Annotated in this window: 40 protein-coding genes (2 of these 40 cut by a window edge); 18 read left to right on the forward strand and 22 right to left on the reverse strand. The window is 43.0% G+C overall.

What is annotated here, in order from left to right; all coding sequences use genetic code 11:
• The 8 genes from pqqC to KYS23_RS06605 form a co-directional block, all read left to right on the forward strand.
• Positions 1-367 carry the end of a pyrroloquinoline-quinone synthase PqqC gene (pqqC, locus tag KYS23_RS06570; protein WP_159533097.1) on the forward strand. The gene continues 389 nt to the left of window position 1, outside the view, so 367 of the gene's 756 nt are visible here — the last part of the coding sequence; its start codon lies beyond the left edge, outside the window; it ends in the stop codon at positions 365-367.
• On the forward strand, positions 367-642 hold the full coding sequence (gene pqqD / locus KYS23_RS06575) for a pyrroloquinoline quinone biosynthesis peptide chaperone PqqD (RefSeq protein WP_159533099.1): 276 nt from the start codon (positions 367-369) through the stop codon (positions 640-642). The genes pqqC and pqqD overlap by 1 nt, the downstream gene beginning before the upstream one ends.
• Entirely contained in the window at positions 635-1,798 is a 1,164-nt protein-coding gene (gene pqqE / locus KYS23_RS06580; protein ID WP_218418250.1) for a pyrroloquinoline quinone biosynthesis protein PqqE, read from the forward strand. The genes pqqD and pqqE overlap by 8 nt, the downstream gene beginning before the upstream one ends.
• A gap of 10 nt (positions 1,799-1,808) precedes the next feature.
• Complete coding sequence (locus KYS23_RS06585; RefSeq protein WP_218418251.1) at positions 1,809-3,569, forward strand: insulinase family protein; 1,761 nt, start codon at positions 1,809-1,811, stop codon at positions 3,567-3,569.
• 129 nt (positions 3,570-3,698) lie between these two features.
• Positions 3,699-6,131, forward strand: a complete 2,433-nt coding sequence (locus tag KYS23_RS06590; protein WP_218418252.1) for a TonB-dependent receptor — start codon at positions 3,699-3,701, stop codon at positions 6,129-6,131.
• Positions 6,132-6,344: 213 nt separating this feature from the next.
• The gene (locus tag KYS23_RS06595) at positions 6,345-7,574 is read left to right on the forward strand and encodes a porin family protein (protein WP_159533107.1); all 1,230 of its coding nucleotides are present in this window, start codon (positions 6,345-6,347) and stop codon (positions 7,572-7,574) included.
• A gap of 114 nt (positions 7,575-7,688) precedes the next feature.
• Complete coding sequence (locus KYS23_RS06600) at positions 7,689-8,519, forward strand: SHOCT domain-containing protein (RefSeq protein ID WP_218418253.1); 831 nt, start codon at positions 7,689-7,691, stop codon at positions 8,517-8,519.
• Positions 8,520-8,671: 152 nt separating this feature from the next.
• Positions 8,672-9,331 carry a response regulator gene (locus tag KYS23_RS06605; RefSeq protein ID WP_159533113.1) on the forward strand — a complete coding sequence of 220 codons (660 nt, stop codon included), beginning with the start codon at positions 8,672-8,674 and terminating at the stop codon, positions 9,329-9,331.
• 58 nt (positions 9,332-9,389) lie between these two features.
• On the opposite strand, the gene KYS23_RS06610 is transcribed toward KYS23_RS06605, so the two are convergent.
• From KYS23_RS06610 to KYS23_RS06635, 6 genes are all read right to left on the reverse strand, one after another.
• Positions 9,390-11,933: an ATP-binding protein gene (locus KYS23_RS06610; RefSeq protein WP_232370685.1), complete on the reverse strand. Its 2,544-nt coding sequence runs from the start codon at positions 11,931-11,933 to the stop codon at positions 9,390-9,392.
• Positions 11,920-13,095 carry a nitric oxide-sensing protein NosP gene (gene nosP / locus KYS23_RS06615; RefSeq protein ID WP_159533115.1) on the reverse strand — a complete coding sequence of 392 codons (1,176 nt, stop codon included), beginning with the start codon at positions 13,093-13,095 and terminating at the stop codon, positions 11,920-11,922. Before nosP ends, KYS23_RS06610 begins: the two co-directional genes overlap by 14 nt.
• Entirely contained in the window at positions 13,061-15,151 is a 2,091-nt protein-coding gene (locus KYS23_RS06620) for a 4Fe-4S binding protein (RefSeq protein ID WP_218397763.1), read from the reverse strand. The genes nosP and KYS23_RS06620 overlap by 35 nt, the downstream gene beginning before the upstream one ends.
• Before the next feature lie 40 nt (positions 15,152-15,191).
• The gene (gene exaC / locus KYS23_RS06625) at positions 15,192-16,709 is read right to left on the reverse strand and encodes an acetaldehyde dehydrogenase ExaC (protein ID WP_218397765.1); all 1,518 of its coding nucleotides are present in this window, start codon (positions 16,707-16,709) and stop codon (positions 15,192-15,194) included.
• 141 nt (positions 16,710-16,850) lie between these two features.
• Entirely contained in the window at positions 16,851-17,480 is a 630-nt protein-coding gene (locus tag KYS23_RS06630; protein WP_218418254.1) for a response regulator transcription factor, read from the reverse strand.
• Positions 17,477-18,718: a sensor histidine kinase gene (locus tag KYS23_RS06635; RefSeq protein ID WP_218418255.1), complete on the reverse strand. Its 1,242-nt coding sequence runs from the start codon at positions 18,716-18,718 to the stop codon at positions 17,477-17,479. The genes KYS23_RS06630 and KYS23_RS06635 overlap by 4 nt, the downstream gene beginning before the upstream one ends.
• Before the next feature lie 761 nt (positions 18,719-19,479).
• Between KYS23_RS06635 and KYS23_RS06640 the strand changes: the two genes are divergently transcribed.
• Together KYS23_RS06640 and KYS23_RS06645 are read left to right on the forward strand one after the other, a co-directional pair.
• On the forward strand, positions 19,480-20,211 hold the full coding sequence (locus tag KYS23_RS06640; protein ID WP_159533125.1) for a FadR/GntR family transcriptional regulator: 732 nt from the start codon (positions 19,480-19,482) through the stop codon (positions 20,209-20,211).
• Between the two features lie 237 nt (positions 20,212-20,448).
• Positions 20,449-21,912, forward strand: a complete 1,464-nt coding sequence (locus KYS23_RS06645; protein ID WP_338081862.1) for a polysaccharide lyase family 7 protein — start codon at positions 20,449-20,451, stop codon at positions 21,910-21,912.
• 105 nt (positions 21,913-22,017) lie between these two features.
• Here the strand turns inward: KYS23_RS06645 and KYS23_RS06650 are convergent, their stop codons facing one another.
• From KYS23_RS06650 to KYS23_RS06675, 6 genes are all read right to left on the reverse strand, one after another.
• Positions 22,018-25,050 (reverse strand): TonB-dependent receptor, encoded by a 3,033-nt coding sequence (locus KYS23_RS06650; RefSeq protein ID WP_218418256.1) that lies wholly within the window; start codon positions 25,048-25,050, stop codon positions 22,018-22,020.
• Between the two features lie 51 nt (positions 25,051-25,101).
• On the reverse strand, positions 25,102-27,819 hold the full coding sequence (locus tag KYS23_RS06655) for a chondroitinase-B domain-containing protein (protein ID WP_218418257.1): 2,718 nt from the start codon (positions 27,817-27,819) through the stop codon (positions 25,102-25,104).
• A 430-nt stretch (positions 27,820-28,249) separates the two neighbouring features.
• On the reverse strand, positions 28,250-29,197 hold the full coding sequence (locus tag KYS23_RS06660; RefSeq protein ID WP_420838749.1) for a polysaccharide lyase family 7 protein: 948 nt from the start codon (positions 29,195-29,197) through the stop codon (positions 28,250-28,252).
• 102 nt (positions 29,198-29,299) lie between these two features.
• Positions 29,300-30,595, reverse strand: a complete 1,296-nt coding sequence (locus tag KYS23_RS06665; protein WP_159533135.1) for an MFS transporter — start codon at positions 30,593-30,595, stop codon at positions 29,300-29,302.
• A gap of 75 nt (positions 30,596-30,670) precedes the next feature.
• Positions 30,671-32,992 (reverse strand): polysaccharide lyase 6 family protein, encoded by a 2,322-nt coding sequence (locus KYS23_RS06670; protein WP_218418259.1) that lies wholly within the window; start codon positions 32,990-32,992, stop codon positions 30,671-30,673.
• Positions 32,993-33,407: 415 nt separating this feature from the next.
• Positions 33,408-34,154: an SDR family NAD(P)-dependent oxidoreductase gene (locus KYS23_RS06675; protein ID WP_218418260.1), complete on the reverse strand. Its 747-nt coding sequence runs from the start codon at positions 34,152-34,154 to the stop codon at positions 33,408-33,410.
• Between the two features lie 768 nt (positions 34,155-34,922).
• Here KYS23_RS06675 and KYS23_RS06680 point away from each other — a divergent pair.
• From KYS23_RS06680 to KYS23_RS06700, 5 genes are all read left to right on the forward strand, one after another.
• Positions 34,923-35,801 carry an NAD(P)-dependent oxidoreductase gene (locus tag KYS23_RS06680; RefSeq protein WP_159533141.1) on the forward strand — a complete coding sequence of 293 codons (879 nt, stop codon included), beginning with the start codon at positions 34,923-34,925 and terminating at the stop codon, positions 35,799-35,801.
• Between the two features lie 414 nt (positions 35,802-36,215).
• The gene (locus KYS23_RS06685; RefSeq protein ID WP_057789516.1) at positions 36,216-36,560 is read left to right on the forward strand and encodes a cupin domain-containing protein; all 345 of its coding nucleotides are present in this window, start codon (positions 36,216-36,218) and stop codon (positions 36,558-36,560) included.
• A 4-nt stretch (positions 36,561-36,564) separates the two neighbouring features.
• Positions 36,565-37,872, forward strand: a complete 1,308-nt coding sequence (locus KYS23_RS06690) for an MFS transporter (RefSeq protein WP_159533143.1) — start codon at positions 36,565-36,567, stop codon at positions 37,870-37,872.
• Positions 37,873-38,272: 400 nt separating this feature from the next.
• Positions 38,273-38,836 (forward strand): DUF2780 domain-containing protein, encoded by a 564-nt coding sequence (locus tag KYS23_RS06695; protein WP_218418261.1) that lies wholly within the window; start codon positions 38,273-38,275, stop codon positions 38,834-38,836.
• A gap of 91 nt (positions 38,837-38,927) precedes the next feature.
• Positions 38,928-42,284 (forward strand): DUF748 domain-containing protein, encoded by a 3,357-nt coding sequence (locus KYS23_RS06700; RefSeq protein ID WP_218418262.1) that lies wholly within the window; start codon positions 38,928-38,930, stop codon positions 42,282-42,284.
• A 72-nt stretch (positions 42,285-42,356) separates the two neighbouring features.
• On the opposite strand, the gene KYS23_RS06705 is transcribed toward KYS23_RS06700, so the two are convergent.
• From KYS23_RS06705 to KYS23_RS06750, 10 genes are all read right to left on the reverse strand, one after another.
• Positions 42,357-43,286: a vWA domain-containing protein gene (locus tag KYS23_RS06705; protein WP_218418263.1), complete on the reverse strand. Its 930-nt coding sequence runs from the start codon at positions 43,284-43,286 to the stop codon at positions 42,357-42,359.
• Between the two features lie 91 nt (positions 43,287-43,377).
• A complete protein-coding gene (locus KYS23_RS06710; protein ID WP_159533151.1) occupies positions 43,378-44,235 on the reverse strand; it encodes a vWA domain-containing protein in 858 nt (285 codons plus the stop codon).
• A gap of 22 nt (positions 44,236-44,257) precedes the next feature.
• Positions 44,258-45,754 (reverse strand): FHA domain-containing protein, encoded by a 1,497-nt coding sequence (locus tag KYS23_RS06715; RefSeq protein WP_218418264.1) that lies wholly within the window; start codon positions 45,752-45,754, stop codon positions 44,258-44,260.
• A 42-nt stretch (positions 45,755-45,796) separates the two neighbouring features.
• Complete coding sequence (locus KYS23_RS06720) at positions 45,797-46,615, reverse strand: PP2C family protein-serine/threonine phosphatase (RefSeq protein ID WP_218397782.1); 819 nt, start codon at positions 46,613-46,615, stop codon at positions 45,797-45,799.
• A 2-nt stretch (positions 46,616-46,617) separates the two neighbouring features.
• Positions 46,618-47,415 carry an FHA domain-containing protein gene (locus KYS23_RS06725; RefSeq protein ID WP_201299279.1) on the reverse strand — a complete coding sequence of 266 codons (798 nt, stop codon included), beginning with the start codon at positions 47,413-47,415 and terminating at the stop codon, positions 46,618-46,620.
• Positions 47,416-47,424: 9 nt separating this feature from the next.
• The gene (locus tag KYS23_RS06730; protein WP_126872601.1) at positions 47,425-48,234 is read right to left on the reverse strand and encodes a MotA/TolQ/ExbB proton channel family protein; all 810 of its coding nucleotides are present in this window, start codon (positions 48,232-48,234) and stop codon (positions 47,425-47,427) included.
• 33 nt (positions 48,235-48,267) lie between these two features.
• Entirely contained in the window at positions 48,268-48,636 is a 369-nt protein-coding gene (locus KYS23_RS06735; protein ID WP_159533157.1) for an FHA domain-containing protein, read from the reverse strand.
• 1 nt (position 48,637) lies between these two features.
• Positions 48,638-49,165 (reverse strand): hypothetical protein, encoded by a 528-nt coding sequence (locus tag KYS23_RS06740; protein ID WP_218397783.1) that lies wholly within the window; start codon positions 49,163-49,165, stop codon positions 48,638-48,640.
• An 11-nt stretch (positions 49,166-49,176) separates the two neighbouring features.
• Positions 49,177-49,986, reverse strand: coding sequence for a hypothetical protein (locus KYS23_RS06745; protein WP_159533161.1), 810 nt, complete (start codon positions 49,984-49,986; stop codon positions 49,177-49,179).
• 57 nt (positions 49,987-50,043) lie between these two features.
• Complete coding sequence (locus KYS23_RS06750; RefSeq protein WP_159533163.1) at positions 50,044-51,783, reverse strand: serine/threonine protein kinase; 1,740 nt, start codon at positions 51,781-51,783, stop codon at positions 50,044-50,046.
• A 542-nt stretch (positions 51,784-52,325) separates the two neighbouring features.
• Here KYS23_RS06750 and KYS23_RS06755 point away from each other — a divergent pair.
• The 3 genes in view from KYS23_RS06755 to KYS23_RS06765 are tightly spaced (at most 43 nt apart) and all read left to right on the forward strand, a layout consistent with a single transcriptional unit that may run on beyond the window.
• A complete protein-coding gene (locus KYS23_RS06755; protein ID WP_218418265.1) occupies positions 52,326-54,080 on the forward strand; it encodes a PP2C family protein-serine/threonine phosphatase in 1,755 nt (584 codons plus the stop codon).
• Positions 54,067-56,421: a M4 family metallopeptidase gene (locus tag KYS23_RS06760; protein WP_218418266.1), complete on the forward strand. Its 2,355-nt coding sequence runs from the start codon at positions 54,067-54,069 to the stop codon at positions 56,419-56,421. The genes KYS23_RS06755 and KYS23_RS06760 overlap by 14 nt, the downstream gene beginning before the upstream one ends.
• A 43-nt stretch (positions 56,422-56,464) precedes the next feature.
• Positions 56,465-57,671, forward strand: the 5' end (the start) of a protein-coding gene (locus tag KYS23_RS06765) for an ATP-binding cassette domain-containing protein (RefSeq protein WP_218418267.1). 1,238 nt of this gene lie beyond the right edge of the window; only the first 1,207 of its 2,445 coding nucleotides appear in the window; the start codon lies at positions 56,465-56,467; its stop codon lies off the right edge, out of view.

Below are 57,671 nucleotides of genomic sequence, written 5' to 3' on the forward strand. Positions count from 1 at the left end.
GAATTTTGCACGCCGCGCATCGTGGCAAGAAGCCGCTTGTTCATCACTTACCGAAATGTTTGCGCCTGAAATACACCAAAGCCGTCTTGATACCTGGCCCACTCACTACACGTGGATAAACCAAGAAGGGTTTACCTATTTTCAAATGCGTTTAGGGCAAGCAAGGCGCGATGTAGAACACGGCCTTCAAATAACGCTCGACCACTTTGTTACCCGCAATCAACAAGAGCGTGCTTTGAACATTCTTCAATTTAAAATAGATATTCTGTGGAGCATTGCCGATGCTATTTGTTTCGCTTATGAATATGGTAGAAAGCCTTTTGATGGCATTGCAGATCAACAGATTTGCCATACGGGGAGATTCTAATGACAAACAAATCTAACACGCCGTCTATGAACCCTTTGTTTCGCTTACAATATGAAAAAGTACAAGATGGATATGTGCTTCTATTTCCTGAAGGTATGATTAAACTAAACCCTTCGGCGTCTGAAATTTTAACCCTTGTTGATGGTGTGCGCTCTACAGAAGACATTGCAGTAGCGCTTAGAAAGGCCTTCCCCGATGCACCTGAGGATTTAGAAGAAGACGTAACCGTATTTTTGCAACACGCTGAAGAAAAAAAGTGGGTGGTGTATGACTAACCACGCATCGCACGCTACCAAGGCTTCACAACCTACCAAAGCCACTACTCCACCTTTATGGCTACTCGCTGAGCTAACCTACCAATGCCCGCTGCATTGCCCCTATTGTTCTAACCCCGTGAATATGGAAGAAACCTTTAACGAGCTCACTACGTCTCAGTGGAAGAGGGTGTTTAAGGAAGCCAGGGAAATGGGTGCAGTTCAGTTAGGTTTTTCCGGTGGAGAACCCTTGTTGCGCAAAGATTTAGAAGAGTTAGTCGCCTATGCCCGCGAGCTTGGCTTTTACACCAACTTGATCACCTCCGGCATTGGCATGACGGAAAAGCGCATTGCCAGATTAAAAGATGCGGGGCTTGATCATATTCAGCTTAGCTTTCAATCAGCCAATGCTGAAGTTAACGACCTTATTGGCAATAAGCGCCACTCGTTCAAACAAAAACTGAATATTGCCAAGTTAGTTAAAGCCTACAACTACCCTATGGTGCTGAATTTCTGTATTACCGCCCAAAACATTCATGAAATTGAAGAAGTCATGGCTCTTAGCACTGAACTTAAGGCCGATTTTGTAGAACTCGCGACGGTTCAATATTATGGTTGGGCGTATGAAAACCGTGAGCACTTACTACCTACACAAAGCCAGCTAGAAGAAGCTGAGCAGGCCATTAACCGGTATAGAGACCAGCAATGTGGCGGCCCTAAATTTATGTTTGTCACACCCGATTACTACGAGAATAGGCCAAAGGCGTGTATGAATGGATGGGGAACTACTTTTTTAACGGTAACCCCAGATGGCAGTGCGCTTCCTTGTCACAGTGCCAAAATCCTTCCTCTCACCTTTCCTAACGTGAAAGGCTCATCGGTACAGCATATCTGGGAACATGATTTTAGTTTTAATCACTTTAGAGGCGATGACTGGATGCCCTCGCCATGCAAGACCTGTGATGAAAAAGAAAAGGATTTTGGCGGTTGTCGTTGCCAAGCCTTTTTGCTGACCGGGGATATGCACAAAACCGATCCGGTTTGCGATAAGTCACCCGATCACCATTTGATGAAAACTATTACCGATAAAGCCGGGCAACCGGCAAGCTCTACTTTAAAATTTCGCACAGTGAAAAATGCTATCCCTGTAAAGATGATACAAGACGTGACCGCTTGAGCACTTTTTGATGATTAGCATCCGGTATGTAACGCACAATGCTCAAAGGCCTAAAGGTGGCTCAAGCTGTTCAAGTCACATAAGCAGTGCTGGCAGTACTCGCTTTCATAACAGTTCTGGCAATGGCAATGATACAGATATTGCGACGAATACAAACAAGACAGGCAACCTAGAACGCAGAAAATCACTTTTTACGGGTGTATTTGTTGTTAATACGCCAGCACATGATCATTCTGGCGTATCTCACCTTGCTGAACACATGTGTTTTCGTGGGTCGCTGTACTACCCTGCCGACCATGAGCTTTTTGTCGCAAATGCCCTGCTACCCTTGTCGATAAACGCGACGACCTACTCAGGCTGTACGTATTTTTATGTGCAATCTTATAATAAAGCGCTTTTTATCAGTGCGATTCAATACCTGTATAGCGGCCTAGTGAATACCCATTACGAAAAGAGTAAATTTGAAGCAGAGCGAAGTGGCGTTCTCGTTAATGAACTCACGCTGCTTGAACGCAATATCGATTATTTGAATAACATGGCCATACGCCGAAGTGATACCAGTACTATGGCTTACAAACATGCCGGAGGGTTTTCTGATTCGGTATTAAAAATTGGTTTTGACGACCTCATTGATTATAAGAAGAGATGGTATGACGGTGAACACATCACCCTTTTAGTCAGTGGTGCAGATACTGACGGCGATGAAATCATCTCATTAAGTAGACAGGCTATAGCAGAAATTAGTGCCAGAGGCTGTAATACAAAGTCATGTGATGCTATGCCTTTTAATAAAGCCGCTGAAGCGCCCGCATTTACTTTAAAACGAAATACCTCAGTTCCTGTTTGCCTAATGAGCCGTTACCTTACGAATAATCACCAAGTGAAGCCTATCGAAAACGATGTGTCTACCTGGTGGGTGCCACAGGAATTTACTTACGACTTACTTGATGTCGAACACCAGATTAAAAGCAGGTTTATCGCTTTAGGCCACTTCTTTATCGATGATGAAGTAAACCATGCAGGCATGATTGCTCTTCGATTTGTGCATAATACCAAGACCAGTACTCAAGCTCTTACAGATACTCATAAAAAAGTGGGGTCGGTATTAACTGAGTTCAACGTAGATGCCAAACCTCGTTTATTTACAGACGCTAAATTACCCCTAGCAGTACAGCAACTTATTCGAGATTATCAACAGCAAGCGAATTCTCGGTATAGCGAACCACACTCGCCTTTAAAAATATCACCATTTGGCGACTACCTTAATAATGTGCATGTTTGCCGAACAGGTAAGCATGATGCGAATGTCAAAAGTAAGAACGCAGACTCGCCGATAAACAATAATTGGGTTCGTACAACGGAGGGTGCTGTAGAGTTAAAAGGCAATAAAAGCGTGCAACTCGCGGCCAACTTTACCGCTTTACTATCATTAGATCACTTACCAGCATTACCTAAATTACTGCATAAGCTTGCCGCGCTGACTGCACAGTCGGCTCAAAATCCTGCGGAAAGGTTTCAGTCTGCTGACAATCACTGGGTATATAGGGTAGATACCCAATTCCATCACCTACTTATAGATATTATGACGGGTGCCTCGTTTTGGCAGCCTCGTACTAGTGGAGAATGTTATGCGCTGGGTGTAGCGCGTTTTCATGAGCATATCTTTATTTATGGGGCGCAAGATAGGCAGGCATCGCTCCGTAATTTCTGGTGTAAAAACACGCTCACTCAAAATGACCTTAATACTGGTGTAAGTAAAAGCCCTGCTTAATAAAAATCCGTTACTCGGGATTTTCATGTAGTACCAATTTACGAGCTTTCCTCCCTCTTTAGGAGGATATTTTTCGGGACCCACCTACACGATACTGATTGCATACTCGTTCATAGAAGAATTAGGAACATGCTAATAAAAAACACAACGCCTTTAACTTACGCATTCATCGCTTCAAGCGTTTCTCTAGCGCTTTGCAGTAACGCATACGCCAATACTAAAACAGACAGTCAACTAGCAGACAACGATGTAGAAGTAATAGAAGTCCATGGAGCAACCGCACTACAAACCGGGAGTGATGCAGCGCCAATTTTTGGTACCGTTCAATCGTTGTCTCAAGAGGAAATAGAAGCAAGTGTAAGTCGCTCTTTGCCAGAACTCTTGAAATCACAACTTGCCAGCGTGAATTTGAATGATGCACAAAACAACCCGTTTCAACCCGATTTACAATACCGAGGTTTCACCGCGTCTCCATTGCTAGGCTTGCCTCAGGGCATTTCGGTATACCTAAATGGCGGCAGAATTAACGAGGCGTTTGGCGATACCGTAAATTGGGATCTAATGCCCCTTGATGCTATCGATACAGTGTCACTTTATTCCGGCTCGAACCCGCTATTCGGTCAAAATACACTTGGGGGCGCACTGGCATTAAATACGAAAACAGGCTTTTCCTTCGATGCCAACGAGGTAGATGCCACCGTAGGGCAATATGGCCAGTCTGCGCTGTCGATAGAATCAGGTGGGAACAATGGTAACTGGGGCTATTACATTAATGCCAATCATTATGAAGAAGATGGATGGCGTGATTACTCGCCTTCAGAGGTAAACCAAGTATTCAGTGCAGTGTCTTATCAAGACAGTAAACGACGAATAGATTTTAACTACTTGTATGCCGATAGTGAGCTATTGGGCAATGGGGCTTCACCGATTGAGCTGTTAGAAATTGAAGGTCGTGAAGCGGTTTATACCCACCCGGATCAAACCAATAATGAGCTACATCACTTTAGCCTTTCAGGCGATTTGCAGCTAAGTGACAATCACCTACTCTCGTTCAATGCTTTTTATCGCGACAATGAAACCACCACCATAAACGGAGATGACAGCGACTTTGGCGCCTGTCAATTTACAGATGGCCGCATCACCTTGTGTGAACTGGAAGATGATGACGATGATGACGATGATGACGATGATGACGATGATGATGACGAGCTAGCCACGGTTGGCGATGATGTAGAAGCCGTTGCTTTCATTGGATACGATGAAGATACTGCGCTATCTGACATTTCAGATGTATCTCCCGACGAGATAGACGGCACATACAATACTGGGTTATCAAGTTCAGAAGCCTTCGGAGTTTCTACCCAGCTTGCCAGCAACTATGAATTATTAAGCAAACCATCTGTGTTAGTCATAGGCGCTACCTACAACAGAGGTGATATCAACTACTCTGCCGATACCACCTTTGGGATATTAGAAAATGACACCGCAAGTGATTCCCGCACGGTCATTCCTTTACAGGGACTTCAATCGGCTGAAGCGAGAGTAAGACTTGATGTAAACACGACTGCGTGGTCCTTACTCTTTGTTAATACGACCCAGCTTACAGACAAGGTTTCGCTCAACATAGGTGGCCGGTTCAATCGCGACCATGTACTGATGGAAGATTTAAGCGAAGATGGTGATGATTCCCTTGACGGCGACCATAGATTTACGCAGTTCAACCCTGCCATAGGGCTAGATATTGCGCTGAGCGAAACCTCGAAGTTAAATCTTGCGTTTAGCCAGTCGTCTAGAACACCAAGCCCTGCAGAGTTAAGCTGTGCAGATGAAGATGACCCATGCCGCTTGCCCAATGGTTTTGTTGCAGATCCACCGTTAGATCAAGTAGTCACACAAACCATTGAAGCAAACTATGCCGCGACCTTTAACAACATCGACATGATGCTAAACGTATATCGTAGCGAAAGTGAAGATGACATCATTTTTCAGCAAGCAGGCTCGGTGGCATCCAGAGGCTACTTTATTAACATTGATGCCACCCGTAGACAGGGCGTTGAGTTCAGCATTAACTCATTTTGGAAAAAGCTGAACTATCGATTTAATTATAATTATTTAGACGCGACGTTTGAGTCTTCCTTTACGTCTTTCAGCCCCTTCAATCCGTTAGGAGCAAATAGACAAGTTGAGGCAGGTGATACCATTCCTGGACAACCTAAACACAATATCAAATTTTACCTAGACTACGGGTTTAGCCAACAAACCACAGTGGGCGCAGAAGTCATTTCAGCCTCGAACCAATACTTTCGTGGTGATGAAGCCAATGAAAATGACACCTTAGATAGCTATATAATCGCTAACCTTTATTTGAATCATCAGTTCAATCAGACCTTCAGTGCCCAATTGCGGGTGAACAATGTATTTGATAAAGACTATGAAACTTTCGGCACTTATGGCGAAGCTAATGAAGTATTAGAAGACATTTACCCCGATGTAGAAAGCCCCTTATTTGTAGGTCCAGCTCAACCTCGCATGGTGAGTTTAAATGTGAAGGCTAAATTTTAATTAAGAAGAAATATAAAATAAAAAGAAAAATTAGGCGCTTTGTGCCTAATTTTTCTTAGTCCTAAAGAACGAGGCTAACAAGCCTTACGTCCAATGGTTCAAAAGCTATATAAATCTATTATCAATTTTACTGACACCCGAAATTTACATTAGGGCATATGGGAAAAATAAATTCTCATTATTAAAAAACACCACTCACACTGGGACAGTAAAATGAAAAATAAATTACTTGTTAAATCATATTTATCTATCGCTATTTTAAGTACGTTAAGTTTGAACAGCTACGCAGAAGAAGAAAAATACTCTTGGAATATTTCAGGTTGGATCAATGAAGGATTAACTTTTTACGATGATGGCATGGGCAGTGATGTTGCCCAGCTTTCAGATAATGGCACCACGCTTGGCAGTCGTATTACCCTAGCGGGAGATTACAAACTTGAAGAACATGGCTTAGACGTAGGTTTTGAAGTTATTATTGAACCACTTTCAGGTACACCAAACTATGGTGGTGGCGGCCACCAAACACCATTGTTATTTGCCAATCAAGATAACTTAGATACCTTCAATGGCGGCGATATTGGGCTTCTAGGTAGTAGCCTGCATATCGGTGGAAATTGGGGGAAAGTCACTATCGGATTACAAAGCTTACCCACAGATAATATTGCTGTACTTGCCGATCCGTCTGGCACTATTTGGTCTGGCATTTCGCCACTATTCCGCGCCAATGGATTCTTCATACGAGGTATAGATGAAGGTTCAACCAATGTGGCATGGGGACAGTTTGCACAGTGCTTAGCCACACCAGGACTGGGAATAGGCCTTGACTGTAATGGCATTTACCGCAACGGCGTACGTTATGACTTGCCTAAAATGGGTAATTTCAGTGTGGCGGTAGGCTATGCCAACGATGAAATATACGACATCGCAGTTAAGTACTCAGCCGAACATGGCGGGTTTAAAACAAACCTACATGGTGGCTATTCAGTAAATAAAGACGGCGGCACTAATGTGGGCGGCGACGGCTCTTCAACTTTGCAATTTCAAACCGGCGTAATGCACCTTGAGTCTGGTATTTTCGGTGTGGCTACTTATCAAATGGAAGAAACTGATGATGCGATTGTCGGTTCTGGTGATGACACAGATGCTTACTACTTTAAAGCGGGTATTCGAAAACAATACAACGGGTTTGGTGATTCCGCTTTTTACGCAGAATACGCAAGCTATAACGACCAATATGGTATGGCGCACTTGGACGGCGTAGTTGGATCTGAGCTTACTCAATGGGGCATAGCTGCGGAACAGTACTTTGGCTCTCGTTTTCTCATTTACGCTAAGTATGAAAATTTGAGTTTGGATGTCACTGGCTCTGAAAGCGCTCAGTCAATATATAACGCTGCAAAGGATCTTACGCTTATTCAGCTAGGCGGAACCATTTTCTTTTAATTTTCAGCCTAAATAGGGAGCAATATTGCTCCCTATTTAGATAGTTTTTTAAGAGCAAGCAGCTTTAAGGGCAAGTGTATTTAAATGATGCTCAGATTTAATTGGTACTAAATTATGATGAAATTAACGTTAAAATTTCAAGTGGCTATTATCTCTATATTTTTCGCCACACCATCATTTTCATCAGATACTATTTTATGGAGCGAGGATGAAAATTCAGTTATCAAAATACAAAACAATAATTTTGAAGGGATATATTTAAAAAAAGGAAATATCACAGAGAGTGAATTAATCGAACAAAAGAAGTCTCAACCAGTCGAGATAAATGAACAAGACATATTTACATTTTTATCCAGTATAAAAATAATAAAAAATAAAAGTACAACTGAGTCACTATTTACAGAGAAACAACAAAACAACCTCGCGAAGCATTTAAGCATAGGTCTAAAAAAAGCAAAGCCTCATCAAGATATTTTATTTTCCTTGGCGAAAGAAAAAATAGCCCTAGGGGGACTAAAGAAACAAACTTACTTTATTGCAGGTAGAGCGTTTTTCAACGATGGCTTACTTAATCTCATCATTGGTGAATACAATAGGTTAGCTAACAGCGCTTACGAAACGGCCTATGATCCCACTAACCAAGGTCTTGTCGAATACAACTTTAATTACGGTGAGAGAGTCGCACCAAAATTCCCTTTTAATGAAAAAATAGTGTTCACTTTATCAAGTGTAACCATGAAGTCGGGGAGAACTGATTGGGTAACCGTAAATGTAGAAGAGTTACACAAAACGACACTGTCGAATGACATCGTTAAGAAAGGATCAAAATCGAATAAAGATACGCTAATACAAAGATTCAAAATCCTTGAAAAGCTTAGAAAAGAGGAGCTAATTACAGAAGAAGAATATCAACAAAAGCGTAAAGTACTTTTAAGAAATTTATGATGAATTTTAAGGCTTTTTTGTTATAAGACTTCGGTCGTATTTGCTTGCCCACGTTGTAACTATTTTGTTAAAATGAATTTAACAAACATAGTGGTAGATTACGTATTGTGTGAGTGCATTTGGGTACTTACTAAGCCGAAGGTAGTAATAGTATGCAAAGAATTCTTATCATTGACGATCACCCTATTTTTCGTCACGCCATGGTGACGATATTAGGAAAAAAATTTCCCGACTCTCAAACCCTTGAAGCTAATTCACTGTCTGAAGCGCTTGAGTTACTCGAAGCCGATCCTGCTTTCGATCTTGTGATGCTAGATTTGAACATGCCTGAAACCTGTGGGCTCAATGGTTTACTTGAAATTAGGAACCAACACCCTAATCTTCCTGTTGTTATCATCTCGGCGGAAACGGAAAAGCACAACATTCTGCAAACCATTTCTTATGGTGCAGTAGGGTTCATATCAAAGAGCAGTAAAATAGAAGAGATTGCCACGTCGGTCGAATCTATCTTCGAGGGCAACGTATGCCTACCTTCTGAAATTTTGCGCACATCGTCGGTAAGAAACCGCGTGAAAAAAGAAGATGCTATCTCTCTTGACCAAATTCGTTCATTAACCAGAAAGGAATTAGCTGTTTTAAAATATTTAACACAAGGGCTAGCGAATAAAGTTATTGCTTATGAGCTCAATATTTCAGAAACAACCGTGAAATCACACGTTTCATCTATTTTGAAAAAATTAGGGGCAAGCAATCGAGTAAAAGTGGTCGCCAGTGCTGCCAATATCGATTTTAATCAGTACGTATTTAACTAGTACGTACTCAACACGTACTAACTAATGCCTGTCATCCATTGACCTTAGTGAGCTGCACTTAAGAAACCGCCGATTTAAGTGCTTGTTTTAAACGTATTGAATTAATCGGCTTGTGCAACAACTGTATATTCGTCCCTTCTAACTCATTTACTAGCGCTTTTGAGTGATTGGCGGTACACAGCAAGATTGGCATAGCGGGCAGTATTTGCTTAATATGCTTCGCAATTTCCAGTCCGTTCTCTCCGTCATCTAAATGATAATCGACGATAAGCAAATCACAGTCGTCAAAGCAGTTGTGCATCACCGCCATGCATTGCGCAAAACCAGCAAATGTAACCACCTCCATTCCCCAATTTTCGAATAGTGTTTGCATGGCTATTCGCATATTGGTGTCGTTGTCGATATGCCAAATTTGCTTATCTAAAAGATTATCAGGCAAGCTATCGTGAGGCATGGCATCAACCGTAGCCTCGTGCTCAACTTCTTGAACAGATGCAAGGGGCACCGATAAAGTAAAACAAGATCCTACCCCTTGCGTAGATAAAACACTGATATCATGCTCTAGTAGCCGACTCATCTTATCTACGATATAAAGACCAAGCCCCAAACTATAAGAATAGTTAAAGTCATTTTCCAATCGACTAAATTCTTTGAAGATTACAGTTTGATCTGCTTGGCTTATTCCCACGCCTTGGTCGTATATACTGATGCGAAGATGGTTGCTCATCGTCCTTGCAGTAAAAAGTACTTTTCCTTTTGCACCGTATTTCATTGCATTACTCAGTAAGTTACGCAAAATTCGAGATAGTAAACTTACATCTGTATGGACAATAGCGTCTTGAAATTTGTAGCGAAAATTCACCTGATAGTCTTGGCTGATGTGACTGAACTCCTCGGCTAACTGTGTTAGCAAAGGGAGTGCATTCTCACGCTGTTTATCAGGCTGCACTAAACCCGCATCTAACTTCGAGGTCTCAATGAGTGTGCGTATTAGGCTGTTCAAATCAGACAGTGAATTATCTAAGGCACTAACGATTGGGCCCGCCGAGGCTTGTACTTGATCTCGTAAAGACTCATTGAACAAAATAGCCGCACTTAAGGGCTGCATTAAATCATGACTGATGGCCGCTAAAAACTTACTCTTAGAATTCATCGCTTCTTGTAGCGCGATATTGGCGTGATTGAGTTCTCGGGTACGCTTTTCGACATTTGACTCAAGCTGATCTTTCGCTGCTTGCAGTTGTTGTTTACTTCTTACTTGTTCCGACACATCAGTAGCTAATACAAAATGCCCTTCTATTTCTTGCTTGTTGTTAAAATGAGGCAGATAGACTTTTTGCAAGAAACCCGTTTCGCCGTGAGCATTAGTCTCCTCACTTTGGAAACTGACAATCTCGCCTCGATTAACCCGTTCTACATAATGGATAAGTCGAGGATAGACGTGTTTGAGGTGGCTTTGTTCCATCGCTACGCCGTACAAGGGTTCTTCTCCTAGCCCATACCAATCTCGATAACCCTTGTTGGTGTATAAGAAGTTTTTATCTGTGCCGATATAGGCGATAAGTGCGGGCACATTATCGGTGATCATACGGATCCAACTTTCATTTTGTTTTAAGGTTTCCGCATAATGATGCTGAGAAGTGACATTAGTAAAGGTGCACAGGGTGTTACCATCGGGTAAAATGGTAATACGTCTGTCTACTACCAAGTTTTCGTTGATAATTTGGGTGGTATCGCCCCCTTTCTCAAGGTTTAAACCGCTCCAATCCACATGCATTTGCAAGGTATAAATATTTTTGCAATCGAATAAGGTTTGCTTCGACACATTTGATTGAGTTAAAAACGTCTTATTCCAGAAGGCAACACCGCCCTCTTGGTTTATCAGCAAGATACCGACATCAACACTATCGATAAGGCTTTGCAGCAGTTTATTTTTCTCTTTAATAACCTGCTCATACCGGTTCGACTCATTCAGTTTCACTTCGGTAATATCGTTGAACAAGATAACTTTGCCGCCTTCTTGGGTGCGACGGATAGTGAGTTGGTACCAGCGGCTATTAGACAGTTGATAGATGACACGACCTTCAGAGTCTGGAGGAAGTACACGGCGGATTATCCCTAAATGCTTAGCGAGTTGAGTAATATCATAATAATGGTCGCCAATTTTGGGCGTAATTGAATGGTTGTCCCACACGGAGGTAAAGTGCCGATTGAAATAAACCACCGCCCCTTTGCTATCGAGTAACACCATAGCTTGGTTGATACTTTCAATAGCATCATTCAAGCGCTGCTTTAACTGATTGGTCTCTTGATGGGCTCTTGCTATTTCGGCATTCGATTTTTCTAACTTTTGCAGTACAATTTGCAGGGCTTCGGTTTTTTCATTGACCTTTTCAGATAGCTGTACCGCGTGTTCAAAAGCCCGGTAACTATGGTGATCGAAGCCGCCTTCTTCAATACGGTACATAAGCGCAGCATTAATTTTTTCCAGCTTTTCATTTTCTTCTTTCTGACGCGCAAGTTCTCTACGAAGATTACTCATCTCAATATCTTGAGTGAGTTCGATTGCACCTGGTTGTCGAGTCGATTTAACCTTTGGCAAAGTACACCCCCGTAAAGGTTTGGTTTAGGTGTACAGAATGGATATGCTCACCATAAGCGTTAAACCCCGCGACACGGTATTTTTCTTGGAGCCGCTGAATTTCAGCCTCATTTTTATTTTGCTCTATTTCAATACGCCTTAAGAAACAGTCGCACGCGTAAACAAATTCAGCTTCTCCTACTTCACGGCTCAAGCTTTCCAATTTTTGTTCCATGGCATCAATACAATCACCAAGCTGAACAAAAGTAAGAATAATGCCAATATCTACTGCACAGTAAAAAGTGATCGCATTAGTCGCTAAATCAACTTTTTGAATAGAGCGAATAAAATACTTTCCACCCACTAATACCGCTAACGGAAATACTGAAAATACGTCAGGGGTTAGATCAGAAGCGTTTAGGCCAAGTAAACTGGCGTAGTACTGGGCTGCAGGTTCACCATTAATTTCGTAAACCGTACGAGATTCTGGGTCGGCATTGGTCACTACCAGTTTAGATACAGGTGAGTCTATGTGGTCTACTGAAAAAACCGAGAAAGGCTTACCGGTTCCTACCAACATTAACACTGCTGCATTCTGATGAAACTTTCCATTATAAAAAACATAGGTGGCTTGAAGCTTTAAATCATCGCCGGCACTTCCTCCTAAGTGAGGAATATTGCCAAACGCTGTGGCGAACGTTTCGAGAAAGTGCTCCTCGTGGCGGGTAAGCCCATCTAATACGGAAATAACAAAATGCTGATTGGTATCATATCGTTTATCTCTTCCTTGCAGGGTATTGCGTAAGCCGCTTGCAATGTCGTGAGCCTCGTTAAAATTGATTTCATCTAAGTTTGAAACCAATGCCGTAGCAATGGAGAATTCACACTTTAAAAAAGCAACCACAATAAGACGTTCTGTGCAGTACCCATTTTGATTAAACTCCCCCGCACTGGTGCAGCCTACCGTTGGTACATTGGCAAAAAGCGACGTCATATTCTGCGCTACGGCATCTAAATCAAATGATGGTGATGTGTGGAAAAGTACCAACTCGATTTCATCAAGCGTCGCATTAGATAGTATTTCACTGGCCACATCGTGACATGCATCTGCCGCTAAGTAGGCGGTATGCGCTGATTGACTTGCAGGTTTACTCAGCGCGGACAGGATGGAAGTTTTTGACACGTGTTGGCACCTTATTTTTCTTATATTTATCAATTTTGCATAAATTGGGATTATCTAGCGTTACGACACATTCAAAGCACTGTACACATTCTGTGTAATCAATGCTGCCGTCTTGCTCGATGGCATCTACGCCACACTTTTTCTGCTTACACAGTTGGCATGGGTTACCACACTCTTTGCGACGTTCTAAAAGCTTCACGATAGGAAAGCGACCTAAAATGGCTAAACCAGCGCCTAACGGGCAAAGGTAGCGACAATAGACTTTGTGAATTTTTAAGCTAAATCCTAGTAGTAGAAGTGCATAAAGTACGAACGGCCAGTAGCGCACAAAATAGAGCGTGATTGAGGTTTTAAATGGCTCAATCTCGGCCAGTTTCTCGGCCAATGTCAGTGAGTAAAACGACGTTGCAACCAAGCCAATCAGCATCACATACTTAAGTTTTTGCGCATATTTATGATGCTTTGGCTTTATTCGAATCTGCCTTATTTTCAATTTTTGTGCAACAATTGCCATGATCTCCTGAAGCGCCCCAAAGGGACATAACCAGCCGCAATACAGCCCTCGCCCCACAATAAATAACGACACAAATACAAAGCACCACAATACAAAGATGACAGGGTCAAGCAGATATACTTCAATAGAAAAGCCATCGGCTAAATCGAGTAACAATGTATAAATATTGACGACCGACAATTGCCCTTGTGCGTATATGCCGATAAAGAACAAGACAAAGAGCAATGATGCTCCTCTGACTATATGCACCATACGCGTATATTTCATTAGCTTTCGTTGGAAACCAAAAAAAAGTGAAAGCACAACTAGGTAAACAATCGTAATACTGAGTTCCAACCATCTGCTTTGCCACAATTTTTTCCACAGCGGCACAACAGCATTTTGTTGTGCATCGGGGTTTTCCATGAACAGCGCATCAGGTAACAAAAAAGTGTGGGTAAATAAATGCTCATCTTGTTCCATAAATCGTGGGCTGTAAGGCAAACTAATGGAGATATCCATTTCTTGGTCAAGCGATAGCCCACCTTGTGATTTAATCCTAAGTACCTTAATGCCTTCAAATTCTGGCATTGGTTGTTTAAAGCTAGGATCATAAAAACTATAAAAATCTAAATCTCTAGCATCGATAGTAAATGCGGATTGCGATAGACGAAAAAACTCGGGCGCGGTTTGGGGGATAAATTCATTACTAACAAAACTAAAGCCTTGGGTATTCATTACCAACAAGGCCACTTCGCCAGGCTTTAAGCTCTCTTGAAGCCTGATATATTCCTCTTCCTGTAGTAGGTTTTTCCCCACAATAGGTAAACTAAGAAAGCCATAAAAGTGTTCAGAAAATAGGGGCGCTTGCGGGTCGGTAACGCTATCTGCAGCGTCGATAATTTCGGTTTCAAGGCCATCTATTTCGTTACGGTAAATGGTTTGTTTTTGGATATAGCCGGCTTTTACAAGTTGCTCAAAGGTTAGAGTTTCAAAAAAGTCAGGATCAATAATTCGTGTGCTGGGTAGCACAAAGCCATCTAATTTAGCCCGCGCTACCGCCAACGCCGACGTCACGATAGTATCGTTAATGACCAATACCGATACCGTGGCTTTAGTCACGCCATCAAAGTAGGTCGCGTTGTTACCTACATGGCTCTTCCCTCCCACCACGAAACGTTCTTTCACATTGTGGCTTTTGTATTGCGCGATAAAATCCCTTAGCGATTGTTCCCCTAGTCCATGCAAAAAGATAGGTTCACTGTGTTTTTTAATGGCAAGATCGACAAAATCACCTTGAGTATCCAGTCCAATTATCACATTGACTGGCTTTCCAGAGAAACCTATAAAGTCGACAAAATCTTTCGATTCAAACACGTACCCCAGCAATTGCTGTAATTGATAAACTGGTATTACGTTAATGTCAGCGTGCGCATCGCCTATTCGGGTAGCGGTAGGAAATAATTGGTGAACGTCTTCAGGGATCTCAGTGGCGTCTGATTGCGCAAAGGCTAACGATATAGAGGTTATCGTAACAAAAAAGAATAGCAACGCTTTCAACATAAAGAAATAGGCAGCACCTAGGTGCTGCCTTCCCACTTAATTAAAAGAAACCAAGTGGATTGATGTCGTAGCTCACCAGCAAGTTTTTAGTCTGCTGATAGTGATCCATCATCATTTTGTGAGTTTCACGGCCTATCCCCGACTTTTTGTAACCACCAAATGCGGCATGGGCTGGGTAAAGGTGATAACAGTTGGTCCACACGCGCCCAGCTTCAATAGCTCGGCCTACTCTAAAGGCAATGTTCGCATCTCGGCTCCAAAGCCCAGCACCTAAACCAAAGCTGGTATTGTTCGCAATTTCAATGGCCTCTTCTTCAGTTTTAAAGGTTTGTACTGCTATGACGGGGCCAAAAATTTCTTCTTGGAACACACGCATTTGGTTATGCCCTTTTAGAATAGTGGGCTGAATGTAATAACCCTTATCTAAACCTGGTAACTGCTCTTTTTCACCACCAGTCACAACTTCAGCGCCCTCTGATTTACCTATATCAATGTACTTAAGGATTTTATCAAACTGTTCGCTAGAAGCCTGTGCACCTACCATTGTCTCGGTATCAAGCGGGTTGCCACGCTTAATCTTGTGAATTTTTTCAATCACTTTATCCATGAAGGCATCGTAGATATCTTCGTGAATAACCGCACGAGATGGGCAAGTACACACTTCACCTTGGTTAAAGTAACCAAGTACTAAACCTTCAGCACATTTATCAATGAACTCAGGTTCATGATCCATGATATCGGGGAAGAAAAGGTTCGGCGACTTACCGCCTAGTTCAACCGTAGATGGAATAAGATTTTCAGCCGCGCAGCGAAGAATATGCTCGCCCACTGGCGTGGAACCTGTAAATGCGATTTTGGCAATTCGGGTACTTGTGGCAAGCGCTTGGCCCGCTTCTGCGCCAAACCCATTTACAATATTAAGCACGCCTGGCGGTAGCAAGTCTTGAATAAGTTCAGCGAAAACTAAAATAGACACTGGCGTTTGTTCTGCAGGTTTTAACACCACTACATTACCGGTCACGATAGCCGGTGCGAGTTTCCATGCCGCCATAAGTAGTGGGAAGTTCCATGGAATGATTTGCCCTACTACACCGTATGGTTCGTGGAAGTGATAAGCCACTGTGTTCTTATCAATTTCGCCGATAGTGCCTTCTTGGCTACGTATACAGCCAGCATAATAACGGAAGTGGTCAGCGGCTAACGGGACGTCGGCATTAAGTGTTTCACGCACGGCCTTACCGTTATCCCATGTTTCTGCAACCGCGAGCATTTCAAGATTAGCTTCAATACGATCGGCTATTTTTAACAGAATGTTCGAGCGTTCAGCGACTGATGTATCCGCCCACCCTTTTTTGGCAGCATGAGCAGCATCAATGGCTAGCTCAATATCTTCTGCAGTAGAGCGTGGAATTTGGGCTATATCACTGCCATCTACAGGAGACGTAGTAATAAAGTATTCGCCCTTAACTGGCGCAACCCACTCACCACCGATAAAATTACCATAACTTTCTTTGAAACTGAGTACTGAACCTTCACTTCCTGGATTTGCGTAAATCATAATGACACCTTTTTTGAATGCTTAGCGCGTCAACACGCTGCTAGTTATCGCTTACTGTGTCATTTGATAATCGTACTTTTACAGTCAATCCACCATAATGCGATAGGCCGATTTGGCTCCTACTTTAGGAGGGGAAAAAGTCTATGCCTTGCCAACATAGCCATGTTTTGTTGCCAGCTCAGCAAATTCTGAAGGGACGGTATTTAACTTTCGCTTTATCACTGTTAGCGCGTTCGACACTGTTTTCGCAGACAGGGCTAATTCATTGGCAATATCAAAGCGAGTTTTACCCATCGCCGTTGCGATGAAGATTTCAAACTCACGCTTCGTCAATTTTTCAGCAATATCGACATCGGCGTTCAACAATTGATTAGCCAAATTAACCGCCAATGAACGTTCTATGTATTTTTGCCCTTTGGCCACCACTTTTATGGCTGATATAAGTGTATCTGGCGGGCTACTTTTACTGATATACCCCATAGCACCAGTTTGCATGGCACGCTGCAAAATCGCGCAATCCTCAAACATACTAAAAAATATGATTTTCAAACTAGGCTGCTTAGCCAAAAAGTCGGAGGCTAATAGTAATCCACTCTCTTTCGCAAGATTAATATCCAGAACTAACGTGTCGATGGTAAACATTTCCAATAAATGGTGAGTTTGCTGGCCGTCAGCGGCTTCCAGCACTGTGTATTCAGGCAACATGGCATTCAGTAAAGCTTTATAGCCCTCTCTGACTACAGCATGGTCATCTACTAGCAAGATATTCATGCCACGTTAACCTGGCGCAAGTCTTCAGTGTCGAGCAAACTAAGCGACAACTGAACCCTTACACCACCCTCTTTGGGTGATTTTACCGCGCAAGTAGCGCCAATACACCTCGCTCTGCTTTGCATAGATGACATACCAACATTTTCAATGGCGTCCCCGTCAAACCCTTTTCCATTATCTCTAATATTGATAGTAAGCCCTTGCTTATCACCAGATATATGCACCCATACTTTTGACGCATCGGCGTGTTTTACCACATTATTAATTGCTTCCTGAACGAAGCGATAAATATGAATATCTCGCTCATGCTCTTGGGCAAATTTGTTCAAATTGATAGAAACTTGCCACTCGGTTTTAGGCTGAGCTAGTTCTTGTTCGAACACCAGTTTTTCAAGGGATTGCTGCAACGATACTCTGTCTAACACTAACGGATGAAGGTGGGCGGTTAAGTGTCGGATGGCGTCACTGATTTGCTGGCTCATGGCCTGCACTTTATTGGCTGACAACTCGAGCATACTGGGCTCATTTGAATTCACTAAGATGTAGGCGTGGGCTTTAATAGTGGTAAGTAGCTGTCCTACATTGTCGTGTAACTCTCTAGCCAGGTAACTCCTTTCTTGTTCCTGCAACAATGCTAACTTCTTATCTATTTTAACCAACTGCCTTTCTTTGCTTTGCAGTGAATATTGTAAACGCTGAAATTGCCCTATAACCCGCTTTACTTCTTTAATATCACTGTCTTCAAAATTGTTAGTCGCTTTACCGTCTACAAGTTGTTGCAGCGCGTCTCCCAGTTGATTTAAAGGCTTCAACCGCTGCCTTACGGCAACCTTAAGCGTAAATAGCAACACGCTCAGCGTTGTAAAAAACAACGCGGCCACTAGCCAAAAAAGGTTCATGTTTTGAACTAACTCGGCAGTATCGTGTGCTCTTACCACCAAATATTGATTTTCATGGATGGGAAGATAGATAGGCTGATTATCAGAATGATTATTTGCAGGCATTGATAACCGACCAGTAAAGCCGGTTACCGATAAATGCGGGCTTTGCTCTGCAACTGCTTTAATATCGCCAGCATTCATATTCGCTTTGAGCATCTCTTGCACTTGGTTTAGCGCGCTTGATGTTTCATCGTTTATATTTTGGCGAATTTGGAAATAGACCGAACAGGAGAAGACAATAAAGCACACGATGAAGACGGCCACGATGGCACTGGATATTTTCTTAAATCCCGACATGGCTACACCATAATTACTAAATAGACGTGTCTATGCTAAACATTCATCGTTAACAAACACATCCTGCAATAGCGCTGTTTTATTCATTCAAAAGGAGGAGAAGGTGAAGGCGGTTACTAAGGTGAATACCCACTCCCCCTTGTTCCTGCTCACATAATTAGTACCAGCGCCTATGGAGGAGAGCTCAGAAGTGGTTGCTCCTTAGAGCTGCAGCAATACTCAAAATCTTTTAATATCTAGGCAAAAATTCATGAGTGGATATTCATACTGTCTTTGGAAACCGGGTTCGTAACATGATTATGAATAAACAATTATGTTAACGCCGAATAGAAAAAACAGTAAAAACCGAACGTAAAATGTTAACCAATTTATAAGCCAAGGCGTAAAAAATGGCTCGAATTGTTGACCAATCGAGCCTATATGCTATAACTAAGAGTAGATAAAATCCTTGAAACCCTTAGTTTTTGAGTGCTTGCGGATGTAAATAGTTTAATTTTAGCCCCGTTGGCGCACTTAAATATATGATTTGATAAGCCTCTTTTAACAAATACTTCTGTATTTGTAGAATAAGACGTAGAATATCCTGAATTGATTGTTTTAAATGGTAGGTTTTGTTAGCGAAATTAGCAGAACAAACGTAGCTAGGCACCGGTATGCTTGAACCTTTTAAAGCAATTGAATTGTGTTGAACAATAAGTACAATTTAACCGATTAAGTTGTATCTGTTTGTACCTAATTATTGCAGTTATAAGGTTTAGTTGATGAAAAATCGTCGCATGTTCTGGCATATCGTTGAAAAAATAGAAGCGCAAATCGACGCTGGCCGATATCCCCCTGGAAGTCGCTTGCCACCAGAAAGAGAACTTGCTGAAAATTTTGATGTCAGCAGACCTACCATTAGAGAAGCCATTATTGCACTTGAAGTGCGAGGCCGCGTGGAAGTTAAAGTAAGTTCTGGTGTTTACGTGCTAGACAATCAGCCTCAACAAAGTGAAGTGCAACGTATTAGTGCTTTTGAGCTTACTCAAGCACGCGCGTTGGTAGAGGGCGAAGCTGCTGCACTGGCGGCCCTTTCAATCACCGACGAAGAGCTTAGTAGTCTTAACGATACTCTTATTGCAATGGAAAACGACGACGAGCCGGAAAAAGCCGATAGAGAATTTCACTCTATTATAGCCAAGGCTACACGTAATAACGCGTTGGTGTTATCTATTCAGCATTATTGGAAATTAAGAGAATCTCAACCGCAGATTGTCTCATCATATAAAAGTGTGTGTGGTACGAGTAGCAAAGACCGTCTTGAAGAACATAAGCGTATCTTTACAGCATTGAAATCACGAGACTCACAAAGCGCTAGAGCGGCGATGCACGGGCATTTTAATCGTTTGATCAACGCGCTTTTCGAAGCTTCAGAAGCAAAAGCGCTTGAAGAAATTAAAAAGAAATCAAGCGAGACCCGAGACAGATACTCTATAACCCATTTGGTAGGTTAAGCCGACAGCTCGAATCTATCACTTGATATTAAACCGCTTAATTCACCTTAAGCGGTTTTTTTATTCCTTCCTACTCTTCTTTAATATATTTAGCGACTAAAGCCCCTACCATTACGGATTTACCAAAGTGTAAGAACAACACGGCTTTTTGGTATGACATAATTATTGGATAAAACTACCTACGCCTATATACTTGAAACCAATTAATTACATTGCGTTTACATTAAGGAGTGCGCTGTGTTTTCTCAACAAGTACTGACCAATCGTTCTTACCTTCCTCTTCTAACCAGCTCGTTGTTCGTTCCACTACTGCTAACAGGCTGCGGTGGAGGAGGAAGTTCCGGCGGTACATCTTCTGTTGAAACTCCCTCGCCTCCTGCTGTTGAAACCCCTGTAGTAGAAGTTTGCACTAACGAAATGCATACCTTAGTAGGTGCAAGCGATGATGGCAGTTCAGCAACCGCATTCTCACCTGCTAATGCTATCGACGGAAACACCGCTTCTATATCAAGATGGTCAAATGACGGGGTGAACAAAACTCTTACATTAGATTTAGGTGCGTCAAAAACAGTGGGGGCGCTCGCAATTAAATGGTTCAAAGGTGCCGAACGCATAGCGAGTTTTTCAGTTGAAACCTCTGACGACCAAAACACTTGGACATCTGTTCTCACTCAAGCGGAATCGAAGGGTAACCAAAGTGGCTTCGAACTCGTCAATGTCGACGCGTCGCAAGCGCGCTATGTCAACATTGTTGGCCTAGGCAATAGTGATAATACCAACAATGGTATTGTTGAAGTGCAAGTGCACAGCTGTGAAGACGCCACTGGCATCTACACTGACGTGTTGCCCAACGAGGTAGGTATTGAGCTAGTTGATTGGTATTTAAGTGTGCCTACCGATGAGGATGATAGTGGGACATCCGACTCTATCTATGAAACTGAGCTTGCTAGCGGCTACAGTAACTCAGAATTCTTTTATGCGTCGGATGATAACGGCATTGTCATGCGCTCACCAAGCTATGGCTTTAAAACATCGACCAACACCAACTATGTGCGTGTTGAGCTGCGAGAAATGCTGCGAAGAGGCGATCGTTCCATTAGCACACAAGGTGTGAACAAAAATAACTGGGTGTTCGGCAGTGCTTCAGATGAAGGACAGCAAGCGGCTGGCGGTGTAGATGGTGATTTACGAGTGACTTTGGCGGTAAACAATGTAACTACCACAGGTGAAAATTACCAAATCGGTAGGCTGGTTATAGGGCAGATTCACGCAAACGATGATGAACCTATTCGCTTGTATTATCGCAAGCTACCGGGTAATGAATTAGGTTCATTGTACTTTGCCCACGAGAGTCGCGTTGAGGACGCCGAAGGTGACAATATTGAGACCTACGTCGAACTCATTGGTTCAAGAAGCAATTCAGCAAGCAACCCATCTGATGGTATTGCACTGGATGAAAAGTTCAGTTACCACATTAACGTAAATGTAAATTTGCTAACGGTAACGATTAGCCGAGAAGGCAAACCTGATATTGCTGCGCACTATGATATGAGTGAAAGTAAGTACGATGAAGATGGCCAATATCACTATTTTAAAGTGGGTGTGTACCACCTTAATAACTCAAGCGAGCCGGATGAATTCGCACAAGCTACTTTCTATGAGATTAAAAATAGCCACACTGGTTATGCTCAAAGTGAATAAGTAAACTTTTAGCGTCTAAAATAAAAATGGCTGCCCAGAGGCAGCCATTTTTTATATTGGTTAGGGTAAAACTGTAAAACCAGCCCTCCCCTAATTTGCTATTAGTTAGTACTTCAAGCTAATACCGGCGAACAAGCGAGGGCCGTAATCGTTCACTTCACCTAGGTTACCTTGTACATAGTAATCCTGTGACTTAGGTGCACTGAACAAGTTAATCGCTTCAAGTTTTACACGAACATGTTCGTTAACTTTGTAGGACATACGTGCTTCCCATACTCCTACTTCATCTACGTAACGTAAACGAGTACCGTTACTGGTGTAAGGCTGGAAGTATTCGCTACGATATTTGTAAATAATGGCAGTATCTAAATCGCCAATTTGGTAGTAAACCTGAGTACTGAATACGTGCTCAGAGAAACCTGGTACCGAAGCTGGGTCAACAATACCTGCTGTTAACTGCGTGGTGTTGCCATCTACATCTGTGATGAAGGTGTCACCGTACAAGCTGTCTTCGAATTCGAAGTCTGTGTCAGCGTAGTTGTAGCCAATCTTAATACCTATGCCAGTATCCCAGTGGTAAGCAATTGACGCCTCTAAACCAAAGATATCGCTTTCTTCGTCGGTAGTTACAGAGTTGGTCACTGGAAGCGCAAACTCTTGACCATCAATAACGAAGTTTTCAAGTACGGTACGCTGCTGGAATCCACCTTGGAATTGCTTGTAGTATAAGCCAAACGCAAAGATTGAATCTTCATTAGGATACCACTCAAATGCAACGTCATAGTTCCATGACATTAGAGGTTGGGTATCTGGGTTACCAGAACCGTTTACGCCAACAAGTAAATCCGCAAGAGACGTAGGTGCCAAATCATCATCGGTTTGGAATGTACGGCTATAGCCTAAGTCAGATGGATCTGCACGAGACATTCCACGGTAAATACCACCACGAATTAAAATATCGTCGCTGTAATCAACTACCAAGTTAAAGCTTGGAAGTACTTCAGTGTAATCACCACCGCCTTCAATCCTTTCAAGCGAGTCACCGCTCACTAAGCTAATTACACCCAGCTCGTCAGTAACAACATCGAAAGAGTTTCTAAAGCCCACTGAGGTGACTTCGGTATCAACAATACGCACACCAAAGTTACCACGAATGAATTTGTCGAACATTTCTGTATCGTAGCTGGCCATCACGTAAGCAGAGTTAGTTTTCTCCGTAACATCGATAGTACCGCTATTTTCATATTCTACTTCTGGGTAGCCAAACTCGCCGTTTTGAGACGCAACCACAGCTTGAGAGAAACAAATGTTATCGTAAGTTGCCCACGAAGAACCGCTACCTATAACGTTGCCATCGCTATCAACGTTAGTAATAAGATCGCCATCAGAAACGCTATCTAAGAAATCAGTTTCTGGGAAATCTTTTTGGCAGCTTTGCAATAACTCAAGCGCATCGGCGTTAGCTGTGTCTAGCGTAAACTCGTTTCGCGAACCATTACCTTGGCTTCCACCATACTGGATAAAGCTAAGCTCTGACGTTCTTAAACCTGCTTGTACGCTGGTGAAAACTTCGCTATCTAATGCATACTCAAAGTCTAAACGAGCAGATTTAATTTCGTTGTCACGTGTATTCTCTCTATCAATACGAGTACGTAAACTATCTGTATAGTTAGAAATATCAGTCACGTCGAAATCAGTCACTGTGAAATGAGGGATGTTCTCTCCCATGTCCCAGCTAAAGAATTGTCTATCGGCAGTTCTAGCTCGGTTAGAGATTTGTAACTCTTCACGAGATGTTTTTGAGTAGGCTAAATCTAATTTAACGGTTAGCGCATCGGTAGCGTAGTGCTCAATGTTTAAACCATAACCGCGATAGTTTTCTTCACGTGAGAACTGTTCACCAGAAGACTCAATACGATCTTGCCCTTCCCAGTGCAAAATACCACCTACATCATTCGTTACTAGCGTAGGGCCTGTAAGCCCTGGAATTGCACGTTTTTGTAAGAAGATTAAGTCGTGACGAGACTCTTGCTGTGTTCTATCTGACACTTGAGCGTCAAAATTGATATCCCAAGACTCAGAAGGTTGGAACTGAAGCGCTAAGAATAAAGCATCACGTTCATCAGACGTTTCGTTTTGACGATAACTACGGCTGCTTCCTGTCCATGCATAAGGAGATCCAGCGCTAACCGCTTCGCCTGTTTCAGGGTCGATAGCAGTATCGTAGCCTTGGTTACTGCTGCCGTTAACTTGGTCTTCACAGTCTCCTGCACTACTACGGTAGAAGCCTTCATTGGTATTTGTAGGGTCGTTTAAGCACGCCCATAGCGAAGAACCTGTAGGGCTTGAGCTTCTGTATTCGGCTTCTGGCTGGCTGATATCTTGACGTTGCAAACCAAAAGAAATACCTAGTGCTTGTCCGTTATCAAATTCAAACTGATCGACATAACTGAAGGTACCGCGAAATCCCAAATCACCTTGAAGCGAGTTATCAACGTTGCTTTCATCTGGGTTGTAGTTGGTTTTAACTTCACCTTGAATGCGTTGTTTGCCGTAATCTAGCGGCTGAACCGTTTCTAAGGAAATAACACCTGCCACACCACCTTCAATCATAGAGGCATCTTGGGTTTTATAAATCGCCACTTTCTTCACAAGTTCCGAAGGGAACTGAGAGAAGTTTACTGAACGGTCACCACTACCATTGGTAGCTTCACGACCATTGATATGTGTTGCGCTTAAGAAAGGACCAAGGCCACGAATGGTAATTTCAGTTGCCCCACCGTTTTCACGGTGAGAGGCTGCACCTGTAATAGACTCCAGAGCTTCACCAATTGAAAGGGCTGGCAAGTCACCGATGTCCTCTGAAGACAAACCGTCAACAACGGTTGTAGACTCACGCTTAATAGCAATTTGGTCTTGGATAGTCTTACGTGTACCTACCACGTCGATAACTTCGACGTCAGCCTGATCTTCTTCAGTTACGTTGGCTTCTTGAGCGTGAAGTGAGAACGCGCTGGTAGTGGCTACACTAGCAATTATTGCAGTGCGAACCCACTTGGCCACCGGGCGAAGCGTGAATTCAGCATTCTCCACTTGATCACCATTCAAGGTTTTGTTTTTTAGTGTTTTCAACGACATTACGAGATCTCCGTTGTGTCTTTTAATGTGTGTAGGGCTGTGTGTGTTGTGTTATTCATCATCTGCCGTCCAAGTGGAACCTACGCCCACATCTGCTGCTTGGATGTAGTAAAGGCCTTTTGCACCAGCAACTGCCTGAGCACCACTTCCGTCTGTTTCGATAAGCGTGCTTTCAGCAACTACAAATTCAGGAACTTCTTTGCCATTTCCGGCAGGGTCTTGGTCAATGGCACCATCGGTATCAAACTCGCCATTGCCATCGATATTTCTGATATCTACCCAGTCGTCTGAACGGTCACCCGACATGTAGCTGTCGCTGAAACCAAAGTTGTTAGTCAGGGTTGATTCTGTGTGGTTAATTAGGTCGCAGTCGTACTCGAAGGAATGGTCACTAAAATCGCCGCTTGCATTTAAGTACAACCCTTCAGTCGAAGCGTCATTGTTCAAGCCATTTGCAATTAAGTTAGCGTCAAAGTCGATAACGAAAAATTGATTACTAAGGCCGTATAGTGTTGAGGTTTCGGCTAAGTCGTCACAATCACTAACACCGGCTTTCGAACCAATCTCAGTACTGAAGACAATAGGCTGAAGTGAATTAAGTACAGTATTGTTCGTTACTGTAAGCGATAGGTCGCCAGAACCATCTAATACCGCCTGGTTACCGGAATTCGGAACACCGCCATCAGCTTGAGAGAATGGGTTTACGGTAAATACGATACCGCCAGCTTCTTTGTTACCAGAGCGAATACCAGCAATGTAGTTGTTGGTAACGGTGTGGCCTAATGGTGTTACTAACACACCGCTTGGTCTATCGTCAGAGCTTACAATATCGGATGTACGAATAATGATGTTATCGCTAACCGTATTAAAACCGCCGTCCTCTAGTGAAATACCACCGCTAGCATCTACAATAGTATTGCCTTTGATTGTTGCACCTGAGGTTTGAACACGCATTAAGCGGCGGCCAGTAGTCACATTGTCAATTAAGTTGTACTGAACAGTGAAGTTAGCCATGTCGGCCGAGTCGTCACCTGTAGTGCTACCTAAGTTAAGTAGAAGAAGACTTGAATTATCAAAGTTGTCATTTGGGCTTTCGCTAAACAAGTTATATTGAATAACGTGGTCAGAACCAGAAGAAGATAGCTTGATGATAGAGCCTTCTGCGGCCACTGAGCGACCAGAGAAAGTGTTACGCTCAATCAAGGCGCCGCTGCCTTTCAATACCATCCAATGAAATGAATCATCTGGGTAGTTCAATGTAGCTTGCTCATTGCCCATGGTGTTTTGTGAGAAAACGAAGTTATCGCCTTCAGAATAAATCATTGCCTCTTCACCGCTATCACAGGTTGAACCTGAAAGTGTATCTATATCAGTGAAGGTTAAACCGGTTACTGCTGCACCATCGGCTGTGCCGGCTACGTGAATACAGAAATCACCAGTAAAGGTAGGTGTTTCACCTTCAACGGCACGAAGTTCAATACCGCTGGTTAATTCAAGGGCAGCCATACCTGTGTAAGTGTTGGTGTTTAACCCTAGCACGTCACCATCAGCAAGGGTTACGAGCGTAGACTCAAGCGTTGCAGCGTCACCGACTACTTGGGTATACACCACTGAGTCCAGCGCATCTGTTACTGTATCGGTGAACGAATCATTATCCGTATAAGCAGCGCTGACTGAGATAATCGCGCCTGCATAAGCCGATGGCGTGAAGGTTTTAGCGTTTGAATCGGCAATTTCAACACCGTCTGCGGACCAGGTGTACACAACGTTTGCTTCGTCAACGCCATTGTTATCCGTGATTTCAGCAGTTAATGTGGCACTGGCTAAATAAGGCGCAGTGCCCATAATCTCAATGCTACCCGCTTGGTCAACCGCAACACTGGTAACGGGAATAGTGGGTGCAGACGTAATGTCTTCTTCAAAACCGTTGTCATCTACATAGGTGACTTGCACGGTGATCACAGTACCCACCAATGAGGCATCTACCACGTAGGTGCTGTCGGTTGCGCCATCAATAGCCACATCATCAGCATACCACTTGTAAGAAATATCACCTGTTGCACCGTCTTCGTCAGCAATTTCAGCGGTAAGGGTATTGCCTACCGTCGGGGTACCTGTAATAACAACTGCACCTTCAGAGTTAACTCGCGCCACTACATCCGTTGCCGCTGAAGTGACAGACTCACTAAAACCTCGGTCGTCTTCAAACGTAGCACTGGCGGTAATAACGGTACCGAATTGAGCATCGGTAAGCATTAGCTCTGAAGTAACTTCATCTTCTATTTGCGTATCGTCCGCGAACCATGCGTAAACAATAACCGCATTTTCGATTCCGTTTTCATCAGCCACGGTGGCTGTTAACGTTGAGCCTACAAGTGCGTCGCCACTAAGGGTAATTGTCGCATCTGACGCAATGGCCATTACATCGTCGGTAGGGTCACTGATGTGAGATTCATTAATACCACCGTCATCGGTATATAGCCCTTGAACAGTAATTGGTGAACCAATTTGATCGTCAGTAAGAGTGAATGATGAAGAATTCGCACCTTCAATAGCAACGCCATCAGCGTACCAGTAATAGGTAACTGTACTAGAAATGCCATCCGGATCGCTTACGGCTGCATCTAGTGTTTGGCCGCTAATCGCTGTACCCGAAAGAGTAATAGACCCCAACGTATTAGGGTTGTTGTCTGAACTAACATCTGTGTCAACATTACAGCCTGTAATCGCTGCTGCAACTGCACAAAGTGCGAATGTTTTTAATTTCATAATGGCTCTATTCTCCGAGTTATTGGTTTTGGCTATTGAGTAGTGAACCGCACAATATTTTTATAATTAACTATTATTACCAAATTAAAGAGTTATAGGTTACCAATTTAAATTACATTAAGACAACATTGTTAACCTGTTGGAACATATAAACACAATAAAGTAACTTTTGCCACCATTATCATGCCATTGCGATAACATTTAATTCACAATATTGTCTATAGATACGATTAGTTCGCCTCCGCCCTTATGACCATTGGTGATCACATTGTTATTACCAATTTATTTTTACTGTGAATATTGGGTATAAAATTGCAGGATGTATGCAGAGAGAGCGGCCAAATATAACGCGAGGCACTGAATATTCAGCTGCCCGAGCGGAGAGAATAGGTGCTAAAGGCTATATGAAAGAGGGCTTATTAAACGGGGGTTAATGTTGATTATCTAGATGATAAAAGGTGGCTTGAACATAATCGTTCTCTGCCCCACTGTTGTTTTGATTGTAAACACCAGCTTTAAAATACATATATTGGTTATTCTTGTTATAACCACTTATACTCATATCAACACTTTTGGTTAGGTTTGGTTTGCCTTCGCGGACTAGAGTGACAAATAAAATATCGTTTTTTACCGTGATTTTATAACTAAATTTTTCGTTAAGTGCGATGCCTTCTACTGGATTCTTTAGCGTGTGAGAACGGCCTCCTACCAGGTTTACCCATACATCGTCGCCACCATTAATTTCATGGGCGAAGTAGATTGAGCCCTTTTCGTTGCCGGGTAGTTTACGGTAGTACAGCCTAATGGGCTCATCATCGGTAGCATGTATTTGCCCAATGATCACTCGCCCTACTTTTTTCTCGTCTCCGGTGGTAGAAACGCGATTTACGGCAAGGGTTGCTTCAAGACTGCCTTCCACTGCTCCCGCTTTTCGCTTGACTGAACCGTGTGCCGAGCTAAATACCCAGTTGTTCTTAGTGACACCTTTAGTTTTAAAACGGGAGTTACCTCTGCGGAGCATTTCCCGCAATTCAGTTCGGGCGTACTTGGTGTTTTTTGATGTTTTTGCACCGGCGTTAGGGCAGGCAAATACCATTCCTCCGTCAGCGGCAGTGTAAAAAAGCGGTTTGAGTGAAAATTTGTCACTTAGCGCTTTTTCATAAATGATATCGGCTTTTAAATCTTTATTTAAGTCGGTAGGTAGGCTTAATGTCCAACTCAATAAGTCAAAGTTTTCGCTTGGTGGCTTTGATGGGTCGAGAGAACTAAAATCACCAAGTAATTCCCCTTGAGCAAGTATTTGATGTGAATCAGGAAGTGTGTGGGTAGCAGCTAAATCTTCCGCCAGAGAAGTGTTTACTACTAGGGTATTAGTCATTGCTAATGCAATAACAACTACACTGCGTAATAACGCTTTTTTTACTGCTTTCATAAACGTTACCTACCCAATTAACACAAGCAAAGTAAAGCTAAGCGATTATTATCGCTTAGCTTCAACCGGTTCAATCTTCGGGCATAAAACCCAAATACTTAGTGTAGCAACGATGGCGAGTGCCGCACCAATCACAAAGACCACTGTGTAACTTCCGTCAGCCGTTAACGAAGGCACTGCGTATATCAAAAGCCCTGCCGCTAGCTTAGCCGCCATACCCGCAAAACCCGCCAGTGTACCTACCGACTTTCCGCCGAATAAATCACTTGGTAATGTTTGTACGTTTCCAATTGCCGTTTGAAAGCCAAACAGTATGGTTGCCATAATCAGTACCGCAGCAACTTCACTGTTTGGGTTAGACAACATCAACAGTGCTGGCAACATGATTAAGCAACCAAGCGTAATAACTAACTTACGGGCTTTGTTTACCGACCAACCTGCTCCTAGTCTATTTTGCGCAAGAAGCCCGCCAAACCAAGCACCTAACATAGCACCTACATAAGGCACCCAACCATAAATAGCCAAGCCCTTCACATCCATGGCATAAACTTCAACTAAATAGGTGGGGATCCAAACAATAAATAGCCACCAGATGGGATCGATTGCAGCGGTGGCAATAATTACGCCCCAGCTTTGTTTATGAGATAACAACTGCCCTGTTGTAGGTGTGTATTCGGCAATAGCACTGCCATCGGCGTTGGTAGCTTCGTTTCTTTGGCCTGTAAGAATGTACTCTCTTTCTTCGTCAGTGATCCAAGGGTGTGAACCTGGTGGCGATTTAACCACGATGATCCAAGGAATAAGCCAAAGCAGGCCAGTACAACCCACTATTACGAAGATTGCTTTCCAACTGAAAAATAAGGCAAGGTAGGCAATGAGAGGTATAGAAATAATGCCGCCAATGGCTGCACCAGAGTTGAATATACCTTGAGCTAAAGCACGCTCTTTAGTGGGAAACCACTCAGCGTTAGCCTTAGCAGCTCCAGGCCAGTTACCCGCCTCTGAAACACCCAAGATAGCGCGGAACACACTGAAGGTTAGTATCCCTTGCGCAAAGGCATGCAGCACGGTGGCAATCGACCAAATACCAATAGAAAGAACAAACCCAATGCGCGTTCCTACCCAATCAAAAACCTTACCAAATATGGCTTGACCGAAGGCATAGGAAAAAAGAAATACAATACTAATGATACCGTACACTTCTTTTAATTCGGCATCCGTTTTATCAGGGTAAATTTCTTTTCCCATAAACGGCCACAATACGCTAAGCGATTGTCTATCTATGTAGTTAATCACCGTTGCCAGTGCAACCAGTGCAATTACCCACCACCTCAAATTCTTCATGTTACTACCTTACCTAATATTACTTCGTCGTCATTTTTATAAAGCGTACTGTCTAAAGCGTTAGCCCGCAGGGTGTCACTTCGACTGGTTCCCTTTTACCGTCGCCGTTGATGCCCCTTTAGTAAAGGTTTCGGTCACTTCAGGAAGTGGCGTAGAATCAAAGGTGTTATTGAGAATTTGAGTTTGCGGCTCACCTACCGTGTGATCGATAGTCACTAGCTTGCTATCTACAAACGTATTGCCGCTAATTAGGCTCTGCTGCACACCCAATAGAAAAATAGAAGACTTGGATTTATTGCGTTTACCCTTTCCAACATTCGATATATCACTGTTAGTTAGCGTGAAGTGCGGGCCAAAGGTACTTTCATCTGTGCCGCCGCGATAAATTTTTGCAATGGCACCTTCAATGTTTGAAAAAGTAGAGTTTTTAATGATGACGTATTCGGCATTGTAAATACCTAAGTCATCTTGCTCTTTGTCTAAACGTAGAACGTCACCGGTAATGTTTTTGAACACACTGTCAGTAATATCGATACTGTCGGCTAAGCTTCTGTAACCCGCATCGAATACATGAGAGGAATGGTTCACATTCAAGTCGGTAATGTGAGTGTTATGAATGGCAAGCTTGTGATTAAACAAGGTAGGTAACTTAGTGTTGCGGATAAGCACATTGCCAGCGCTGTCTGGCGATTTTTTACCTGATATATTCAACCCATCAAGTTTTAAGCTTCCCCCATCTTCAATCTCAATCATTAAAGAGCGCATGGGGTAAAGGGTAACTGAGCGCGGTGACTCAGCTTTTAGTGTTACTACGCTTTTCACCTGTAGCTGCTTATTCAGCGAGTAACTCCCCGCTTTCAGCAGTATTGTGCTTCCGCTTTCTGCTTCGGCTACTGCGCTGTAAAGCTCATCCGCAGAGCTCACGCTAACTGTTTTACCCGAATCAAAATCTATGGGTAAGCCAGCTTTCTCATACCAGTTTACACCTGTGTCTTCTTTTAGCGTTGGGCTTAAAGATGCTGGTGCGCCAATATCTAATTGCTGAGCTTGCTTACTTTGCAACAACCCATTTTCGCCACGCACTAATTCGATATTTTTAACATCGAAGCCTTGCGCTAGTTCATCTTGAGGCAATTGGCTGGCTAGGTTATTTTTAAATGTAATTCCTGATACATCATCAAAAATTTTAAATGGATTTTCGCCGCTATTATTTACCACTACGTTGTTCGCGAAGCTGCTATTGATAGGCGTTGCCGTACGTTCTGCGTCACTACCTGCTGCAAGGTTGATATTGTCCAAATTCACCAACGTATTGTTATCGATTTTGGCATTTTTAACTTGGTGGTAGCGGTTAATAGATGAATTCGGCACACCATTCATAACGGTAAAGCCGCCACCAAATCTTATGCCCGTTAACCCTTCCATGTAGTTATTGCGAACGGTTTGGTCGGCATTGATAATACGGATACCACCGGTATGGTGTTTGCCATTACCAAAGAACACATTCCCTTCCACTAGGTTTCCATTGCCGTGGCGAAGCGTTAGCGTACCTCTGCTTTCAAAAAACACATTATTTAAAAACTGATTCTTGCCAGATTTATTCGAAATGATTTCTACTTCGCCATTACATCTGTCGAAATAGTTATTCTCTACAATGGTAAATGAGTCACTTAAGGAGTATTTACTGGTACCAATGCGAAGGGTTTCACCACCGTTAGATCCCAAAATTGGACGAGGGCCAAAGTAGTTGTGATCTATACGGTGATGATTTTGTTGGCTATCTTCCGTATTTAAACGCACAGCCATCGTTACGCCCGCATTACTTTTACCTTCTAGATGACTGTGGTCGAAGCGGTTGTTCCTACCATACATAACAACCCACTTATCAGAGTTAAATTTGTCTGGATTACTGAATCCATCAATAACCACCTGAGTAACTCGAGAATGATAAGCAAGGTTGTCGTCGTTCTCTTTAAACGATACCACTTCACCTGTAGGGCTATATCCGTCTTTAAATACCAAGCCTTCTACTACAAGATACTCACCTGCTAGTCGAAGGTTAGATAGCCCTGATAACACAACACCGCCGTTAGTTTGCGCTTCTAACGTAATGGGCTTTTCTGGTGTACCGACACCTTTAAGTAAAATTTCAAAATCTTCCCAAACGCCATCAGCAAGTACAATGGTATCACCCGCTTTTAACGACTTAGTTTGTTTGAGAAATTGCTTTTTATCGGCAACTAAAATGCCATCTGATTGCGATACTTGTAACAAAGGATTGGATACATCGGTGCTGTCTTCTTTTGCACCAGCTTGTGGAGAAGTTGAATTACAGCCAGCAACAAAGAGTAGGCTACAAGTGACTAAAACAGGAACAGAAAACACACTAGCATTCATGCAAACAACCTAAGTTATCTGAAAGACGATAATCGCCTTTATATGATTAAAGAAGGGGCTCTTCAAACATTTAACACTTGCATCAAGCTTAGGCAGCGACACCATATAACGAGCACTGATTAGTGGCATGCAAAAAGTCAACAATGTTTCAACTCGAGCCGAAAGATACTAGGTATCAATGTAACCAACCCCACAACACAATGTCAACCAGTTGTTAACTTTCTATATTACCAATTAATATACCTATTGATATTACCAAACCAAAAAAGATAAATGTCACCTTGATTTAAATGAATTATATTAGTCTTTCAATTGTAAACCACACAAAAATAAAAGCCTCTAAGGAGGCTTTTATTTAACTATCGGTAATAATTTATCAACATCATCTATATTGAAAAAGTTCATTTGTTTATTGCTATGAGAAAAGCAAGCCTCCGTTGATATCTACATTATTACCGGTCATGTAGGAAGCATCATCACTCGTTAAAAATGCCACCAGCTTAGCCACTTCTTCAGATGTGCCTTCTCGTTTGATACAGGTTGCTCCCGCGACATTCGAACGGACAGTGTCTGGGGTGAAGGTGTCGTGAAACCCGGTAGAAATCATACCTGGGCACACTGAATTCACGCGGATATCTGGCCCTAATTCTTTCGCTAACCCTCTTGTAAAGGTCGAGACAGCGCCTTTGGATGTTGCGTATGGAATAGCACCGCCACCACCACCATCTCGTGCTGCTTGCGACGAGAAGGTGACAATTGAACTACCGGCTTTCATGTGAGGGATGACACCTTGCACCGTCAAAAACAAAGACGTTAGGTTAATATCTAACACGTTGCGCCAATGCGCTAAATCCATTTCCAGTATCTTTTTACGCTCTACCAAACCACCTGAGACATGAACTAAGCAATTTATTGCCCCGTAGGTAGACAAAGTGGTTTCGACCGTATTATGAACATCGGCTTTTTGAGTGAGGTCTGCATGAATAGCAATGGCGTTACCACCGGCTGCTACTATTTTTTCAACAGTTTCTTTCGCCCTGTCGGCACTTGCTTGATACGTAATAACGACATTAGCACCACGAGCAGCAAGTTCTACTGCACAGGCAGCACCAATATCTCTGCCACCACCCGCTACAATTGCAACTTTACCTGTCATCGACATGGTCTTATCTCCCGAAGTTCATGTTTCAATTTATGTAGATATTCACGCGAAAGGCTCGTTGATAGTAAACCAGTGAACTGGATGACTCGAATCTGTGGCGAAAACTGCTAGAATGAATATCTGAATCTGGTTTAACCCTCAACCTGTTCAAAGACTAACCAAGCCTACGATAGTCGTCAACCCTCCAGCAAACTACTAGTTACCAATTAAAATTACCAAATAGATCAAGATATTCACGGTTATTAAACATTTAAAAAACACCACCCATTAAGAATAAAAACCATATATATTAATCTTATAGAGCAACATTATCACTTAAAGGTTACTTTTAAGATAAAGAATTGTTTTAACCGAAAGTTCAAAATCAAGTTAAAAAACAAACCAAATTAGCACCTCTCTTTAATTATTGGTTGACAATATGGCATGATACTAATAATGTTTTTGATATGCTGATTGGTTCAAGAAGAAAAATGAACTGTCATCATACTAGTCGATAAGAGACACGAATTAAGTTTGGCATTGGTTAATGGTGAATATTTAATTGGTAAGTGGTCTTTTGGTGGGAAGCATTTATTGCCCCTTTATTTTAGTGGGTACATCTATCAATAGTCACACTGTTCGACACAGAACCCAATTATTTAGCGAGACGTTAATCTCAGCTCAAATTACTTATTAAATTAATTAGAAGCAAGATAGCGCACTCGGCTATGAAGTGAAGTTCACATCACTCTCAGTACAGTCTGCGCCATGATATTTTAGGAGTTATACATGTCAAAACCTGTCATCGGTTTCATCGGTCTAGGCCTTATGGGCGGCAATATGGTCGAAAACTTACAGAAGAAAGGCTACGAGCTTAATGTAATGGACCTTAACAAAGATGCGGTAGCAGCATGTGTTGCAAGAGGTGCCAAGGCAGTTTCTTCGGCTAAAGAGCTAGCTGAAGCATCTGATATCGTTATGCTTTGTTTAACCACTTCAGCCATTGTCGAAAAAGTAATGTATGCAGAAGATGGCATCCTTGCAGGCATGAAAGAAGGTTCTGTATTAGTAGACTTCGGTACTTCTATTCCAGCATCTACTCGCAAGATTGGTGCTGACCTAGCAGAGAAAGGCGTTGGTATGATTGACGCACCGCTTGGTCGTACACCCGCTCACGCTAAAGATGGTTTGCTTAATATTATGGCTGCGGGCGATATCGATACCTTCAACAAGGTTAAGCCTGTATTAGAAGACCAAGGCGAGAACGTTTTCCACCTTGGCGCATTAGGTGCTGGTCATACAACTAAGTTAATTAATAACTTCATGGGTATGACAACGGTATGTGCAATGTCTCAAGCATTTGCTGTTGCTGACTTAGCTGGCGTAGATCGTCAACAACTTTTCGACATTATGTCGACAGGTCCGTCTAGCTCACCATTCATGCAGTTCTGTAAGAACTATGCCGTTGATGATGTAAGTGATCTTGGTTTCTCAATTGCAAATGCGAATAAAGATCTTGGCTATTTCTTACAAATGGTAGAAGACTTGGGAACACAGTCTAAAATTGCAGAAGGTTCGTCTTCTAACTTACAGGCTGCGTTTGAAGCTGGCATGGGTAACGGAAACGTACCAGAGATTTTTGACTACTTTCTAAAGTTAAAAAAGTAGATCCTGTCTGAGCTACTAGGGTGCTTGATACCAACCAATAACTCATGCTGGTTAGTGTTAAGCCCCTCGTTATATTTCAATTTATAAAGCAAATAGCAAAACTACTGTGATTTTTGGGGTTACAAGGCAATAACGAAAGCACACGACTGTCGTTAACGTGCTGTGAAGTTAACCGAACTCTTACTGTGTGAGTAACTGAACTGTTTCATTAACAATAAAAAGTGAGGTAACACCCTATCTGCTTCTTTTCCTATATCACACAATTAAGATCCCTTTCTTCTTGCGTATTTGCTTCGTTTGGTAACAACACACCTCACAAAGACACTCGTTTCAAATTCACATAAGAATCCAAACCCTATTTGTTAAATGGTAGACCGCCATTTAAGAGCTATTTAATTATTAGGAGCAAGTAAAATGCAAAAGCAAAGCGCACTTTTTTTATCCGGCAACGAAACTGAAATAGAAGATATCGGCGGCGGGCTAAAACGCCAAATGCTTGGATACAACGAAGAATTAATGATGGTTAAAGTCTTTTTTGACAAGGGCGCAGAAGGGTACGTGCACGCGCACAGACACTCTCAAGTCACTTACGTTATTGAAGGCGAATTCCACTTCAGCATCAATGGCGAAGTAAAAGTGATGAAGCCAGGTGATAGCTGCCTTATTCCTCCTCATGCAGATCACGGCGCAGTTTGTCCTACTGGTGGTATATTAATTGACACCTTTAGTCCTCCTCGCGAAGACTTTTTAGAGGAATAAAACTGTGAAATTAAATGGCTTACGTTGGTGGGTAATCGCATTAATTGCGCTTGCCACTGTGATTAACTATATCGACCGTCAGGCACTTAGCGTGTTGTGGCCTGATATTGTTGAAGAGTTATTTCCGGATGAATCAGCGTTAGAACGCAAGCAAATTTACGCTAATATTTCTATTGTATTCGTATTTGCTTACGCGTTTGGGCAAGCCATTTTCGGTAAAATTTTTGACTGGGTAGGTACCCGCTTAGGCTTTGTGCTGTCTATCGGCGTATGGTCGTTGGCCACCATTGCCCATGCATTTGCACAGGGCGTACTAACCTTTAGCCTCTTTCGCGCCATATTAGGCATTGCTGAGGCAGGCAACTGGCCAGGTGCTGCGAAAGGAAATGCAGAATGGTTTCCTACTAAAGAACGTGCTCTTGCGCAGGGTCTTTTCAATTCAGGCGCTGCCATTGGTGGCATTATTGCCATCCCCTTAATTGCATTTTTAACCGTTTATTTCAGTTGGCAAATGCTGTTTGTTGTTGTGGGTGCAGTAGGATTACTGTGGTTAATTCCTTGGTTAATTCTGGTGAAAGCACCACCTGGGGCACACCCTTGGATTACTGACGAAGAGCGTGAGTATATCCTTACTGGCCAACGTCAAACTACGATGTCAGCAGACATGGTTGAAACAGATGTAGAAGAATACAACCCTTCTACCGGTGAACTACTTAAGCGTAAACAGAGCTGGGGCGTTATTTTAGCGTCTGCTGCTATTGACCCTATTTGGTGGCTGTTTGTATTTTGGATCCCCATTTACCTAAATGAAGTGTATGCCATGGATGTAAAATCTATTGGTATTTACGGCTGGGTACCTTATGTGGGCGCTATGTTTGGCGCTTGGTTTGGCGGTTTACTTGCCCAAAATAGACTTAAGGCCGGATGGAATACAGATAAAACTAGAAAGCTGACCATAACGCTTGGTTGTTTAATTATGCTTCCATCGCTTTTAGCCATGTCGCAACCGGGTTCTCCTACCATGGCGGTTATTATCATGGCGGTCATCTTGTTTGGTTTTCAAACCGCTATTGGCAATGTACAGACACTACCAAGCGATTTGCTAGGCAAAAAAGCCGTAGGCACCTTGGCTGGTTTTTCAGGCATGGCTGCAAAGTTAGGGGCGGTTGGGTTAACCGCATTGGTCCCTTACCTTACCGCCGATGGTAACTATGCCCCTGCGTTTATTATTGGTGCTTCGCTCGCCATTGTCGCAATGGCTGCGGTATGGTTATTGATTCCTAAAATTGAGCCACTGAAAAAGCTAGACTAAGCTAAGTACTGACGATGGCTACAACATACGTTGTGGCCATTTACCTGCAGGCTTGAATGTCTTTTTGAAGTAATAGCCTCAAATAGCAGCAACCTACACAATACTTTCCGCCCAAACCCTCTACCTAATACAAACCCTCTACCTAATAACGTGCCCGCCTATTTTAGAATAAATAGTGGCTACATAACTTACACCTGGCTTCGTATTTTCCATGCTAATGTAAAGCGGCTTTACACTTTATTGCAGGCAATAGCACTTTATTTACGCTAGGATAGCGCCTCAGAATACCGCCTAAATTTCACCTATTATGCTATCGAGCTTGGCCGACGCTCACCTTGCTTCTTAGTTTACTGACTTACTAGCTACAGCCCGGTAGATTTCTACTTCAGAGGAAAATCTTATGAAAATTTTATCTTTATTCGTTATTGCTACATTATCATTCTCGGCACACGCTTCTGCCAACGACACGCTTAACAAACTTAACGGTATGTTGGGTGATGCCACTATTCCATCTTCACAAACCACAGAAGCGGCTGAGGCTAGCTCGATGGATGTGTCTAGTTTGGTAAGTATGGTGTCAGAAAATTTGGGCGTAAGTGAAACACAATCTGAAGGCGGTTTAGCCTCTATTTTTGATTATGCTAAAGGCAACCTGACGACTTCTGATTATTCAGAACTTGCCAGTGCGATCCCTGGTTTAGATTCTTTATTAGAAAACGTACCTTTAGTTGCAGCAGATTCTACAAATGGCGGCTCAACCATGTCTGGACTACTAAGTAAAGCCTCTGAATACAGCAGCTCTCTAGGCTCTATTAACGAATTAAAGCAACAATTCGATGCACTTGGTTTAGATGCAGATATGATAAGCAGCTTTATCACACAAATTAACACTTACCTGAACAGCAATGAAGAAACACAATCTTTACTTCAGTCTGGCTTAGGTAATTTAGCCTCAATGCTTTAATATTTATTTTTGGCGGCTGTATTAGTGATTGACCTATGCCATCACTTATTCGCCGCCTTTTTCTCTTCTATTTAATACGTCTAGAATAATTATGCCCATAAAAAACTTAACCACCTCATTTAAGCAGCAACCTAAATGGCGGCGTATTGCTACCTACTTTCTGTTGGCATACTTATTCTACGCGTTAATACTGGGCCTTGTTGCGCCTATGGTTCTTGAATCCAAAGCACCAAAAATATTGAGTGAACAGTTAGGCCGAAATGTCAGTATCGAAAGTATTCGTATCAATCCTTTCTTGCTACGCGCCAGGGTGTCTGGATTTTCTATCGAGGAAGCCAGTAACGACGAACCATTTATTGCGTTTACACAGCTTGAAGTTGATGTGGGCTTTTGGCAAACCCTATTCAGCTTTACCCCTACCCTAGAACACTTCTACCTAAATGCGCCTTATGCACACCTTGCGAGGGTATCGGAAGGTGATACCTCACCAGGGTCTAATCAAAATACCACCGTATTTAATTTTTCTGACATTATAGATACGCTCGCTAAAGCTAATGAGGATACAACCGAGCCTGAAGCGCAAGAGCAAAGCGAAATACCTCATATTCGCCTGGGAGAATTTCGCCTGAGCAATGGTCATATTTCAGTAGCCGATAATGTCACCGACACACAACTTGATTACCCAGAACTGTCGTTCACATTGACCAATCTTGATACCTTCGCCAGCTCTTTGAATGTAGATGCAGTCAATAGTCCGGCTCATGCAGATGATACTAGTGCGAATAGCACTGTGGATAACAACCAAGACAAATCCGCTAATCATTATGCGTTTACCTTAGCGACCACCGAAGGCGGCCACGTTCAATTCAATGGGCAATTTCAGCTATCCCCCATAGATATAGCGGGTAGTTTTAAAGCTAGCCAAATTGCATTAGCTCCACTTTGGCCGTTATCTGATGACGTGATTAATGCAAAAATAACAGACGGCGTCCTAAGCTTTTCCTTAAATTATCATCTATCAGCAGACAATAACGACTTTCGCTTTCAGGCAAATAATGCCGACCTATCTTTATCTCAATTCGTTATCTCAGACAAAGAAAGCCCTAGAATTAAGCTTACTGAATTACGTGTTAGTGACATAAAGCTAGATACCAAAACCCAGCAGGTTGATGTTACCAATGTTAGCTTAGAGCAACCTTGGGTAAGTGCTCAAATCGACAAGTCGGGCGTAGATTTAGTATCAATGTTTACCCCAAAAGGGCGTGATGAAAATGCCCCGCCAGCGGCTACGAGCACACCGTCAACAACAGTGGCAGCAGCTACAAAAAACTCACCTGCGACGCCACCATCAACCGCAACAGCGCCAACTTCATCAGGTTTTAGCGCTAGCTCAGCTTCTGTGAATTCCGCACAAAGTAACAAAGCGGCGTGGCGGGTAGTACTGCAAACGTTCGCGCTAAACGGTGGCGACGTACTCATACAAGAAGGTATGGTTTCTGACGGGGTTAACTGGCGAGTATTTCCGCTAAATTTAACCACGGGCGTGATAGATTCTACCCTTACAACCCCAATCGATTACACTATTGATATGAAGCTCGGTGGCAGCCTAGCGCAGTCTTCCACTTCAAGCCTATCAGCCACGCCATCGATAGCCCCACCCGCTTCATCAATAAGCAGTAAAGGCGCTATTTTGGCAAATGTTCAAGCCGTGTCGGGTACTATTGATATCCGCCAGTTCGGCCTTTCCCAACTTCAGCCTTATGTGGGGCAGTATTTAAATCTTGCTCTTGAAGATGGCAGTGCAGATCTTTCAGGTAGTTTTGAAGCCAACAGTGACAGTAAAGTAATATTTGATGGGCAGGCGAGCATAGCGCCACTTACGGTTATCGATGACTTAAAGCAAGAGCCTTTGCTGCAATGGGCCGACTTTCAAGTCAAAGGTATTAAGTATAATTCTACTGACAGCACCCTTTCTTTAGAAAAAATCACGCTGGACAAACCCTACGCTAAGCTTCTGATTGCAGAAGATAAAAAAACTAATTTCAGCAATATTCTCATTGACCAAACCGCTTCAACATCTCCTCCTACTTCCACACCAGTAGTGGGTTCTGATACCCAATCTGAATCAAATCAGGAAGCAAACCCCACCGCTGGAGAAGAAGCGTCTGCGCTTGTTATCCGCATTGATGAAATAGTCTTTAATGATGGCAGCGCCTACTTTGCTGATAACTCTTTACGCCCCCGTTTTGCATCCGGTATTGAACGCTTAAACGGCAGTATTACCAAGCTTTCATCAAATGCCGACACCGCCGCCAATGTTGACGTAAAGGGCAAAATAGATGGCTATGCGCCAGTCGCTTTGTACGGCGCGATTAACCCATTAATAGATGATATCTTTTTAGACCTCACCTTTACCGTAGAGGGTGCTGAACTAACGTCTGTAAACCCTTATTCAGGTACTTATATGGGGCACTTTATTGATAAAGGTTTATTGTCCCTCGATATACAGTATTTATTGGAGGATAACCAATTAGCGGGCAATAACCATGTAGTCATCGACCAACTTACCTTAGGTAGGAAAACAGACTCTGACCAAGCGCTTAGCTTACCGCTTGGGCTGGCCATAGCTTTATTAGAAGACTCAAACGGTGTTATCGATCTAGGTCTTGAAGTGTCTGGTGATTTAGATAGCCCAACCTTTGGGTTTGGCTCTATCATATTAAAAGCAATTGGGAACTTGATCACGAAAGCGGTGACTGCACCATTTTCGTTGTTAGCGAACTTAGTCGGCAGCGACGACGATGAGCTTAACGAGATTGACTTCACGCATGGCGCATCACAGTTAACTGATGTTGCATCAAGTAAACTCTCTACCCTCGCAGATGCGCTATCAAAACGCCCAGGGCTTCGCGTGAATATTGAAGGCTCTGTAGATGAAGTACCTGACGCTTATGAACTAGCAGAACAGAAACTGCAACAACAGCTGTTGGCTCTTTCTGGCCAAGAGGCGCTCCCAGAAAGCTTGTCGCCAAGTACCATGCCGATAAGCGGCCCTCTCGCTGACGCATTAAGTGAGTTATTCGTTAGCAGCACCGGCAAAACAGTAGAAGAAGAACGCGTAGTGGTAATAGCTAAATTGCAGCAAAACGATACCGGTGACAATAAAGGTAAAGATACTGCAAATAGCGAAACAACACCTGTTCAAGTAGCACCTGATGCCGCACAAGTTGAACAAGCGCTGTATATCGCCATGTACAACCAAGTAAGAAGTGCCATTGACATACCGAAGCGGGAACTTGCCCAATTAGCTGATGCGCGCGCCAAAACGGTGAAGAACTTCTTGGCAAATGACCTTGCGGTTGACGCGAATCGTTTGTTTTTGCTGAATAGTCGACAACACTTACAGCTTAAAAAGAGCGGCGTAGCATTAACGCTTGAAGCTAACTAGTTCTTCAGCTAGCTCATTCATATTTCTCAATACTACTTGTTACATATTAGTTATTGCATGCTAGCCGCTTTATTAAGACGCGGCTAATACTGCAATAAGCAGCATTGATAGCATTTCTGAAGGCTCTTCTGAATAATGCCCATTGTCTTCGCCACCTTTATTTGCCACAGCCTTGAAGAACGGGATGCTATGCGGTTTGGTGAGTGCGATAACGTTATACGACGCATCCCCACGGCGGGTTGCGTTACCTGTGTACATAGCCATTACACTACGTAATTTATTGCTCGATATAAAACTGCCTATGCTATTTAAGATTTCAGTTTCATAGTTTTTACTCACCTGAACGCCTCTTCCTGCATTAATTAGTCTGTTTGCTTGAACCTCCGATATGGCATAAATATCAAAGCTTTGAGGGCCAATCATTTCATAAGGCCCCACATCACCGATAAGTACGTAAGCTTTTCGTACTTTATTATTTGGTGGTGTGAACATCGCCATGGCATTCGATACCGCTTCTGGCACATCGGTCTCTCCAGGCAAGAGCTCAAGGGCGTCTATCCGCTGAATAAAACCCTCTCTTGACGCTTTCGTGATAACAACACTTGGGACAGTGATAAATTTTCCATCTCCACCATAGGCCACCACACCAATCTTAAATTCACGGGTAACTTTGGGCACTTCAATGGTGAGCCGCTTAATCGCGTCTTTCAAGCGCTGCAAAGGCACCGCCATTGAACCACTAATATCAATGGTGATAATCAGTTCGATGGGGTATTTATTAATACCCTCGGCAAGCTCTTTGTTCGCCTCATCTAAACTTTTCTGAGTAGACTCTAACGCTTTTTCTGTCTGTGCTGTTTTTTCTTTTGCAGCATCGAGTTCTTTTTTAATCTCGCTTATAGACTCAGGTGAAGACCCAGTATTGGGGAAAAAAGGCAGTGCAATAATGGCTAAAAACATGAATGCCCCCATTGCCGAGGCAAACAGATCAAGTGCAGACATACTAAATACGTTGACTTCCCTGTTACGTAATTTCATAAAGCCTCGACATTAATGGAGCGCTAAAAATCGTTTGCCAACACATTAAAGGTAATCATTCTGCTAGCGCCAACAGCACGGTCCCTACAAAAGAGCCGCCACCGGTGACAAACTTACCGCCCCCTGTCTCTGCTAATTGTTTTAAATAGGCACGTCCGAGGGCATTCTGAGTTGGCACGAAAACCGTTGAAACTTGGCTTTTCTCACCACTTTGATTAAACCGACTCGCCTGCCCTAGTACTTGTGAAGAAACGCTAGCGTAGGCACCGTTATCGCTAATAAAAATAATAGTTTTAGATTTTGAAGAAGCGCGCCACTTCAATGCTAATGCTTTGTTCATTGCAAGATTTATCGCTTCTTCGCCATCTTGGTTACAGTTATGACTGCCAGCACTCATGGTATTCACGAAGCGCTGTAACTGATTAACTGAACTCGTATTTAGCTTAATGATATCGTGACTTTTTATTGCCCCTCTTGGCTCACATCTGTCTTTAAAATCAATGACGCCAAGTGCCGCATCAGGGGATAACTTCATCAGCAAGTTGGCAATATCAACAATTTCAGCCCTCAGCCCCTTAACTTGTTTATCCATGCTAGCGGTTGTATCAAGCGCAATAACCATATCCATGGTAGGAAACGATATCTTGGATGTGCTTTGCTCTTCGTCTAGTTTCTTTTGAACATCATCCCTTTGCTTTGCTATCTCCGCTTTCTGTTTTTGTTCTTCGGCAATTTGCGCTTCCGCTTTTTTAAGCTCGCTTTTAATGTCAGCCACTCGCTCAGCTGAATCTCCCGTGTTAGGAAAAAACGGCAGTGCGATGATGGCCAAAAACATAAAAGCGCCCATGGCAGACGCAAATAAGTCTAATGCCGACATACTAAATACGTTTACTTCCCTGCTGCGCACTTTCATTTGGTTTCACCTGTTCTTTCACCTAAGACGGTAAAAAATGGACAGAAAAAGTCACCGTTCCTATTCGAAGGGTATCGCCATTTTCTAGTTCGGCCTTCGTGTTTGGCGCTAAGTCTTTATCATTTATTGCGGTCCCATTTACACTGCCTAAATCGTCAATCATGACCTTATTGTCTATCAAGGTAACGTTTAAATGCTCTCGTGAAACACCCGGCACATTAATAACGTAGTTTGCTTTTTGTGCCGAACGACCTATCAATATGCCGCCTTCGGTTCTGGCTAAAGTAGACCCAATAACTTTAATACGATGCTCACCACCCGCTTCATCTTTGCCATCGAGAATAATATCGTCGAAGGTTGCTGACGCCATGCTGAGCGCTTCTTGCGCAGAGGCCACTTTGGCTTTCTCTGCCGAAAGTTGCTGCTTGTTTTCCGAGGCCTCCTGTTCTACTTCAAGCAGTTTTTTTCTGCGGCGGCTTAATACAATAAGCACCACAATCAGTACCAGAATGATTGGAATTGCATAGTAAATAAGTTTCTGTTGTTCACTTTTCTTTTCTTCTTCGAATTCCTGCTCTTTTTGTTTACTCTTCGCTTCGGTTTCTTTTACTTTTTCTTCTTGTTCTTTAATGGCTTTTTCAGCATCTTCGAGCTTTTTCTGTTGCTCAATGGTTTGTTGTCTAGCTTCTTCCAATGCTTCTTCGGCCTTTTGACGTTCCGCATCTTGTCGTGTCGTATCAGCTTTAGCTTCTTCTAGCGCTTTTTTCTTTGCTTCCGCTTCTTTCTTTAACTTTTCAAGCTCTTCTTCCACTGCCTTTCGTTCGGCTTCTTGCTTCTCAAGTGTTGCTTGCTGCTTTTTCTTTTCTTCTTCTAACGCAGCCAGTTGGTCAGCTTCAGACAAACAACTATTTTCTGATTCTGTGAAATCTATATTTTGCTTAGTAAGAAACACTTTTAGGTTAGTTAAGCTGGTTGCGGCTGAAAATGAGGAAGACAGTTTAAGTCGCTTGTCGAATACCCCTTTGGTATCGCTAACACTAACGCCTAGTAGCTCTTGGCAATTGTTCACTAGCGGTGCACCAAACTCTCCTTCTGTAAATAATGCCGTATGCTGCCACCGCTGTTCAGGGTGGCTTTTATCTATAGGAAGTATGGAGTGAAGAGTGCCGGCCGTAGAGAGGCCATTTAGCTTCACCAAATAGATTTTGCTACCAATGACAGTATTCTCTTTCGCCACCACCGCAGGGGTACCTGTTAACCCGTTAACATGCAGAATGGCTAAGTCTAAGTTTTCGTCTTTTGCTGATAAGTCAGCAATCAACTTTGCCTTGCTGATAGGGTCAGTGACGACAAACTGATTGCCCTGCGCTAGCAGTTTTTGGTTGATAATAATGGTTTCGTTTGCAACCAGCGTAGCAATGCCTGTTTGCTCAATTTTTCCATTATCAAGCACCTCTATAGCGACCGTAGTAGAAGCATAGGATGGCAAAGTAAATAGTACCCAAAGTGTAATAAACATCCCTACTCTATACACAAGTGTATTCCTCAAATTATCTGTTAGTTAATGGGTAGATGGCTCTTCTAATGTTTCACCCGCTTCCGGCTGCACTGTAGCGGGCTCATTTACCACAGGTTCTTTTACCTGCATGACAACAAGCGTCGCGTTATCTTGCTTAGGTCGTTCTTGTGCTTTAACCGCGTTTAACAGTGCCATTACTAGTTCGGCACTATCATTTGAAGACTGTTGGCATACCCCAATAATTGTTTCATCACTACAACTTTCCACCCCGTCGCTAGCCAAAATAAGCAAATCATGTGGCATGAGTTCTCTGGAATGGTCCGGCGCATCAACCCGTTCAATATTTTCGCCCATTACGGCTTCGAGTAATTGAGAACGAACCGGTGATGTCCTTGCTTCCTCGCTTGATATTTCGCCCAGCTCTACTTTTCTGGCCAACACTTCCGACATAGAATGGTTTTCGTTAAGTCGCACCAACGTTTTGTTACGCAGTAACCACATTGGGCTGTCTCCTACACTTAACCACTGTAGATGTAAGCCATCAAAAACTGCCGCAATTAACGTGGTTCCCATACCTGATAACTCAGGGTTTTCTTTTACCTGATGATAAATAGCAAGGTTGGCCGCATCTAACGCGTTAATTAAACGCTGCTTAATATCCTGTTCATCGCTTTCAATAAATTGCTGTTTGAATGTATCGATAACCAAGCTACTGGCGATATCTCCCCCAACATGCCCCCCCATCCCATCAGCTAACAGCAACAACCGGAAACCGTTAGGCCAAGTTACTACTGAGGCACTGTCTTGTTGGCTTTTTCGAGCACCAATTATTTGAGACCACGCCACCTGAACCGAATACATGATTAATCCTCTTCCATACTTTCCCAAGTGAAGTTTTCGCCACACAAAGGCACAAACCTCAGTGTGGTTTCACCAATAGAAATATGACTAAAAGCAGGTAATATCATGGGCTGCAGTACGGGCGCAGGCTGGTTATCTAAATAGGTCATATTGGTACCTGAGCCCGGCTGAATATAGAACTGGTTACCTCGAGGATCGTAAGAAATGGTGGCATGATTAGCCCTTGATACTTGCCCATCACCAAAATCAACACTGACTCTTTCAGATGCACTTCGCCCAATACTATTTTGGCCAAAGCCCAATTTTAAAAAGTGCCCTTTACCCGGCCCTTTTACCACCACTAGCCAACCAGAGATGGGGTCTTGCATAGGATCAGGCATAGAATGTGGTGACTGCACGGCGGTTTCAGTCGTACTGACTGGCGGCGCACTAGGTCTTCTGTTTCCCCCTACCACAGTGGGTAGTGCATCAATGTCATCGTGATTAGATATACTAGAGTTTTCGCGAATATCAACGGTCTCAGCAGGTGTTGTCGTATGCTGACGGTTGGCTGGAGTTGTTGAAGGTTCATCAAATATTAAACCAGACGTTGCAGGCCTTGAAGGCCTAGTACTTGAGGGCATAGTATTGGTGGGAGAAGGTGTGGTAACCGTTGGCCCATCATTAGCGGTATTGCTACCCATACCACTTGCCCGAGTTTCAGGTTCGGTTGGAGCTATACCTTTAGGAGCTCTGCCTTCATGAGCTATGACTGACGGCATATCAACTGGAACGCCATCTGGGCCTCGTTTAATCGCCATGGTGCACCTCTATTTGTTTTCGTAAAGTCTATTAATTAAATTGTCCATACAATATTGACCCGCACTATTAAGTGCCATTTCTTCCCTAGCCTGCACAATATGTAGTAAGAAAACCAAAACGGCAGACATAATCAAGGCCACTAACGTGGTGTTAAACGCTAAGCCTAAATCTGTGGTTAACAACCCTAACCATTCACGAATCGCGTCTGTGTCTGATACATCGGGCATGTCTGCCGCCGACGATAACGCTAATGCAATTCCCACCACCGTACCGATAAACCCAAGCGTAGGTATTAACCATACAAGGTATCGCAACATATTAAATTTGAGCTCTATTTCATGCTGCATTAACTCAAGGCTGGAATTCATTAAAGAGTTGGCTTGGTCCGCTGAATTGCTGCCTTGGAATTGAAGGATCACCCGTTTGGTGAGCCTTTGTACAAAGAAATGCTGAGCAACTTTTCGCTCGCATATACCGGTATAAATAGGTACTAGATCTTTCGCCCTCAGCATAACGTCATCTTCTTCAGGCAAAATATAAAGCTTAAGCTGCTCTAACTCTTTGGCTGAACGATTGTGCCTAACCCACATTTCGCCTAGCCCGATAAAGAACATGAGCCACATTAGGTTTTGCAAGGTAGCGGGAAACATACCACTGCTGCGATCGAACAATACGTCGCCCACATTTATTTGACCGGTTTTGGCTTCGCTGACAGGAAGTATTAATGCAAATACGCCAACCACAAATATGGTGATAAATATGGCGACTAAAGCCACAATAACCCGATATTTCTGCTCGTCTGATTCCAATAAATTCATAACGTTTACCAATCCATGTTTCATGTTAGCTATTTACGAGGACGATTCAATTTCACCCGTAGCAGTGTTGCGAATAGGCTTAAATGACATAGGCTCAACATCTTCATTCACTTCTTTTTGCTTTAAAAAGCCAGCCACTGCGGGCGAATTTATAATGCTACTGAGCTTAATTTTTTTCGTTCCCAACACGAGGGAATCGGCTCCGTCTATGTAGCCTTGCTTAAGTGGGCTCCACTCTCCATTCTTTTTACAAAAAGTGCCGTGAGTCGACCTACGATCTGCGCAAAAGTAGCGCCCGTCATTGGTGACAGTTATTTCCATGTGAATGCGAGAAATACTCGGGTCTGCAATACAGATATCAGCTTGGCTCGACCTACCTACCGTGTAAGTTGCAAACGCCATATCACTCTTCCAATGAATATCGGGTTCGCATGGCAACAATGTCTTTGATACCGGTAGAAACAATGCCTACTTGACTTTCAACACTACCAACTTGCGAATCTAACTGCTTTAGGTCTTCAACCAGTTCATCCTTACTCCCCTCTTTCTCCTGCAGTTGTGCATTCTTTTGCTTAATGAGTAGTGCACTGTCTTTATTCTTCTGATTCAATGCTAAGGTTTGCTTTTCAACTTCCTCAATTTCCAACTTTAAATCGGTGAGTTGTTGCTCGGTAAGTTCGTAGCTAGACAGCTCTTTTTTGACCAAGTAAAGCTGGCTCATATAGTAATCAATTTCTTCATCGATTCCCTTCACTCGGCTATTTAGCCCATCGAGCTTCTCTTGCATACTCGCAATAGTTTTTTCATCTAAGCCACTTACACTCGCCCAGATGCGATCACTAGTACTTTGTTCTCTGGGATCTGCCGAAACCGCACAACCCACTACGACTATGCTAAGTAGCACTACACCTAATTTATATAACTTGTTCATATCGTGGCTCCTTAACCTGCAATTAAGCTGTTAAGTGCAGTATTTTGCTCATCCAATTGTGAAGATTGAGTTTGGATGGCAGCCAGTTGCATGGAAAGTTGATCTCGCTTGGCAAGTAACTCCTCATGGGCCTCTTGTGTCTTGGCTTTATCTTCGGTTAGTGACGCAATTTCTTCTTCACTGTCTTCAAGTGCACTGTTCAAATATGAAAGCGTATCGGTATAGCGGTCTTCGAGTAGTTGATTCTCAGCCCGTAAAGCTTCCCCTTCCGCAAGCAATGCTGTCGCCTCAGCAATTTCTGCTTCAGTGAGTGATGCTTTGCTTTTAAGTAAATCAATTCTTTCTTCCATCGTTGAAATGTTTTGCTTAGTTTTTGCTAACTCTTCTTCTCGGGTTTGAATCGCATTTTCAGACGCTTCAATTTCTGACTCTAGAAACTCATAGTTACTGGCATAATTCATACGTCTAACTGCAATCGCTTCACCTATATATTTCCCTAACTGATCTCCGGCAATACCGCCAATGCCAGCACAACCAGCCATAAGCAATTTATTTCCGCCAAATTTCTTATAACACGCATAGCCGCCCACAATCGCACCGATGATTTGGCCCACCGTTCGTGAAGTACTAATATCCTTCTTACCCAACTCTTCAACGGGCGAACTTACGTCAAACGAGCTGAAGTCCATGCCGCCTTCGCTACTGTTACTTTGATTACTCTCTGGTGTTAAAGCCCCCATCAAGCTTTCTGCTGTATTTGCACACCCTGTCATGAGTAAACATGCAATGGTCACTGGCACTACTTTGTTTAACGTATTCATTTTTAAATCCCTATTAAATTGACAGACGTCTTTCAAGTTCGTAATTCTAGGTTGGCTTTAACTGCAAGCTTTAGGAGTAACGGTTATTCGTTTTTCTAATAACTCAACGACTTCGCTCTTTTCATTTAATTTAGAAGCTTCTTGAACAAGTAACTTTAATGAGGCTAGGTATTCTGCTTTATCGTACTTCCCTTTTTGTTTACTCGACTTTATGACTTCATCGAAGACATTATTGATATGTTTTGAGCTTGATTGATGACGAGATACTAAATCGAAGGCTCGCTCTCTGGCTTTCGCTAAATTCTTTTCAATATTTAGCGTTCGGTTTTCAATGCCAGAACGAAGTAGCTCCATATTTCTCGTCCCAGCATCATCCATATCATCGATTTCTTCCATTGCACATAGCATGCGGTTTTCAATAGTATTGCTGTCGTTATCCATCTCCGCTTTAGTGACCAGAGAGTAAATAATATCGATTTCTTCGTTTACTAAAATCTGACTGGAAGCAGTGCTACTTTTGGTCGACTGCAAGCCATAAAAGCCGCCTAGCAGAACGACAACCGCCGCACAAAGCGCGCCTACCCACATTTTGAAGTTGTTTTTAGTTTGTGGAGTTGTCGGTTGATGTTGATTCGCGTTCGCCCCAGCATTATTGGGAATAGAGCCCGCGCTGTACCCCGTGTTACCGCTAACAGATATAGGTTGAGGCGCAGAAACCCCTGTCGTATTTGGCCCCGAGGCGCTATGTGACTTGAGTGAACCAGGATTGGAATGGGTAGCCTGTGGATGAGCAACATGCGATGGATAGCTTGGTGGAAACTGAGATGCTGAGGCCGATGAATCTAACCGAGTAGTTTGTTGTTCGTCTAGCCCAACCTGTGGTGTTACGGGTACACCTTGTAACGCAGCTATAAGTTCATTTGCAGTTTGAAAACGTTCACTAGTGCGAATTGATAGCGCTTTTTTAATTGTATTAATAAAATTTTCAGAAAACTGCCCTTTAACTTCATCCAGTCGGGTTAGGGCAGGATCCGCTTGTCCTTGCAATACTCTGGCGGTACGGTCTTCAACCCGAGGAGGGTTGGCATTAAGAACAATTCGCCACATCATCGCGCCAACTGCGTGAATATCTGTCCAAGGGCCTAGTTCGCCCTCTGAACCTACCTGCTCTAGCGGAGCATAACCGTAAGTTTGCATTTGATTTTCAGACTTCTGCGTGTGGCCAAAGTTTTGTTTTGCAGCTCCAAAGTCAATCAACAATGGGCGCTCGTCACTTGAGCGAACAAAGATATTAGCGGGCTTAATATCTCTATGTAATACACCTTGGTCGTGTATATACTGCAAGCCTTCTAGCACAGGTATCATTAGTTTTATTATTTGCGCTTCAGTGAGTGGACATTCCTGTGCTGTGTGAGCTTTAAGGATCTGAGCGAGTTCTTTTCCTCGCTCTAAATTCATTACTAGATACGCCGTTCCATTGTATTTGAAGAAGTCTTTGCAGCGAATAATATTGGGGTGGTCATCAAACTGGACGAGCTGCTTTGCTTCATCGAGAAATTTTTGGATACCGGTTTCAAATTCTAGTTCGTCTGACTGGCTTAATGGATAAACGGTCTGACCATCACGAGTAGCACAGTGCTGCGGCATAAATTCTTTAATGGCCACCAAGGAATCAAGATGCGTGTGGCGCGCTTGATAGACAATACCAAACCCACCAACCCCAAGGACTGACTCTATTTGATACTGTTGAAGTTGCGTACCAGCTGGTAACGCGAGCTTGTGCACCTGACTGCTCATTCTTCCCTCTGCAGTGGTAAATACTTACCTGTATATTTGCATTGTGTGTTGCACTTTATACTACCCTTAGTGTGCAACTTTCTTTCTAATTAATGGCGCAGTTGTCAACATCATTTGAGTCACTAAAAAACACCAGCTGATCAAAATTTAAACAACAATAAAAGATATACACCAAAGAAAATAACGAATCAATCTTTTAAACGAGCACAATATGTTTATTTTTTGATCGGTAGCATTTGTATGAAAAACGATCAATACTACAAAACGCTAGTGAAAAGTATTTGGCCTTTTCGTTGTTCTACGCACTTACAAAAATAATGAATTGCGATTTCAACGGCACCAAGGACAGGTACAAATATGATACTTTCAGCTCCCTCTTTTTTGTCTTTCCGCCTTTTCTCTTTAGCGAAACAAAGGCGATTTACCCAGTTATCAAGCCTTCTCTTGCTTCCTTTTAAAAAGATAAAGCCTGTAGTGAATCTACTGAGTTACCAATTTCGGCGGTGACTTTTCAATAGCGGCTTTTCTTAAGGAAGAGAAATATGTACAACAAGTTTCGCGTTTTTTCTGCTAGTCATATTGGCCATCGCGACGAGAATCAAGATGCTCATGCGGTATTAACAAAACCGCAATACGGCGAGTTTCTATGTGTGGTTGCAGACGGCATGGGCGGCCATAAAGGGGGGGCGTTTGCAGCAAAAAAAGTGGTCGACATCTGCACACTAAAGTGGAATGAAAATGAAAGTATTGAAGAGCCCGAAAATTTTCTTACCGAATTGGCATTTTTCACACATAGTGCAATTGTAGATTCACAAATTCCAGAATTCGCACAAGCTCAATCTCTCGTCTGCATGCTCTATGTCAACCTAGCACAAAGTATCTTCATGTCGATGCATGTGGGCGACTGTCGAACGTTTCAGTTTAAAAACGAAAGCTTCGTTAAACGAACCGTAGATCAATCTCTCGCTCAACTTCATGCATTAAAAGGCGATATTTCAGATGATGAAATTGCATCGCATCCAGACCAAAACAAAATTTATTCTAGTTTAGGCGGTAGTGAGCCCCCTTCCCCCCTTATTGAAAGTTACGAGAAAAGCGGTAACGTGTTTTTGGTTTGCTCTGATGGTTTTTGGGAGTTATTCACTCAACAAGCATTAGGCGAAGCACTTGAAAATATTGAGAGCGACAAGGATTTAGAAACCCTAATACAGCAGCAATTAGCCAATAAAAGTCAACATGACAATACCACCGCTATTTTAGTAAAACTGTGCTCTGAAGAAACTACAGGTTCAGGGCAAAAGCCCCAGGCACAATATGGCATTAAATCGCCGGTAACAGAATTACATAAAGCTGGATCCACTGAGAGTGAATCAAATCGCATTGAAGTTTCAATAGAAGAGAATATTGATTCAACACAAATTCACAGTGACTTAGAAAGCAGCACGCTAAAAAGCACGGCAGAGCAATCTTCACATAGTCAGTACAAATTACTGTTAGGGCTGGGGGTTCTCATCATCCTAATTGCATTAGGATATTACTTTCTGAGTCGACCTAACAGCATCGACAGTGCGTCACTACCACATCAAAAGACGAGTAAAGCTAACAGTTCCGACGCTAACCCGTCCACAGAATCTAAACAACCTATTCCAACACCCCGCCCAGACTCAAATAGTCCGACTAAGCAACAGGATAACTTACCATTGGAGTCCGCTGGAAAATCCTCAAAAGAAGTCGTAGGAACCGACACATCTTCTGCTGACTCAGGAAATATCCAAACCCGAAGAAGCACTCCAGATATTCCTGTATCAAGTATTGATGATGCTATCAAGAAAACGGAGGAAACCCTTCGAGAAGAAGGCGGCTTAGGTGAAGACGATGAACTAAAAGTAGCCACCCGCGGGCGTGAAATAGGTGATAGCCAAGTTATTAAACTCCAACAGTTCTATAAAGGTTTACCTGTTTATGGCGCCGAAACAATTACCCTTGTTCGTGAAAACAAGATAGCTAGCATAGATAGCAAAACGCTTAACGATATTAATATAGACACCTCTCCGGCACTGTCAGCTGACGAAGCATTTACGTTAGCGCAAGACGAGGTTAAATCGTCATTAAGAATGCTTCAGCAAGCGCAGCTCATCATTTTCAAAAAAGGAGACAACTACTTACTTGTATGGCGCGCTGAAGTTGAAAAAGCAACCGGTGAACAGGTAATGCTATTCCTAGACAGCACTAATGCCTTAATTGTTGAAGAAATTAGCCTACATATTTCTGAAGGCCTTGTAGATGAAACAAAGTGAACGTCAACCAAGGTACATAGGAACCAAAACTATTAGTATATGTTTGGCATTTATCTACTTATATCAGATAGAACCTGCGGTAGGCGCGGAGAAAATTGGCATTAACCGCGCGCCTCAATCACTGGAAGAGCAATCACCGCTTAGTACGCAAGCAGAAAGACAAGAGTGGGTAAAAACTGTCTTATCACAGCGATTTAATTTAAGTAAAGAGAGCGCACTTCACACCACTTCAGAGCAGCAACTACATTCCTTTAAAATAGTTGCAGTAAACCAAACATATAAAAATGTTCCGGTAGTTAATTCAGCATCTCGTTTGGTTTTAAATGCGCGACATCAACCTATATATATATTAGGCACACATAGGAATATTAAATCCGCAGAACCAGCGACCCCCACACTCAATATTGAACAAGCGTTATCAACACTAAGCATTGCAAATGGGGCTGATGTAGCATCGAGGCTAGTATATTGGCCTTCGCCGCAGGGCCAGCATATTTTGGCTTATGAATTTGAAGGAGAGTTTACCACCACGTTTGGTTACGCTCTTTCTCAACGTGTATTTGTCAACGCTACCACAGGTAGAGAATTGGACCGGGAGCCTTTATTTCACACTGCCATGCACCGCCAAATCAACAACTTTTCCGCAGCTTGTGAAGAATTCAAAGTTAAATTTCCGCTTATCCCACCGCTAACCGATAGAGTTGAAGCGCGAGCAATGAAAACCCATGCGCGAACAGAAGGCAGCGCGCCTAGTAATGATGATTCTGTAGAAACCGCCTTTACATTACTAGGTAATGCCTATGAATTTATGGATACCGTGCTCGGTATGGATAGTATTGATGGGAATGGCTTGCGCTTAAATATGTTTATCAACGTTCACTTTTTAAAGGGCATGCCTACTATTCAGTGTTATGGCGATGTATTCAATGCCATGTGGATGTCGAGAAAACAGTCACTATATGTGCCGAAAGAGGGGCTTAAATACATTGAAATTACCATGCATGAATTGGCACACGGCATTGTTTCAAATGGCAGTAATCTGGAATACTCTTTTCAATCAGGCGCGCTGAATGAATCTATAGCCGACTCAATCGGTATCGCCTTTCGCATTTGGTTAGAGCATGCTAACAAGCAGACAAATTCAACTAAGATTCCCAGGGAGTATTGGTTATTACGAATGCCTTCGGGGCCAGAAAGGGACTTAGCCGATCCTAGTTCGCTGAGTTTTGGAGAGGGTGCCTACCCAGACCATATGAATGACTTTCTGAATTGGCCGATAAAGAAAGACCAAGGCGGTGTTCATATAAACTCCTCCATAATGAATATGGCATTCTTTTTAATGGCTAACGGGGGCCAGCACCCACGCCATTCCAGTACGAGTACCGTAACCGGCATAGGATTATACCCAGCAGTACACATTGTTGCGCAAGCGGCTTCAAAATTACTTGTTCAAAATGCTAACTTTGAAGATGCTCGCTTTGCGTATGCTTTAGCCGCCGAAGCTTTGCACGGTAAAGGCTCAAAAGAGTGGGTAGCGGTACATCAAGCGATGGATGCAGTTGGTGTGACGGGAGCATGGAGCCCGCCTCAAGAAGTTCCAGAGCCACAGCCAGTACCTGTACCCACTCCCGAATCCGAATACGAGTCTTCGCCAGAGCCCACGCCAGAGCCAGAGCCACAACCTGTTCCTCAGCCAACAACGCCCCCACCAAAAGCAGAGGAACCTTTGGAAACAAATGACAGAGTCCATACGTCTAATAACGAAGCCGATAACAACCAGCTCGTTATAATTTTGATTCTAGGGAGCGTAGGTCTTTGTATTGCTTTGCTAGCGCTTTTTAAATTAAAGCCGGCGTATAGCAGAAGCGAAAGCCCCAAAGGTTATTCAGCTGAAAATACGCAAATAAATACGTCAATGGGTACCTCAGGAGCATCCCCAAATGCGACGCCGGACTATCTTGTTCCCAGGCCATCTAAACAGCAAAAGGGAAATACCAACAATAGTGGAAGTGCTCCGCATCAGCAGGCTTCGCCTTATTACTTACAATCCCTTGAGGGTAACCAAAAACTCAATATTTGTTCTTATACTGCATCGAAAGGTGAAGGGTTTGTTATTGGTAGGTCACTAGAACTTGTGCACTTGCAACTTCGAGATGAGCGAATTTCCAGACGTCACCTAAGAATTAAGTCTCATAGCGACTACTTTACGGTTGAAGATTTAAACTCAACCCACGGTACCATGCTGGACGGAGAACGACTTAAAGCCTTTTTACCAGCACCTATTAAGCACGGACAGCTCCTTCGTATTGCTGACTTTAGTTACGTATTTAAAGTCAGTTAATCGTATTACTGAGAGCGCCACTATATTTTAAAAAGAGAATAAAATGGCAGGATCACAAGCAGTCAGCGTTAAAATAGTGTCTTTTAGAGGCATAGAATCAGAATTTATCTTATCTCAAAATGGGGACTACGATATAGGTCGTTCCGACACTTGCTTCGCCAGCGTTAATGCCGAACTACTCTCCCGTCAGCATTTAGTTATTCGCTACCTCGATGGGCGCGTTTTTGTTACCGATAATAATAGTTCCAACGGCAGCATCATCGGCGACTTAACACTAGTAGGCGGTCAACCTTATGAAGTTCAGCTTCCTAGTACGATTTTATTAGCGAATGGCAGCATCCATGTCGAGCTATGCTCTTCAACTTTAGCCTCTTCAACCTCACACGCTAATTCTTCAGCACCACAGGTTTCACCAACAACGTTCCAGCCTCACCTTGGGCCCATCACTCATAGTGGCTCTGAAAATAACGAACTTCATCAATTACTATTAACCCGTGGGCAAGTACTCATTGGTCGCTCTTTCGACTGCAATTACGTTATCGACTCCCTTCAGGCATCACGAAAGCACGCTTTACTCACGTTCAGTGATGGCCAGATAACATTAAAAGACCTTGATACCACCAACGGTACGTTCGTAAATGGTGAAAAAATTAGTGGCTCAGTGAGTATCTCCACTACTGATGAAATTACCATTGGAACCACTACCTTTGCTATTGAAAGCGGTAGAGTTGAACTTGAATACGCTATCGTGGCAGATAACATAGAAAAAGTGTATGCCCGTGGCTTCGTTGGCCTAAATACCATGAGCTTAAAAATTCCGAGTAAGCAATTTATTGCCTTGATGGGCCCCTCTGGCTGTGGAAAATCAACCTTATTGAAGGGCTTAAACGGTGCCAACCCTGTAACCTCTGGGGCTATTACTGTACAGGGGTTAAAGCTAAATAATAGTAATTACAACACGCTCAAAAAATATATTGGCTATGTGCCGCAAGACGATATTGTTCACGGGGAATTAAGCGTCCAAAGAACCCTGTTTTACGCCGCCAAATTGCGCATTTCCGACGATGTAACAAAACGGGAAATCAAAGATAAAATAAGCATGGTATTGGCAAGTCTAAACTTAGATAGCGATGCCATAAGAAAAAGTAAGGTCAGTGATTTATCGGGGGGGCAGAGAAAACGGGTATCTATTGCGGTAGAACTGCTCAATGACCCTAAAATATTATTTTTGGATGAGCCCACCTCTCCTT

Source organism: Alteromonas lipotrueae (assembly GCF_019249255.1).
Classification (GTDB): domain Bacteria; phylum Pseudomonadota; class Gammaproteobacteria; order Enterobacterales; family Alteromonadaceae; genus Alteromonas; species Alteromonas lipotrueae.

What these genes read in the sequence shown, in the direction of transcription:
- KYS23_RS06640 (WP_159533125.1), top strand. Translation starts at nt 19,480, where the DNA reads ATGAAAAATCGTCGCATGTTCTGGCATATCGTTGAAAAAATAGAAGCG.
- KYS23_RS06725 (WP_201299279.1), bottom strand. Translation starts at nt 47,415, where the DNA reads ATGGCGATTAAACGAGGCCCAGATGGCGTTCCAGTTGATATGCCGTCA.
- KYS23_RS06705 (WP_218418263.1), bottom strand. Translation starts at nt 43,286, where the DNA reads ATGTCTGCACTTGATCTGTTTGCCTCGGCAATGGGGGCATTCATGTTT.
- KYS23_RS06730 (WP_126872601.1), bottom strand. Translation starts at nt 48,234, where the DNA reads ATGAATTTATTGGAATCAGACGAGCAGAAATATCGGGTTATTGTGGCT.
- KYS23_RS06585 (WP_218418251.1), top strand. Translation starts at nt 1,809, where the DNA reads ATGATTAGCATCCGGTATGTAACGCACAATGCTCAAAGGCCTAAAGGT.
- KYS23_RS06745 (WP_159533161.1), bottom strand. Translation starts at nt 49,986, where the DNA reads ATGAATACGTTAAACAAAGTAGTGCCAGTGACCATTGCATGTTTACTC.
- pqqD (WP_159533099.1), top strand. Translation starts at nt 367, where the DNA reads ATGACAAACAAATCTAACACGCCGTCTATGAACCCTTTGTTTCGCTTA.
- KYS23_RS06685 (WP_057789516.1), top strand. Translation starts at nt 36,216, where the DNA reads ATGCAAAAGCAAAGCGCACTTTTTTTATCCGGCAACGAAACTGAAATA.
- KYS23_RS06675 (WP_218418260.1), bottom strand. Translation starts at nt 34,154, where the DNA reads ATGTCGATGACAGGTAAAGTTGCAATTGTAGCGGGTGGTGGCAGAGAT.
- KYS23_RS06660 (WP_420838749.1), bottom strand. Translation starts at nt 29,197, where the DNA reads ATGACTAATACCCTAGTAGTAAACACTTCTCTGGCGGAAGATTTAGCT.
- KYS23_RS06595 (WP_159533107.1), top strand. Translation starts at nt 6,345, where the DNA reads ATGAAAAATAAATTACTTGTTAAATCATATTTATCTATCGCTATTTTA.
- KYS23_RS06630 (WP_218418254.1), bottom strand. Translation starts at nt 17,480, where the DNA reads ATGAATATCTTGCTAGTAGATGACCATGCTGTAGTCAGAGAGGGCTAT.
- KYS23_RS06755 (WP_218418265.1), top strand. Translation starts at nt 52,326, where the DNA reads ATGTACAACAAGTTTCGCGTTTTTTCTGCTAGTCATATTGGCCATCGC.
- KYS23_RS06715 (WP_218418264.1), bottom strand. Translation starts at nt 45,754, where the DNA reads ATGTTTATTACACTTTGGGTACTATTTACTTTGCCATCCTATGCTTCT.
- KYS23_RS06605 (WP_159533113.1), top strand. Translation starts at nt 8,672, where the DNA reads ATGCAAAGAATTCTTATCATTGACGATCACCCTATTTTTCGTCACGCC.
- KYS23_RS06700 (WP_218418262.1), top strand. Translation starts at nt 38,928, where the DNA reads ATGCCCATAAAAAACTTAACCACCTCATTTAAGCAGCAACCTAAATGG.
- pqqE (WP_218418250.1), top strand. Translation starts at nt 635, where the DNA reads ATGACTAACCACGCATCGCACGCTACCAAGGCTTCACAACCTACCAAA.
- KYS23_RS06635 (WP_218418255.1), bottom strand. Translation starts at nt 18,718, where the DNA reads ATGTCGGGATTTAAGAAAATATCCAGTGCCATCGTGGCCGTCTTCATC.
- KYS23_RS06590 (WP_218418252.1), top strand. Translation starts at nt 3,699, where the DNA reads ATGCTAATAAAAAACACAACGCCTTTAACTTACGCATTCATCGCTTCA.
- KYS23_RS06665 (WP_159533135.1), bottom strand. Translation starts at nt 30,595, where the DNA reads ATGAAGAATTTGAGGTGGTGGGTAATTGCACTGGTTGCACTGGCAACG.
- KYS23_RS06650 (WP_218418256.1), bottom strand. Translation starts at nt 25,050, where the DNA reads ATGTCGTTGAAAACACTAAAAAACAAAACCTTGAATGGTGATCAAGTG.
- KYS23_RS06655 (WP_218418257.1), bottom strand. Translation starts at nt 27,819, where the DNA reads ATGAAATTAAAAACATTCGCACTTTGTGCAGTTGCAGCAGCGATTACA.
- KYS23_RS06620 (WP_218397763.1), bottom strand. Translation starts at nt 15,151, where the DNA reads ATGTTGAAAGCGTTGCTATTCTTTTTTGTTACGATAACCTCTATATCG.
- KYS23_RS06720 (WP_218397782.1), bottom strand. Translation starts at nt 46,615, where the DNA reads ATGTATTCGGTTCAGGTGGCGTGGTCTCAAATAATTGGTGCTCGAAAA.
- KYS23_RS06695 (WP_218418261.1), top strand. Translation starts at nt 38,273, where the DNA reads ATGAAAATTTTATCTTTATTCGTTATTGCTACATTATCATTCTCGGCA.
- KYS23_RS06740 (WP_218397783.1), bottom strand. Translation starts at nt 49,165, where the DNA reads ATGAACAAGTTATATAAATTAGGTGTAGTGCTACTTAGCATAGTCGTA.
- KYS23_RS06760 (WP_218418266.1), top strand. Translation starts at nt 54,067, where the DNA reads ATGAAACAAAGTGAACGTCAACCAAGGTACATAGGAACCAAAACTATT.
- KYS23_RS06680 (WP_159533141.1), top strand. Translation starts at nt 34,923, where the DNA reads ATGTCAAAACCTGTCATCGGTTTCATCGGTCTAGGCCTTATGGGCGGC.
- KYS23_RS06735 (WP_159533157.1), bottom strand. Translation starts at nt 48,636, where the DNA reads ATGGCGTTTGCAACTTACACGGTAGGTAGGTCGAGCCAAGCTGATATC.
- KYS23_RS06710 (WP_159533151.1), bottom strand. Translation starts at nt 44,235, where the DNA reads ATGAAAGTGCGCAGCAGGGAAGTAAACGTATTTAGTATGTCGGCATTA.
- KYS23_RS06670 (WP_218418259.1), bottom strand. Translation starts at nt 32,992, where the DNA reads ATGAATGCTAGTGTGTTTTCTGTTCCTGTTTTAGTCACTTGTAGCCTA.
- exaC (WP_218397765.1), bottom strand. Translation starts at nt 16,709, where the DNA reads ATGATTTACGCAAATCCAGGAAGTGAAGGTTCAGTACTCAGTTTCAAA.
- KYS23_RS06750 (WP_159533163.1), bottom strand. Translation starts at nt 51,783, where the DNA reads ATGAGCAGTCAGGTGCACAAGCTCGCGTTACCAGCTGGTACGCAACTT.
- KYS23_RS06600 (WP_218418253.1), top strand. Translation starts at nt 7,689, where the DNA reads ATGATGAAATTAACGTTAAAATTTCAAGTGGCTATTATCTCTATATTT.